This window comes from Brevundimonas sp. UYEF29 (assembly GCF_040546195.1).
Taxonomy (GTDB): domain Bacteria; phylum Pseudomonadota; class Alphaproteobacteria; order Caulobacterales; family Caulobacteraceae; genus Brevundimonas; species Brevundimonas huaxiensis.
On the sequence record NZ_JBEPNH010000002.1, the window covers coordinates 1 to 56071 of the forward strand.

54 protein-coding genes, 1 tRNA gene and 1 pseudogene (1 of these 56 cut by a window edge) are annotated in these 56071 nt (G+C 66.2%); 23 read left to right on the plus strand and 33 right to left on the minus strand.

What is annotated here, in order from left to right; translation table 11 throughout:
* Positions 1–197: 197 nt before the first annotated feature.
* The gene (locus tag ABIB58_RS02860; protein ID WP_045811773.1) at positions 198–392 is read left to right on the plus strand and encodes a hypothetical protein; all 195 of its coding nucleotides are present in this window, start codon (positions 198–200) and stop codon (positions 390–392) included.
* A gap of 173 nt (positions 393–565) precedes the next feature.
* Here ABIB58_RS02860 and ABIB58_RS02865 read toward each other — a convergent pair whose 3' ends face one another.
* The 3 genes from ABIB58_RS02865 to ABIB58_RS02875 are packed head-to-tail and all read right to left on the minus strand — an operon-like array spanning position 566 to position 4471.
* Positions 566–1522, minus strand: coding sequence for a TniB family NTP-binding protein (locus ABIB58_RS02865; RefSeq protein WP_045811774.1), 957 nt, complete (start codon positions 1520–1522; stop codon positions 566–568).
* Positions 1519–3717: a TnsB C-terminal domain-containing protein gene (locus ABIB58_RS02870; RefSeq protein ID WP_354038993.1), complete on the minus strand. Its 2199-nt coding sequence runs from the start codon at positions 3715–3717 to the stop codon at positions 1519–1521. Before ABIB58_RS02870 ends, ABIB58_RS02865 begins: the two co-directional genes overlap by 4 nt.
* Positions 3718–3733: 16 nt before the next feature.
* Positions 3734–4471 carry a hypothetical protein gene (locus ABIB58_RS02875; protein WP_354038995.1) on the minus strand — a complete coding sequence of 246 codons (738 nt, stop codon included), beginning with the start codon at positions 4469–4471 and terminating at the stop codon, positions 3734–3736.
* A gap of 129 nt (positions 4472–4600) precedes the next feature.
* On the opposite strand from ABIB58_RS02875, the gene ABIB58_RS02880 reads away from it, so the two are divergent.
* Positions 4601–4807 (plus strand): hypothetical protein, encoded by a 207-nt coding sequence (locus tag ABIB58_RS02880; protein ID WP_045811777.1) that lies wholly within the window; start codon positions 4601–4603, stop codon positions 4805–4807.
* Positions 4804–5412, plus strand: coding sequence for a MerR family transcriptional regulator (locus ABIB58_RS02885; RefSeq protein ID WP_354038997.1), 609 nt, complete (start codon positions 4804–4806; stop codon positions 5410–5412). Before ABIB58_RS02880 ends, ABIB58_RS02885 begins: the two co-directional genes overlap by 4 nt.
* A gap of 5 nt (positions 5413–5417) precedes the next feature.
* Here the strand turns inward: ABIB58_RS02885 and ABIB58_RS16395 are convergent.
* The 10 genes and pseudogenes from ABIB58_RS16395 to ABIB58_RS02930 all read right to left on the minus strand — a co-directional run.
* Positions 5418–5686 (minus strand): annotated as a pseudogene (locus tag ABIB58_RS16395) (hypothetical protein); the annotation flags it as partial.
* 61 nt (positions 5687–5747) lie between these two features.
* Positions 5748–9260: a DEAD/DEAH box helicase gene (locus ABIB58_RS02890; RefSeq protein ID WP_354038999.1), complete on the minus strand. Its 3513-nt coding sequence runs from the start codon at positions 9258–9260 to the stop codon at positions 5748–5750.
* The gene (locus ABIB58_RS02895) at positions 9250–10017 is read right to left on the minus strand and encodes a Hachiman antiphage defense system protein HamA (RefSeq protein WP_197071078.1); all 768 of its coding nucleotides are present in this window, start codon (positions 10015–10017) and stop codon (positions 9250–9252) included. Before ABIB58_RS02895 ends, ABIB58_RS02890 begins: the two co-directional genes overlap by 11 nt.
* Before the next feature lie 257 nt (positions 10018–10274).
* Positions 10275–11102, minus strand: a complete 828-nt coding sequence (arsH, locus tag ABIB58_RS02900) for an arsenical resistance protein ArsH (RefSeq protein WP_231576677.1) — start codon at positions 11100–11102, stop codon at positions 10275–10277.
* Positions 11102–11518, minus strand: a complete 417-nt coding sequence (locus tag ABIB58_RS02905; protein ID WP_045811582.1) for a GNAT family N-acetyltransferase — start codon at positions 11516–11518, stop codon at positions 11102–11104. The genes arsH and ABIB58_RS02905 overlap by 1 nt, the downstream gene beginning before the upstream one ends.
* Positions 11518–12603, minus strand: a complete 1086-nt coding sequence (gene arsB / locus ABIB58_RS02910; protein WP_045811496.1) for an ACR3 family arsenite efflux transporter — start codon at positions 12601–12603, stop codon at positions 11518–11520. The genes ABIB58_RS02905 and arsB overlap by 1 nt, the downstream gene beginning before the upstream one ends.
* Entirely contained in the window at positions 12600–13025 is a 426-nt protein-coding gene (gene arsC, locus ABIB58_RS02915) for an arsenate reductase (glutaredoxin) (RefSeq protein WP_045811497.1), read from the minus strand. Before arsC ends, arsB begins: the two co-directional genes overlap by 4 nt.
* A gap of 7 nt (positions 13026–13032) precedes the next feature.
* Positions 13033–13368 carry an ArsR/SmtB family transcription factor gene (locus tag ABIB58_RS02920; RefSeq protein ID WP_045811498.1) on the minus strand — a complete coding sequence of 112 codons (336 nt, stop codon included), beginning with the start codon at positions 13366–13368 and terminating at the stop codon, positions 13033–13035.
* Between the two features lie 242 nt (positions 13369–13610).
* The gene (locus ABIB58_RS02925; RefSeq protein WP_052689593.1) at positions 13611–14036 is read right to left on the minus strand and encodes a DUF305 domain-containing protein; all 426 of its coding nucleotides are present in this window, start codon (positions 14034–14036) and stop codon (positions 13611–13613) included.
* A gap of 58 nt (positions 14037–14094) precedes the next feature.
* The gene (locus ABIB58_RS02930) at positions 14095–14370 is read right to left on the minus strand and encodes a metal-sensitive transcriptional regulator (protein WP_045811583.1); all 276 of its coding nucleotides are present in this window, start codon (positions 14368–14370) and stop codon (positions 14095–14097) included.
* 102 nt (positions 14371–14472) lie between these two features.
* On the opposite strand from ABIB58_RS02930, the gene ABIB58_RS02935 reads away from it, so the two are divergent.
* The 6 genes from ABIB58_RS02935 (at position 14473) to ABIB58_RS02960 (ending at position 19458) form a co-directional block, all read left to right on the plus strand.
* Positions 14473–16836 carry a heavy metal translocating P-type ATPase gene (locus tag ABIB58_RS02935; protein ID WP_082064482.1) on the plus strand — a complete coding sequence of 788 codons (2364 nt, stop codon included), beginning with the start codon at positions 14473–14475 and terminating at the stop codon, positions 16834–16836.
* A gap of 138 nt (positions 16837–16974) precedes the next feature.
* Positions 16975–17469, plus strand: coding sequence for a DUF305 domain-containing protein (locus ABIB58_RS02940; protein WP_231576678.1), 495 nt, complete (start codon positions 16975–16977; stop codon positions 17467–17469).
* A 117-nt stretch (positions 17470–17586) separates the two neighbouring features.
* A complete protein-coding gene (gene copC / locus ABIB58_RS02945; protein WP_045811500.1) occupies positions 17587–17949 on the plus strand; it encodes a copper homeostasis periplasmic binding protein CopC in 363 nt (120 codons plus the stop codon).
* Between the two features lie 4 nt (positions 17950–17953).
* Positions 17954–18868 (plus strand): copper homeostasis membrane protein CopD, encoded by a 915-nt coding sequence (gene copD / locus ABIB58_RS02950; RefSeq protein WP_045811501.1) that lies wholly within the window; start codon positions 17954–17956, stop codon positions 18866–18868.
* A gap of 62 nt (positions 18869–18930) precedes the next feature.
* The gene (locus tag ABIB58_RS02955) at positions 18931–19263 is read left to right on the plus strand and encodes a hypothetical protein (RefSeq protein WP_045811502.1); all 333 of its coding nucleotides are present in this window, start codon (positions 18931–18933) and stop codon (positions 19261–19263) included.
* 48 nt (positions 19264–19311) lie between these two features.
* Positions 19312–19458, plus strand: a complete 147-nt coding sequence (locus ABIB58_RS02960) for a hypothetical protein (protein ID WP_164952583.1) — start codon at positions 19312–19314, stop codon at positions 19456–19458.
* Between the two features lie 100 nt (positions 19459–19558).
* On the opposite strand, the gene ABIB58_RS02965 is transcribed toward ABIB58_RS02960, so the two are convergent.
* The 3 genes from ABIB58_RS02965 to ABIB58_RS02975 are packed head-to-tail and all read right to left on the minus strand — an operon-like array spanning position 19559 to position 21724.
* Positions 19559–20050, minus strand: a complete 492-nt coding sequence (locus ABIB58_RS02965; RefSeq protein ID WP_045811504.1) for a YybH family protein — start codon at positions 20048–20050, stop codon at positions 19559–19561.
* A 49-nt stretch (positions 20051–20099) separates the two neighbouring features.
* Positions 20100–20576: a DUF411 domain-containing protein gene (locus ABIB58_RS02970; RefSeq protein ID WP_082064483.1), complete on the minus strand. Its 477-nt coding sequence runs from the start codon at positions 20574–20576 to the stop codon at positions 20100–20102.
* Positions 20573–21724, minus strand: coding sequence for an acyltransferase family protein (locus ABIB58_RS02975; protein ID WP_354039008.1), 1152 nt, complete (start codon positions 21722–21724; stop codon positions 20573–20575). The genes ABIB58_RS02970 and ABIB58_RS02975 overlap by 4 nt, the downstream gene beginning before the upstream one ends.
* Before the next feature lie 130 nt (positions 21725–21854).
* Between ABIB58_RS02975 and ABIB58_RS02980 the strand changes: the two genes are divergently transcribed.
* The 6 genes from ABIB58_RS02980 (at position 21855) to ABIB58_RS03005 (ending at position 26674) form a co-directional block, all read left to right on the plus strand.
* Positions 21855–22133: a hypothetical protein gene (locus ABIB58_RS02980; protein ID WP_045811507.1), complete on the plus strand. Its 279-nt coding sequence runs from the start codon at positions 21855–21857 to the stop codon at positions 22131–22133.
* Positions 22130–22570 carry a Spy/CpxP family protein refolding chaperone gene (locus tag ABIB58_RS02985; protein WP_045811508.1) on the plus strand — a complete coding sequence of 147 codons (441 nt, stop codon included), beginning with the start codon at positions 22130–22132 and terminating at the stop codon, positions 22568–22570. Before ABIB58_RS02980 ends, ABIB58_RS02985 begins: the two co-directional genes overlap by 4 nt.
* A gap of 9 nt (positions 22571–22579) precedes the next feature.
* Positions 22580–23128 carry an RNA polymerase sigma factor gene (locus ABIB58_RS02990; protein ID WP_045811509.1) on the plus strand — a complete coding sequence of 183 codons (549 nt, stop codon included), beginning with the start codon at positions 22580–22582 and terminating at the stop codon, positions 23126–23128.
* A gap of 140 nt (positions 23129–23268) precedes the next feature.
* The gene (locus ABIB58_RS02995; RefSeq protein WP_045811510.1) at positions 23269–25080 is read left to right on the plus strand and encodes a copper resistance system multicopper oxidase; all 1812 of its coding nucleotides are present in this window, start codon (positions 23269–23271) and stop codon (positions 25078–25080) included.
* The gene (locus tag ABIB58_RS03000; RefSeq protein WP_354039011.1) at positions 25077–26270 is read left to right on the plus strand and encodes a copper resistance protein B; all 1194 of its coding nucleotides are present in this window, start codon (positions 25077–25079) and stop codon (positions 26268–26270) included. Before ABIB58_RS02995 ends, ABIB58_RS03000 begins: the two co-directional genes overlap by 4 nt.
* A gap of 17 nt (positions 26271–26287) precedes the next feature.
* Positions 26288–26674: a copper resistance protein CopC gene (locus ABIB58_RS03005; RefSeq protein ID WP_231576680.1), complete on the plus strand. Its 387-nt coding sequence runs from the start codon at positions 26288–26290 to the stop codon at positions 26672–26674.
* 516 nt (positions 26675–27190) lie between these two features.
* On the opposite strand, the gene ABIB58_RS03010 is transcribed toward ABIB58_RS03005, so the two are convergent.
* From ABIB58_RS03010 to ABIB58_RS03025, 4 genes are all read right to left on the minus strand, one after another.
* Positions 27191–27264, minus strand: a tRNA-Gly gene (locus tag ABIB58_RS03010).
* A gap of 39 nt (positions 27265–27303) precedes the next feature.
* Positions 27304–28299 carry a bile acid:sodium symporter family protein gene (locus ABIB58_RS03015; RefSeq protein WP_017505632.1) on the minus strand — a complete coding sequence of 332 codons (996 nt, stop codon included), beginning with the start codon at positions 28297–28299 and terminating at the stop codon, positions 27304–27306.
* Between the two features lie 68 nt (positions 28300–28367).
* Positions 28368–30323 (minus strand): acetate--CoA ligase, encoded by a 1956-nt coding sequence (gene acs / locus ABIB58_RS03020; protein ID WP_354039013.1) that lies wholly within the window; start codon positions 30321–30323, stop codon positions 28368–28370.
* A gap of 4 nt (positions 30324–30327) precedes the next feature.
* Positions 30328–31680 carry a DcaP family trimeric outer membrane transporter gene (locus tag ABIB58_RS03025; protein WP_354039015.1) on the minus strand — a complete coding sequence of 451 codons (1353 nt, stop codon included), beginning with the start codon at positions 31678–31680 and terminating at the stop codon, positions 30328–30330.
* Between the two features lie 161 nt (positions 31681–31841).
* On the opposite strand from ABIB58_RS03025, the gene ABIB58_RS03030 reads away from it, so the two are divergent.
* Positions 31842–32450 (plus strand): response regulator, encoded by a 609-nt coding sequence (locus ABIB58_RS03030; RefSeq protein ID WP_354039018.1) that lies wholly within the window; start codon positions 31842–31844, stop codon positions 32448–32450.
* A gap of 11 nt (positions 32451–32461) precedes the next feature.
* On the opposite strand, the gene ABIB58_RS03035 is transcribed toward ABIB58_RS03030, so the two are convergent.
* The 4 genes from ABIB58_RS03035 to folE form a co-directional block, all read right to left on the minus strand.
* Positions 32462–35848: a hybrid sensor histidine kinase/response regulator gene (locus ABIB58_RS03035; RefSeq protein WP_354039020.1), complete on the minus strand. Its 3387-nt coding sequence runs from the start codon at positions 35846–35848 to the stop codon at positions 32462–32464.
* A 69-nt stretch (positions 35849–35917) separates the two neighbouring features.
* Positions 35918–37591, minus strand: a complete 1674-nt coding sequence (locus tag ABIB58_RS03040) for an MFS transporter (protein ID WP_161640066.1) — start codon at positions 37589–37591, stop codon at positions 35918–35920.
* 168 nt (positions 37592–37759) lie between these two features.
* On the minus strand, positions 37760–38917 hold the full coding sequence (locus ABIB58_RS03045; RefSeq protein ID WP_354039023.1) for an acyltransferase family protein: 1158 nt from the start codon (positions 38915–38917) through the stop codon (positions 37760–37762).
* Positions 38918–38980: 63 nt separating this feature from the next.
* On the minus strand, positions 38981–39565 hold the full coding sequence (gene folE / locus ABIB58_RS03050; RefSeq protein WP_039246287.1) for a GTP cyclohydrolase I FolE: 585 nt from the start codon (positions 39563–39565) through the stop codon (positions 38981–38983).
* Between the two features lie 298 nt (positions 39566–39863).
* Here folE and fliQ point away from each other — a divergent pair, with 298 nt between their 5' ends.
* The 4 genes from fliQ to cckA are packed head-to-tail and all read left to right on the plus strand — an operon-like array spanning position 39864 to position 44074.
* Positions 39864–40127, plus strand: coding sequence for a flagellar biosynthesis protein FliQ (gene fliQ / locus ABIB58_RS03055; RefSeq protein WP_017505641.1), 264 nt, complete (start codon positions 39864–39866; stop codon positions 40125–40127).
* Between the two features lie 16 nt (positions 40128–40143).
* Entirely contained in the window at positions 40144–40917 is a 774-nt protein-coding gene (gene fliR, locus ABIB58_RS03060; RefSeq protein WP_354039026.1) for a flagellar biosynthetic protein FliR, read from the plus strand.
* Entirely contained in the window at positions 40910–41986 is a 1077-nt protein-coding gene (gene flhB / locus ABIB58_RS03065; RefSeq protein ID WP_295238328.1) for a flagellar biosynthesis protein FlhB, read from the plus strand. The genes fliR and flhB overlap by 8 nt, the downstream gene beginning before the upstream one ends.
* A 51-nt stretch (positions 41987–42037) precedes the next feature.
* The gene (gene cckA / locus ABIB58_RS03070; RefSeq protein WP_295186710.1) at positions 42038–44074 is read left to right on the plus strand and encodes a cell cycle histidine kinase CckA; all 2037 of its coding nucleotides are present in this window, start codon (positions 42038–42040) and stop codon (positions 44072–44074) included.
* A 21-nt stretch (positions 44075–44095) separates the two neighbouring features.
* Here cckA and ABIB58_RS03075 read toward each other — a convergent pair whose 3' ends face one another.
* From ABIB58_RS03075 to chpT, 3 genes are all read right to left on the minus strand, one after another.
* On the minus strand, positions 44096–44911 hold the full coding sequence (locus ABIB58_RS03075) for a CheR family methyltransferase (protein ID WP_354039029.1): 816 nt from the start codon (positions 44909–44911) through the stop codon (positions 44096–44098).
* The gene (locus ABIB58_RS03080; RefSeq protein WP_354039031.1) at positions 44908–45285 is read right to left on the minus strand and encodes a response regulator; all 378 of its coding nucleotides are present in this window, start codon (positions 45283–45285) and stop codon (positions 44908–44910) included. Before ABIB58_RS03080 ends, ABIB58_RS03075 begins: the two co-directional genes overlap by 4 nt.
* A 92-nt stretch (positions 45286–45377) precedes the next feature.
* Complete coding sequence (gene chpT / locus ABIB58_RS03085) at positions 45378–46049, minus strand: histidine phosphotransferase ChpT (RefSeq protein WP_354039033.1); 672 nt, start codon at positions 46047–46049, stop codon at positions 45378–45380.
* 96 nt (positions 46050–46145) lie between these two features.
* Here chpT and cysQ point away from each other — a divergent pair, with 96 nt between their 5' ends.
* The gene (gene cysQ / locus ABIB58_RS03090; protein WP_354039035.1) at positions 46146–46973 is read left to right on the plus strand and encodes a 3'(2'),5'-bisphosphate nucleotidase CysQ; all 828 of its coding nucleotides are present in this window, start codon (positions 46146–46148) and stop codon (positions 46971–46973) included.
* Positions 46974–46976: 3 nt separating this feature from the next.
* Here the strand turns inward: cysQ and ABIB58_RS03095 are convergent, their stop codons facing one another.
* The 4 genes from ABIB58_RS03095 to ABIB58_RS03110 form a co-directional block, all read right to left on the minus strand.
* On the minus strand, positions 46977–48191 hold the full coding sequence (locus ABIB58_RS03095; protein ID WP_354039037.1) for a hypothetical protein: 1215 nt from the start codon (positions 48189–48191) through the stop codon (positions 46977–46979).
* A gap of 106 nt (positions 48192–48297) precedes the next feature.
* Complete coding sequence (locus ABIB58_RS03100) at positions 48298–48642, minus strand: hypothetical protein (protein ID WP_354039039.1); 345 nt, start codon at positions 48640–48642, stop codon at positions 48298–48300.
* Between the two features lie 54 nt (positions 48643–48696).
* Complete coding sequence (locus ABIB58_RS03105) at positions 48697–50340, minus strand: peptide chain release factor 3 (protein WP_354039041.1); 1644 nt, start codon at positions 50338–50340, stop codon at positions 48697–48699.
* Positions 50341–50371: 31 nt separating this feature from the next.
* Positions 50372–51976: a hypothetical protein gene (locus tag ABIB58_RS03110; RefSeq protein WP_354039043.1), complete on the minus strand. Its 1605-nt coding sequence runs from the start codon at positions 51974–51976 to the stop codon at positions 50372–50374.
* Between the two features lie 200 nt (positions 51977–52176).
* Here ABIB58_RS03110 and ABIB58_RS03115 point away from each other — a divergent pair, with 200 nt between their 5' ends.
* Entirely contained in the window at positions 52177–52323 is a 147-nt protein-coding gene (locus ABIB58_RS03115; protein WP_167334160.1) for a hypothetical protein, read from the plus strand.
* A gap of 19 nt (positions 52324–52342) precedes the next feature.
* On the opposite strand, the gene ABIB58_RS03120 is transcribed toward ABIB58_RS03115, so the two are convergent.
* Entirely contained in the window at positions 52343–52717 is a 375-nt protein-coding gene (locus ABIB58_RS03120) for a hypothetical protein (RefSeq protein ID WP_045811590.1), read from the minus strand.
* Positions 52718–52944: 227 nt separating this feature from the next.
* On the opposite strand from ABIB58_RS03120, the gene ABIB58_RS03125 reads away from it, so the two are divergent.
* Complete coding sequence (locus ABIB58_RS03125; RefSeq protein ID WP_354039046.1) at positions 52945–55089, plus strand: malate synthase G; 2145 nt, start codon at positions 52945–52947, stop codon at positions 55087–55089.
* Here ABIB58_RS03125 and ABIB58_RS03130 read toward each other — a convergent pair.
* Positions 55077–56071, minus strand: the 3' portion of a protein-coding gene (locus ABIB58_RS03130) for a mechanosensitive ion channel family protein (protein WP_354039048.1). The gene runs 55 nt beyond the window's last position; 995 of the gene's 1050 nt are visible here — the last part of the coding sequence; the start codon falls outside the window, past its right edge — the gene reads right to left on this strand; the stop codon is at positions 55077–55079. The genes ABIB58_RS03125 and ABIB58_RS03130 overlap by 13 nt on opposite strands.

The following is a 56071-nucleotide window of genomic DNA, read 5'->3' on the forward strand; positions in this document are numbered from 1 at the left end:
TCTGCTCTTCCGTGAATCTCGCTCGTTTCATTCCGTCCGTCCTTTCAAGGGCCGGACTCTAGCTCCGCGTGGAGGAAATTCTCAGGGGCACGTCATCGACCCCACCCTAAGGCATGTTCGCAACGTGGGCATTCCGCCAGAAGGCGCTCGAAACTCCACGGACAGAAATCGAACGCGCGTAAGGCCCACGCTGGGCGATGAAAACCATGCTGGGCGAGTGCGCCTGGCGCAACTCGGCGGCGCCGGTCATCGAAATGTCGGCGCTCAAGAGGCGTTCCGAAGTAGTTCACACAATCCGCTCCCCCGGCGACGTCCCGGGTGCCATGCATGCGGACGGCGACTTCTTCGACTCCAACGCCGAAAAGCCCCGCCATGGCAGCAGCATCGTTTGATTTTGTGAAAGGGATGAACCCGGGGACTAGTACATCGATCCGCGCCGCGGCCAGCAAGTCGGTGGGCCGGGCAATGAAGTTGGCCTCGCAGTGCCGTGCAATCAGCGACATCAGACTTTCGCCTGAAATGGGCTCGCACGTGATCCCGAGGGGATGGATGATGTTATTCAGCATTAACGCCCCATCCTCCGCACAGGCCGGACGGGAGCGATGCCGTGGACGAACGGATTAATACGCAGCCGGTCGAACGCGACCCAGCACCGATCCGTGGCTTCGGAGAGATCAGAGACTGACAAAGCGTCGCTTCCACGCCGTATCGCCAGGTAGAGCGCGTCCTTGATCAGATTGCAGGCTTGCCCCAAGACGCCTTCTGAGGCCTCGTAGATGCACTCGGGGACACGGTTCTCAGTCAAGACGCCGGTGGCATCCGCGATGATATTTTGAGCCTCGACCTCCACCATAAAGGAGACGAGGAACGACCGGAACAGATGTTGATCTTCGCGTTTGGCGAGGTCCAACGGGTCCATGACGATGGGCGCTGCGCAACGTTTTTGAAGCTGCAAATTGGCACGAAAAGGAAGCCAAGCCTCTTCCACCCCTGACATTACCACCGGCACGACTGACTCCATCAAGAGCCACTTGATGGTGTCAGAGACGCTGGAGGCCAGCTTCTGATTGTCGCTGTGAACCAGATGCTGAATCTCGTCGAGGATCAGCAGTTCGACCTTGTGCTGCTTGATGTTGGCTTGGACGCGACTAAGCAGTTGGTTCTCCGTCCCCTTCTGCCAGACGGTCTGATAACCGAATGCGTCAATCGCGCGCAGGATGTCCTGAGCCAGACCCTTGCGAGTTTGGTTGGCGGTGAGCGTGACCAAGAGAACTGGAATGCGCCCGTCTTCCAGGGCTTGGGGCGTGTTCAGCCGTCGCCTGTAGCTGTGCAGGATCGTAGATTTGCCCGTTTGGGACGGCCCCACCATGAGAACACCTGTCGTGCCTCGGTCAGACCGCTGATGCGCACGAAGACGAAGATAATCGAAGGCGCTGTGCGCCTCCTTTGCGCGTTCGTTGGGGATCACAATGGCGTCCGCCAATCCTACGCGACGCGCGGCCTCGTCGTTCAGGTCAGTCATTCACCATCTCGCTTTTGCCGGCGACGCTCGATAGCGAGAGCCCAATCAAAATCGTCAGACCCTGGTGCCGGAATGCGTGAGGTCTCAGTCACAGCGGTGACACGATTGGCAGGGTTTTTCTCGATGCCCGTTTTGCGCTTCCTGGAAGCTGACCTCAGAAGCGGGTGCTTTTCCCTGGGCGCTTGCGGATCGCGGTTCCGGATCGGATCGATGTCGACTTGGACCACCTTCGACGCCACCGTTCCGCCTTGGCCGTTGATCGCGTCCAGCCGGACCAAGTCCTGCTGCGCCCGCCGTTCAGGCTCGCGAACCCGCTGTAGACGCTTGCGATCCACGACGCGCGTTTCGCAAATTTCATCCATCAGTCGGTAGACGGCCGTCCGATTGGCGCACATTTCCGCTTCGGTCTGGAATGCGCGGTTCGCCTTGTCCGTGAACTCCAGGATGCGATGATGCAGATGCTCGCTGAGGCCGCGCGTGTATTCCGCCATGACGCACGGCACTTCCACGGACGTGTTGGTTCGGGGATTCCAAACGTAGATTCGGCTGACGTCGTCAGCGTGGTAGGTAACCTTCACCGAGACGCTGCCCTGTTTCGACTGGCTACGACTCGGCGCGCTCTTGGCGATGTCCTCCCTCAATGCCGCCAATTCGTTACAGCGATAAATAAGGTTGCGGTGCATCCTGATTCCTTCGCGCGTGAGACGCACGGTTTTAGTGCGGGCGCAGGCCTGATCGAGTTCCTCCAGGTTGGGGCAGAGTTCAATCACGTCCGTAGCGGCACGATCCGCCCAGGCCTTGGCTGGTGCCTTCCCGATCTCCGAGTGAACCTCGCGGGAGTAGACGGTGACGATCCACAGGTGGATGATTTCGATCAGGTCGGACAGGAAGAGAACGGCGGTCTTGGACGGGTCGATACCGAACTCCCGCAACTGATGCGGCTTTAGCGGAACCGACCCCGGCAGCTTGTGCAGGAGCCCCTTGTTCATGGAACCGAAGAAGCGTTCGATTTGGCCCTTATACTCCGGCGTCCGCGCCGGCGCCGGTTCAAGGCTGATGCCTAGGTTGAGGCACGTGTCTTCGAACGTCGTGCCCATGAATTCCAAGCCCTGGTCGACCACAAGGGTCCTGGGCTGACCATAGGCGAGCCAGTCGTGCGTAATCTGCGGATAGCGCGACTGAACATATTTTTTGGGCCGCACTGCATGGCGAAGCGCCGCAAACGCCGCATCAAGACCAGCGTTTGCCCAGCTGACATCAAACCCCAAAACCATGCGGGAACAGGAGTCGAGGATGACGGTGAGCCGCGGCCGCCCGATCGGCTGCTGAGTGACATCGTCGATAACCCAGCAGTCCAAAATCGTATGATCGATGATGGCGATGTCCAAAAGGGCGTCCGCAACCATCGAACCTTGAACCACCCCGAAGCGACGCGTGGCTTCCTGGACGCCCCACCGGCGTTTCGCCCGTTCAAAGTTCAAGTTGGTTTTGAGCCACCGCCACACGGTGGATTCTGCTGGCCGCCTCAGCAGTTCATCGTCTATGCCGCGCGCCGCGTTCTCGTCATTCACCCTGTGGGTGACAATGACCCAGACATCGCGAACCTGAACCCGGATGGACTCATAATAGCGCTCGGCCTCCTCGCCTAGAATTTCCTGGACCCGGGGCTGTAGGCGGGAGCCTTGCGCGCCTGACGGGTTGCGTCCCACCATTTCCCCGAGACGACGGACGCCTAGCGCACCTCTTTTGGTAATCCATCGGCGCACGGAACCTGGCGACGGCGGCTTCGCGTCCCCGATCTCTTCGGCGACCGAAGCGATGAAGTTGCTGAGGCGCGCGGTCGATAGCGGAACGGGCGCGGAATCGTAGGCCTTCAGATAACGCAGCCGACGGTAACCCTTCGCGATGGCCATCTCGGCGCGCGCGTCCCCCTTCGGATCGTCGGGGCTGGCGCTTTCCCGTCGCGGGCAGCGGTCGCTTAAACGCTCCGTCGGCGAGAGCAGGCGCACGCTGCCTTTATCATAAAGGTGCAGGATTTCGGCCGTCGTGAAGATGGTGGCGCGACCTATTCGAATGTCCTTGAACTGAAAATCGTCGACCTCATCTCGCCGGCCAGTTCCCGAAGGCACCATGGCATCGAGAACGTACGTGGTACCCTCGATGACCACGCGATCTCCGGCCGAGATGTTGAACAACGAGCGGCTCAAACCCCTACACCGGCGTCACGAGGGTTTCCGCACAGAGCGGCGCATTGAGGTCGATCCGCAGGTGGCGCATCACCATCATCGCGCACAACTTGGCTTCGCCCTTCAGCGGATGATTGAAAAGTTGTTGCAGTTCCCCGACCGTAGCAGAGCGGCCCGCAAGGACTGCCTTGACAGCATCCAACTCCGCCACATCGAACGAAACGCGGCGATGCGACTGTATCTTCTTCAGCGCGGCGACGGAGGCCTGTGCCTCCAGCTCTTCGCGATCGATGACAGAGAAATCCCAGCCGAGAGCCGCATAGACATCGGCGAAAAACTCCAGCTTGAGCGCATAGTCGGGATCGGCGTCCGCCTCGAACTTGTCCTTTATCTCGACCACGGTGAGACCGTCATGGGCGCCGATCTCCAGACGGTCGGGCGTGTAAGAACGCCTCACCCCATCGATCATAGCCGTCACCGTATGCGGCTGCTCCCGATAGGCGACGATGTCGGGACTAACTTCAGGGAAGAAGAAGGCATCCCGTTCCGCCTTCGACTCCCAACCGACGTGGCGCCCCATCTTGTGGCTGTAGTACAGTCCGCCCGGACGACGCCGCCGGCGCCGACCTACTGGTCGCATTGGGCCGCCGTCTTCGCGTTCAACGACTGTGGCTGCCAGTCGCAAATCCACACCGCGCGCATAACGCGAGGCTTCCACAACTGTTGTCCGGCTCCCCCCTGCGCTGAACGACGTGATGCTCATGTCCGCTGTTTGCTCGCTCTGGCGTCCGCCACAACAGCGGACCGACCGACGTATAGATGACACGGTTGACCGGGTCAACGACCCGGTCTATGAAATTGTTCGCAGCTTAGAGGAGGTGAAGAACGCCGGATGGCAAAGTTCCAGATATGCTTGATGGGAGGCGGCGCTTCACCGGTCATGGAGACTTCGCATCCCGACCTGCAGGCGTTAGCCGAAGACCTCGTCCGTTCGCGGTTCTTAGCCGGCAAACTCGTCGATCTTGAAACTGGTGAACTTGGACCGAAGGCGCTGGTGGCGATATGTCGAATTCAGATGGTTCTTGAGGCAGACGCATGACACGCAGGAACGAGCCGCCGGCACCGAGCAGGATCACATTCACGGAATTCCTTCCCGCCGAAGTCGCAGCCATCACCGGCCTCAACGTTGAAACGCAGCGCGTGTGGCGACGGCGCGATCAACTTCCCGGATCAGGAACGCCCGCGCGCTTTTCGCCTCTGGACGTGGGCCAGGTCTTCATCCGGTACCAGTTTGCCCTCCATGGTCTGCCGCCGGGACAGAGCCAGTCGATCGGGGAAACCTATGCGTCGATGCTTCTCCACTTCGCCCTGCTCAACGTCGACGGAGCGTGCGAAGTAACTGGCTCGAATGACGATGTGGACCGGTACGTCAGCGATTTTCAGGACAGCGAAAATCCCGCCCGTCAGATATCCGGTGCACAGAAGTCCGCACGTTATCTGTGGCATGCCGATGGCGAAGCGGTGCACGAAACAAACGACCTCAGCGAGATCGCTGAAGCCAAAGGACATGTCTCGGCGTCCTTCATCGATCTGATCGAGGCGGGCACTCGCTTCGGTCAAATGGCACGTCGGCCTCTGGTGACGGTAGAGTTCGCGGTCGACGCTGGTGCCCGCCGGCATCGTCGTTTGACTGGGAGTTTGTAGACGCTGGGCGCGAAGGGTGCGTGGGCCAATAGGTCCTTGGTGTACGTGTTTTATGAGGGCGGCCATCGCAGCCTGCACCGCTGTCGCACACCCTGTTCCCAAGCCGGTCGAAGCGCCTGATCCACCACGCGCACCAGCGACCATTTGCCGAAGAAGACGCCGCTGCGCCGGCAGTCGATCGGCTCTTCCTCTCCCTTCTCAGGCAAACCTCTGGCATCGACCTGGCCACCGTGAAGCTGAGTTTCTTCAACGTGCCCGAGCACGCGGCCAAACGTGCCCTGTGCGTCGGTTAGTTGGGTTTGCAGCGCGGCCAGTAAGTCTAAGCTCGCCCTCCCCTAGAGAAGTTGAGCGTTCAGGTCATCTGGTCCTAGATAGACGAGATCGACGCCGCCATTATGCGCGGTGACCTGCAGGAGCCCTATGCGCTGACCGTTGATGAACCCGGCGATCGTCCCGAGTGGTCGATTAATGCTATCGACGATCAGATCTGGCGACCCGGGCAAGATCCGCAGAGCCTCGCCATCGTCGGGATGGTGACCCAGCCACTCCACGAGGGCGTGGTGTTCCTGTCGGCTCCAGGTGGCGATGCGCTGAGGGCTTAAGCCGCCCAGAAACTCCAGCCACAGGTCGTGCGTCTCGGGCGTCGGCCATGCCAGATCCGCTGTGAGCGCCAAGACCTCTGGCGTACGTGTCCATGCGCGCAACTCGGCCAAGCTCTCAAAACGGCCCGCGCCGTCGGCGACTGCCACCTGCGCTCCGGAGCGCGAGGTAAAACCTGCCTGGATCAAAAAGACGGTGTCACGATTCAAGACCCCAGTCTCTACCGCCCCGGCGGCCATGCCGAGTTCTAAGTCGTCAAGCTCCATGCCCTGGGCCGTCGTATAGCCGATCGCCAAGCCATAGACACGAACCGACTCCAGCGCCCAGGGCAGGCGGTAGAGGAAGGCCTCTTCGATGAACTGCAGTGCGTCGCTGTCCTCATCATCGGCGAAGGCGCTCATCGGGCGTCCCTCCAGCCAGCAACGCAGCATGTCGGTCCAATCGGCCGGCAGCTTGCGGGGCGCAAACGGCGGAATGCGGAACGCGATCTCCGCAAAGGCCGTCAGGGCTTCTATGGCGACCTCATCGTCGCGTCCGATGATGGCGCCGTTGGCGCGGATCAGCAGTTCGATCAGGTCGTCGCCGCGCGCGTCCAGAAGATGCCCGGTCGCCAGACCCACACCAGCGAGGAAATAACCGCGCCGCTGTCGGGCGGTGGTGTTGGCCCAGATGTGCTTTGCTCGCTTCACGAGCGTGTCCCGCATCAAGGCCTGCAGCTTCTCACCGCGCCGGGCCAGTCGGCGGCTCCACAAGGAACTGGCGAGCGCGGCGTCCAGAGCCGCTTCAATGTCGGCGTCGGCGACGTCTTCTTCGCCCAGCATGCTGAGCAAGGCCGTGTCGAGCGACGTGACGTAGGTGTTCCAGCTCTGCTCTTCGGTCGCCTGCTCGTCAGCGGTTTCGCCGGCGACCGGCTCGAAGTCCCACTGCGGCATGTTGGCGACATAGTCGATCAAGGTTTGGGCGTCCTTGGTGCCCAGCTTGGACTGCATGCGTCGCAGCAGGGTCAGGACGAGCCGCAGCAGGCCGCTCTCCATCTCACGGCCGGCGGTCTCGTTGACTAGGCCAGTCCAGTCGCGCCGGCGAGACACGTGCCTGTCGAACATAGGATAGAGCACAAGACCCTGCACGTCGATAAAGGCACGCCCGGCCCGGCCGACGATGTTTCTGAACTCGTGAGCCTCGATGACGCCATTATGGCCGTAGAGGCCCTGGAAGACCAAGGTCGTGGCGCTAAGGTTCAGGCCTTGGGCGAGCGTCGGCGAAGACACCGTGACCTTCAGGATCCCGTCACGCAGCAAGGCTTCGACTTCCCGCCGATAGGGGGTGGGCAGGGCACCGTGATGTACGGCGACGCCTAGCCGCAGGCATTTAAGAAGTGGATGATCCGCACCCAGCCACTCGGCCCCAATCGCCAGCGCCTTGGCCAGGCGAGGGTCATCTTCGTCGATTAGAGCGGTAAGCAGCTGGCGTTTGTAGAGATCGACGATCGTTGATGCGAACGGCTCAACCGAGCGGCGCTGCGGGCAATAAATCAGAACAGTCTGGCCATCCTCGACCAATCGCCAAGTCGTCGCAAGGACCAGTTCGCGTTGATCGTCCGGGAACGCCTTCTTGCGCTGGCCCCGGCCTCCAAGCCTGGGCGGCTCGCGCGGTGCCAGGAAGCTGGGAATGAACGGCGTCTCGTCGCCGAGGGTGATGTTGAGCTTCGCCCCACGAGCGCTCCAGTCCACTTCTCCGAACCGAAGGCGCGTCGGCCGCCAGTCCTTGAAGACAAGCCCATTAGCCTGATCGGCTGATAGCCAAGCGACGAAATCGTCAAGCTGATTGTTCTCGGGCAAGACGGCTGACAGACAGACGATACGGCGCTGGCCAGCATCGGCGCGACGCAGCAGGCGCTGGATCTGCACCTCGTAGCGAACTTCCCGCTCGCCCAGGCCGATCGTGTGCCCTTCATCCAGCACGACTAGACCGACATCATCAAGCAGGCCTGGATCGTTTCTCAGAGCGAAGTCCAGCTTTTCGGGGGTGGCGACAACGATGTCGCGGTCCTTCAGCAATCCGGTGTCGGCTTCGCTGACCCCGATGCTGCCGTAGAGACCCGACACGGTCTTGCCGAGCGGCCGGAAGGTTCGATTGAGCGACACTTCGGTTTGGGCGGACAGCGCGCGCAGGGGTGTGATGAACATCACCCGCTGGCCGCTGGAGAGGCAGGCCAGGATGCAGAGTTCGGCGATCCGGGTCTTGCCTGCGCTCGTCGGCAGCGAGACCACAAGATTCTCGTCAATCGCCATCGCACGCGCGGCCGCGTCGATCTGCGACGGCCACAGGTCGATCTCGGCCCGCGCGCGGCTATAAAGCGACGCGATGAACAACTCGCGCAGGTCGGTCCAGTCAGCCAGGGCTGCAGGGCCATCCTTGAGCAGAACTTTGTGGAAGCTGCATTGCCAGAGCTCGTCGAATAGGTGGCGCGCCAGGCGATGGGCCCACCATTGCGGGACCATGTTGAGCGCGTCGGCATCCTCAAGGCCGGCGTCGAACTCTTCCAGCGCACGGTCCAGGAGGCCGCGTTCGCCCCTCTCGAACGCCAAAAGCGCTTGGCTGACCGCCAGCATGAAGCCTTGGGTGAGCACCAGGTCCGCGACGTCGATGACGGCATCGGGCGCGCCCCCGGCTTCGTCGTCATCGGCCCAGGGCTCGGCGGAGATGGCGGCGCCGAGCTGATCCGCCAGCCGCGCGTCAGACGCTCGATCCCCCGTCGTCCAGTCGACCACCAAGGCATCGAGTCGATCCAGCTGGCGCAGCATCAGAAGCGACAACGCACGCTCGGCCGGCGCAAGATTGCCCTGCTCGGCGTCGGCGAAGGGTGTCAATAGCGAGAACGCGCGCGCCGAATATCGGGCTATGTGATAGGCGCTGGCCGCCATGAGCCGGTGAAAGTCTTGCTCCGGGCCGTCGGGACCATTGGCGACGACCGATTCCAGGGCCTCGGCTGCGGCGGCGCAGGCGGTGCGGGCCAGATCGGGGTCGCCCTCGCTTTCGAGCAGCCGAAGGCCCTGGATCAGCAGACTGTAGCCATAGGCCAGCAGGTCGTAGCTCAGACCGCGCGCGAAGCGGGGACCGCCTGCGGGAACCCGGCCATTACGCCAGACCATGGAGCGGGCCTGACCCTTTGCGAGCAATTGATCGCGGAAGCCCTGTTCGGTAGCGCGTCTTACTGCGGCGGTGATCGCATCGATATTAGACGGCATTCGCGATGACCGTGTCGAAAACGTTGCGGATGAACTCTTGGTGCGCCGGGATACGGAAGTTCACGGCCATTTGGCTCACACCGCCCGCGTAGTTCTCCAGGTCGGTAGTGAGGAAATTGGCGGCGGCGTTTCCAGTGAAGGTGAAGAGCAGATGCTGCACCTGGTTGAGAGCGATGCCGCCTTCCAGCGTTGCGTCTTCGATCAGGTCACAGGTGTGCTCGTCGCCAGCCGCCAGGTATTTTTCCGACATGAACAGAAGAGCATGGGGGGTTGGGCGCTCATCCGCCGAGGCGAGCGCTTCGCGCGCGTTTGTAATGACGGCTGTTCCCATCGCGGCCCCGCTCTTGGCTTCGCCTTTCAGGAAAAGTGGTCGACCGTCATCGGCTTCCGCGATGCCGATGAGATCATCGCCGCGCATCGCCATGTTGCGATGGTCTTTCCATTGCAGACGATAGACACCGATGTCGTACACGGTGAACTCGTTGACGTAGGCGGTACCCAGTATCTCGCCGAGATCGCCGGATCGGATTTGCTTGCTGGTCGGTAAGCGGGCTTCAATCAGGGCTGCAGCTTGGGGCTTCCCCCGTCGGCGAAGGACCCGAGCGAGCTGGTGAGCGGCGACGTAGTGGTCAGGAATGGTCGCGGCCACTTCTTCCACCCCCTCGGCGAGCCGGCCCGCCTTTACGGTGATCTGATGCAGGTCGTGGGTGCCGACTTTGCTCGAGGCGACGTCACACCAGTTGTTGATGTTGGCCAAACCTGCCTCCCTGACAGTCTTGCGCGCGATCGTAAGCGCTACCGTAAATCGAACTTAGGTCGGAACGCACGCTCTTCATAGCTGCGCGCCTGAGCTCCGCCGCTTCCAGTGTTTGTGGGACCTCGGACACGGATATCGAGCGTTATCAGTGAATGCGGAAGCCTTTCCGAGTGCCAGCTCGAAAGCTGACGTTGACAATTTTCGCTCACAGTCACGAACAGCTGCACCTCACAATGTCTTTGAAGCGCCAACAGCGGTCATTGGCGAAGTTGCGAGAACCAGACATGAGCTTGGGTTCGATGACCGAGCTTAACTGCGCCGATCCCGGCACCTGATTGTGCCGCGATGGCGATGGATGACAAATCGGACGCGGCGTCGACCGGAACGCCCTCCGCCTTTCGTTCGGAATACCGATCGACGAGCTGGACGGCGTGGGGCCGGACCAGAATGGTGAAGCGCACCAGCTCCTCCATCACGTCGACGATCCGCTCATAGTAGGCCGAGGGCTTCATCCGGCCGGCCCCGTCGAACTCCTGGAAGGCCTTGGCCACGCTCGACTGGTTGGGGATGGTGATCATCCGCATCCAGCGGCCCAGAAGGCGCAGGGTGTTGACGGCGTTGAAGCTCTGCGACCCGCCCGACACCTGCATGACGGCGAGGGTCCGGCCCTGCGTCGGGCGCATGCCGCCCTGGCTCAATGGCAGGTGATCGATCTGCAGCTTCATCAGCCCGGAGACCTGGCCATGCCGCTCCGGACTGCACCAGACCATGCCCTCCGACCAGAAGGCGTGCTCGCGCAACTCGCGCACCGCCGGGTGGTCCTCGTCGCCGGGCGAGCCCGGCAGAGGCAGGTCGGAGGGGTCGAAGATGCGGGTCTCGCATCCCATCCGTTGCAGCAGGCGCGCAGCTTCCTCGACGCAGAGCCGCGAATTGGACCGCTCGCGCAGCGATCCATACAAGAGAAGGATCCGCGGCGCCGGGTCGGTCGGGCCCAGTCCCCGGGCGGGTTCGGCGGACAGATACGCCGCGTCCAGAGCCGGCAGGTGATCCGGATCCGGCAGCGAACGCAGGCGGGCGAAGGTCATCAGAGGTCCTTGGTCAGATAGGCGGCCGACGCCGGGCAGACATCCGCGAACTCGCGGGTTCGCCGGATCGCGGCCGGTGCAGACGCCCGATCAGCGACGACGAAGCCGCGCCGGGTGAAGAAGCGCTCGGCCGTCGTGGTGAGCAGATGCAGACGTGCAGCGCCCAGGTCGCCGGCGGCGGTCTCGGCGGCGGCCAGCACCCGACTTCCCAGGCCGCGGGCCTTCTGGTCGGCAAGTACGACCAGGGAGCGCAGCAGCAGGTCGCGCCCCTCCCCTTCCAGCCCGACGTAGCCGATGACCGCGCCGTAGTGATCGGCGCTGAAATAGCGACCGGCGCCGGGCTCGGGCAGACCCGCGCCGCGCAGGGTCGCGATCAGGCCGGCGTCATCCGCGTCCAGGAAATGCAGGACGACCATCAGACGGCGTCCGCCGGCGGAGCCGTATCCGGGAACCAGCGTCGGCCCATCCACAGCGCGACGGACACCAGCAGGATCAGCACCGGCACCTCGACCAGCGGGCCGATGACCGCCGCGAAGGCGACGGGCGACGTCAGGCCGAACGCCGCAATGGCCACCGCGATGGCCAGCTCGAAATTGTTGGAGGCCGCGGTGAAGGCCAGGGCGGTGGTGCGCGGATAGTCGGCCTCGATCAGCTTGCCCATGAGGAAGCTGACCACGAACATGACGAGGAAGTAGATCGTCAGGGGAATGGCGATGCGCAGGGCGTCCAGCGGCAGGGCCACAACCTCGCCGCCCTTGAGGCTGAACATCACCACGATGGTGAACAGCAGGGCGATCAGGGTGATCGGTCCGATGCGCGGCAGAAAGCGCCGCTCGTACCAGTCGGCGCCACGGCGCGCGATCAGGCTGCGACGGGTCAGGAAGCCGGCCAAGAACGGCAGGCCAAGGTAGACGAGCACCGCGCCTGCGATGGTCCAGACGCTGACGTCCACCACGCTGCCCTGCAGGCCGAACAGGGGCGGCAGGACGGTGAGGAAGATCCAGCCATAGAGGCTGAAGAAGAGGATCTGGAAGATCGAGTTGAAGGCGACGAGGCCGGCGACATACTGGTTGTCGCCCCGCGCCAGCTGGTTCCACACCAGCACCATGGCGATGCAGCGCGCCAGGCCGATCAGGATGACGCCGGTCATGTATTCCGGCTGATCGCGCAGGAAGATCACCGCCAGCGCGAACATCAGCACCGGGCCCAGCACCCAGTTCTGGAACAGGGACAGGGCCAGCACCCGCTTGTCGGCGAAGACGCGCGGCAGCTCCTCATACCGGACCTTGGCCAGCGGCGGGTACATCATCAGGATCAGACCGATGGCGATCGGGATGTTGGTCGTGCCGATCGAGAGGCTGTCGACCCAAGTCGGCAGGCCCGGCGCCAGCATCCCCAGAGCCACGCCCAGGCCCATGGCCACGAAGATCCACAGCGTCAGCCAGCGGTCGAGAAAGGACAGGCGACGCGGCGCAGCGCCCGCCACGGGGGTGTCGATCATCGCCTCACCCGCTGGCCGGCGGCGTCGATGACGACCTCGCCGTCCTCCTTGGTGAAAGGCTTGAGGTCGTCGGCGGGCAGGAGGTCCAGAACGGCCTCGGACGGTCGGCACAGACCGACGCCAAGCGGACTGACGACGATCGGGCGATTGAGCAAGATCGGATGGGCCTCGATCGCATCGAGCAACTGATCGTCCGTCAGGCCCGGGTCCGCGAGGCCTAGTTCGGCGAAGGGCGTGCCCTTCTCGCGCAGCAGGTCGCGCAGCGGCTTGCCGGCCCGTTCGGCCAGCCAAGCGACCATGGTCCGCGACGGCGGCGTCTTCAGATACTCGACGACATGCGGCTCGATGCCGACGTGGCGGATGAGGTCGAGCGCGTTGCGCGACGTCCCACAGGCGGGGTTGTGATAGATGACGATGTCCACGGGATCCTCAGGGGCAACAGGGCGCGAGTTCGGCCAGCAAGGGCTCGCAGAGGTCCGCCCTGCCCCCGCAGCAGTCCTTGAGCAGGAAGAGGACCAGGTCGCGAAGCCGGTCCAGGTCGGCCCGGTAGATGATCGACCGGCTGCGGCGCTCCGACTTGATCAGTCCCGCCCGGGTCAGCACGCCGAGATGGGACGACAGGGTGTTGGCCGGAATCGCCAGATGGTTGGAGATGTCACCGGCAGGCAGACCGTCGGGTTCGTGACGCACGAGGAGGCGAAACGCCTCCAGCCGCGTCGATTGCGCCAAGGCGGCGAGAGCGAGAATCGAAACTTCGGTTTCCATATTTCCAAATTAGTCGAAATATGGAAATGTTCAAGCCGCTCGTCTGCGGGTGCGGCATTTCAAGCATCGGTGACGACCTGATCTTTGACGACTGCCGCCTAAAAGATCGCAGAGTAGCGACAGCCGAGTTTAAGGGTCGCTGGGCTATACTCTCCGTCGAGACCATGGACTTTGGCCACGAGGTCGACAGTTGGCCGATTTCGCACGTCTGTCGGTCCGGACGCGGTGCGCTGATCTCGCGATCAGGCGGCGGGAGCCGCCGACGCTCCCTTCTGGGCGAGCCAGGCGTCGATCAGGGTGATTTCGCGCTCCTGCGCCGTGATCACCTCCTGGGCCAGGTTCCGCGCTTGGGCGTCCTTGCCTTGCGCGAGCTCCACACGGGCCATCGAGACGGCGGCGACGTGGTGACCTCGCATCTGCTTCATGAAGTCGATGTCCGCGTCCCCGGTGAAGGCGGGCATCGCCTCCATCATCGTGTTCATCGAGGCCTTGTAGCCTTGGGTGGCGACGGAGTCGCCGGGCGCAGGCGCAGCCATGCCGCCCTCCATTCCGCCATGGGCGTCCGCCGCTGCGGGGGCCTCAGGCGCGGCTACGGCGGGCTCTTCGGCTTGCGGGGAACAGGCCGTAGCCAAGGCGCAGGCGGAGAGGACGAGGCTGATGCGTTTCATGACGGCTCCTTGGGATCCCGACGTTAGCGACCAGGAGGGCCCATTCGTTCCGCCAACTCTACCGTCCGGTCCGCGCCAAGAGCTCGATCAGCTCGCCGGCCTTTGCCTTGCGATCCTCGGGATCGTCGCCGGTCATAGCGCCCATGACGCAGTGGTCGAGGTGATCCCGTAGCACTTCGGTCTCCACGCGATGGAGCGCGGCTCGAACGGCCTGAAGTTGGGTCAGCAAGTCGACGCAATACCGGTCATCTTCAACCATGCGGGAGATTCCCCGCACCTGGCCTTCGATCCGGCTGAGCCTGTTGAGGACTTTGGGTTTCGTGTCGGTTTGCATGGGGCCTGTTCTCCTGAGCACCCCCATATACCCCAGACGGGTATCTTGCGCTATACCCCGCATGGGTATATGTTAGCTCTTCGGTCAGCCGGAGAGAGCGACATGTCCACGCATCCTCACAATCATGCCTCGGGTCACGCCTGCTGTGGGGCGAAGGCCTCGGATGGCGCGGCAACGGTCAAGGATCCCGTCTGCGGCATGTCGGTCGATCCGACGGCCACCGCTCACCGAGCCAGTCATGACGGTCAAAACTATTTCTTCTGCTCGGCGGGGTGCCGGACCAAATTCATCGGCGATCCGATGCGTTACCTGAACCCTCCCGTGGAGGCCGAGCCGGCCGTTCCCGGCGCCATCTACACCTGCCCGATGCACCCCGAGATCCGGCAGGAAGGCCCAGGCTCCTGCCCGATCTGCGGCATGGCGCTTGAGCCGGAGACGGTCACGGCGGAGGCCCCGCCCAACCACGAGCTGATCGACTTCACCAGACGCTTCTGGGTCGGTCTGGTCCTGACCCTGCCGGTCTTCGCCCTGGAAATGGGCGGACACCTGGCCAATCTCCACATGTTCATCCCGGGCCAGATGTCGAACTGGATCCAGTTCGCTTTGGCGACCCCCGTGGTTCTCTGGTGCGGCTGGCCCTTCTTCGAGCGCGGCTGGACATCGCTGCGCACCCGGCGGCTGAATATGTTCACCCTGATCGCCATGGGGGTCGGCGTGGCATGGCTTTACAGCGTCGTGGCCGTCGTCGCGCCAACCCTGTTTCCGCCCGCCTTCCTGAAGGCCGACGGCAGTGCGCCGGTGTATTTCGAGGCGGCGGCGGTCATCACCGTGCTGGTCCTCGTCGGGCAGATTCTGGAACTGCGCGCCCGCGAACAGACGTCGGGCGCGATCCGCGCCCTGCTGGACCTCACGCCCAAGACCGCGCGCCGAATCCGGGCGGACGGCATCGATGAAGATGTCTCGCTTGACCAGATCGCCGTCAGCGACCGCCTGCGGGTAAGGCCCGGAGAGAAGATCCCGGTCGATGGCGAACTCCTGGAGGGTCGGGTCGCTGTCGACGAATCCATGGTGACCGGCGAGTCCATGCCGGTGACCAAGGATGTCGGCGACCGCGTCGTGGCCGGCGCGCTCAACAAGACCGGATCCTTCATCATGCGCGCCGACAAGGTGGGCGCCGACACCCTGCTGGCGCAGATCGTCCAGATGGTGGCCCAGGCCCAGCGCAGTCGCGCCCCGATCCAGCGGCTGGCCGATACGGTCTCCGGATGGTTCGTTCCCACGGTGATCGCGATCGCCCTGCTCGCCGCCGTCGTCTGGGGCCTGGTCGGTCCCGAGCCCCGTTTGTCCTACGCCCTGGTCGCCGCCGTTTCGGTGCTCATCATCGCCTGTCCCTGTGCGTTGGGTCTGGCGACGCCGATCTCGATCATGGTCGGGGTGGGACGTGGCGCCCACGCCGGCGTCCTGATCAAGAACGCCGAGGCGCTCGAACGCTTCGAGAAGGTCGACACTCTCGTTCTGGACAAGACCGGCACCCTGACGGAGGGCCGTCCGTCGGTGACGGCGATCCTGCCCGCCCTCGGCTTCGTGGAAACGGACATCCTGCGTCTTTCGGCCAGCCTCGAGCGGGGCAGCGAACATCCGTTGGCCGACGCAATCGTCCGGGCAGCCAAGGACCGGGACATCCCCCTTACCGAGGCCGCGGACTTCGACAGCCCGGTCGGTCGCGGCGTTCGCGGGACGATTGAGGGCCGCCAGGTCGCCCTGGGCAACACCCGTTTTCTCGGCGAGCTTTCGATCGACGTCTCCGCGCTGGAGCCGAAGGCGGAGGCCCTTCGCCACGACGGCGCCACCGCCATATTCGTGGCGATCGACGGAAAGGCGGCCGGGGTCATCGGCATCGCCGATCCCATCAAGGCCACCACGCCGGCTGCGATCCTCGCGCTGAAAGCGGCCGGTCTGCGGCTGGTGATGATGACCGGGGACAACCGGACGACGGCCGAAGCGGTCGCGCGGCGCCTCGGCATCGACGAAGTCCAGGCGGAGGTTTTGCCGCAGGATAAGGCGTCTGTGGTTCAACAGCTTCGTTCGCAGGGTCGGATCGTCGCCATGGCGGGGGATGGCGTCAACGATGCCCCTGCCCTCGCCGCAGCCGATGTCGGCGTCGCCATGGGGGCGGGTTCGGACGTCGCCATCGAAAGCGCCGGCGTCACCCTGCTGGGCGGAGATCTGCAAGGCATCGTGCGCGCACGGCGTCTGTCCCGCGCGGTGATGGGCAACATCCGCCAAAACCTCGTTTTCGCCTTCGGCTACAACGCCCTTGGCATCCCCGTGGCGGCTGGCCTGCTTTATCCCGTCTTCGGCTGGCTTCTCTCGCCTGCCCTTGCGGCGCTCGCAATGGCGCTCTCCTCGGTCAGCGTCATCGGCAATGCGCTGAGACTGCGCGCGGTGAGGCTTTATTCAGGATAGGCAATCAACAGTCCGCCCACCCACCCAAGGGAGGAACCGGCTGTGACGGGCCGGATTGATTCAGACGCTGACCGCAGTCTCCAGGCTTTCGCAGCGGCAGGCGAAGACGAACTGAAATTTCTGAAGAGGATACGGACGATGTCTCATCAACAGATGGACCACGGCGGGCAAGGCAACGTTCGTGGACTCGGCCCTTATCGGAGCCTGTACCTCGAGTTGGCGCTCGATTTCGTCATTATGTACCTGGTCATGTACACGATGATCGTCACGCTCGGTCACTTCTATCTCAATTTGAACAACGTCTACATGACCCTGATGATGGTCGCGCCGATGGCGGTCCTCATGCTCGTCTTCATGCGGTCCATGTACCCGTCGCGCAAAACGAACCTGGTCATTGGAGCGGTCGCCGTCGTGATCTTCGTCGGCAGCTTCGTCGGCATGCGCACCCAGGCGTTCGTTGGCGACGACGAATTCCTGCGATCGATGATCCCGCACCATTCCGGGGCTGTGTTGATGTGCGAGCAAGCCTCCCTGACCGATCCGGAGATCATCGCCCTGTGCGACGGCATCGTGCGTGGTCAACAGGAGGAGATCGCCCAGATGCAGGCGCTCCTCGAGAAGCGTCGCCGCTGACCCCGGCGTGCGGGGGAAGGCCTCAGCCGCCCCCCGCTTCCTCTTCATGAGGGACGCGGTCGTGTGGCGCGTAGAGAAGCAGAAGGCCGGGACCGGCCAAACGTCTGGAGACTGAGTATGCGTTACTTCAACCCCGCACCCTTCATCGCCGTCGCGGCGGTCGTGGCCTTCGCCGCCGGACCGGCGGCGGCCCACGCTCGCCTGGTCAGCGCCACCCCGGCGCCCGACTCCACCGTGGCCGCGACCCGGACGCTGACCCTGACCTTCAGCGAACGCAGCGTTCCCGCCTTTTCCGGCTTCGACGTCGTCAATGCGGCGGAGGAGAAGATCGCGATCCGCACCTCGGTCGCCGAGGACGGCAGGACCCTCACGGGCGCGCTGGCTCGCCCGCTGGCCGCCGGCGCCTACCGTGTCGACTGGCGTATCGCCTCGAGCGACGGCCACCGCATGACGGGATCCTACACCTTCACGGTGCGCTGACGCCGTGCTGGAAGTCGCGGTCATCGCGCTTCGTTGGCTTCAATACGGCGGCGGCGTCGTCCTTCTCGGCGCGCCGCTGTTCCTTCTCTACAGCTTTAAATACGCCGACGCGCCGAACCTGGAATGGTCGCGACCGACATTGCGCCTCGCGGCGATCATCGTCGCGCTCGGCTCGCTCGCCGCCCTGGTGGCCCAGACTGCCGTCTTGGCGGGGTCGCTGAGCGAAGCCGTGAAACCCGCGTCTCTGTCCTTTATGGTCACCGGCACAGCCCTGGGCATGGCGATGGTCGTGCGGGCCGCCGCCGCCTTGCTTGGGCTTGTCGCCTTGGTCGCCCTGAAACCCGGTCGCGGGCTCTGGAGCGTGACGGCCGCCTTGGGTCTGATCGTGGCCGCCAGCTTCGCATGGACGGGTCACGGCGCGGCCACCGAGGGTCCGGGCGGGCCCATCCATCTTGTCGCCAACATCATTCACGCGGTGGCAGCGGCCTTGTGGCTGGGCGCCCTGGCGGCGTTGACGGCCCTGCTTCTGCGCCGAGCCGGTCCGGACGACTTTGCAATCCATCGCGCCCTGCATGGCTTCGCCGGCCTTGGAACGCTCGCGGTCCTGTTGCTGGTGCTGACCGGTCTCGTGAACAGCTGGTTCCTGATCGGTCCCGAGCGCGTGGCGTCGATCGCGGGCAACCTCTACGGCCAGCTTCTGGTCGCCAAGCTCGTCCTCTTCGGTTTGATGCTTGCGCTGGCGGCGAGCAACCGGTTCCGGCTGACGCCGACACTGGGCTATGCGCTGGAGACGGGCCAACCCTCCGTCGCCGCCATGAGCGCGCTCCGGCGCAGCCTGTTGATCGAAACGGGTCTGGGACTCGCCCTGATTGGCGTCGTGGCGGTCATGGGAACCCTGCCGCCCCCGGCGTCTCTGTAGGCTCGATTGCGATGATCAAAATGAGATCGTCGCTCCGCCGACCGTTGAAGTATGATCAGACAATGCCGTTCCTGCGTCATGACCTCCTCCGACTGACGACCGCGCTGCTCGCGGCGTTTGCCGTGCTGTTCGTGTCCACCGCTTCGATCGCCTGCGAAGCTCCGGTCGATCAGGATATGGCGTCCATGTCGATGAGCGGCGACGGCGTCCCGTGCGAGCCGAAGACCGTCAGGATCTCGTGCCATAAGGCGTGTCTGGCCATCTGCCAGGGCCTTGTCCCCCAAGGCGGTGAATCCACCCCCGCACGGGTCTATGCGTCTGTCCTTTATCCATCCCTTGATGCGCGGCATGCCGATTTCACCGTGGAGGCGGACGACCCGCCCCCACGACGCTGATCCTGTTGAAGATGACCGGACTCATTCAATCAAACAGAGATCAAAACCATGAAACGCACTCTCACCCTCGCAGCCCTGGTGCTGCTGGCTTCCGGTTCAGCCGCCTTCGCGGCCGCGCCGGACGCCGTGGCGCAGGCCGTATGCGCTTGCTGCGACGCTATCGCAGCCTGCGCGGAAGCCTGCACCTGCTGCTGATCGTATTATCGGGAAGACGCCCGCCCGCGAGGGCGGGCGTCTTCCCGATGTTCCTCACCGACGTCGCAGGGCCGGCGACCCGCTGGCGCGGGCCTGAGCGTCAGCCGGGCGCGCGCGACGACCAGTGAATGTGGTGGATGCGCCAGCCGTCGGCATGGCGTTTGAGGACCATGGTTTCGGTCGTCAGGCGGTCTACGGCGCGGCCCTTGAATTGGCCCGTGGTGCGGCCTTCGCTGGTGATCCAGGCGATGTCCCCGTCGGCCGATCCCGATCTGCGCGTCACCGTCGCTTCAGAGGCGGCGGCGAAGGCGGCGTCCGAGCCCAGGTGATGGGACGCATACTCGTCGCGCGATCGCTCCGCGCCACCCTCCTCGAAGATCATCACATCCGGCGCCATAATTGCCAGGGCGACGTTCGTGTCGCCGGCCTTCAGGGCGACGTGAAAGGCGTCGACGGCCGCCGCCGCGTCCGCAGCTTCCGCGGCGACCGAGCCGGCGGCTTGGGCATGCCCGTGGGCGTGGTCCTGGGCGAAGGCGGGTGTCGCCGAAAGCACGGCGAGCGACAGGACGAGGGCGAGAGAGGTGCGGGACATGGCGAACTCCGGATTGTGGGTGATCTGAACGGGCTGAGCGCGATCTGCGTCAGGCCGGCGGGTTGTGGCGGGCGAACACGCGGGTCGCGCCCGAGCGAAGCACCAGCAGGGTGTCGTAGGGCTCCTTGCGCCCCTGCGGCGTCTCCATGCCGGGCGAACCGAGCGGCATGCCCGGGACCGCGACGCCCACCGCCGCCGGTCGCTCGGTCAGCAGTCGAATGACGTCCGGGGCCGGCACATGACCCTCGACCAGATAGCCATCGATCAGACCGGTATGACAGGAGGCGAGCGCGTCCGGCATGCCCCGGCTGCTCCGGACCGATTGAAGGCTTGGAAGGATGGTGATGGTGGTGGTGAAGCCCGCCTGGCGCATGTGCGCGATCCAGGCGTCGCAGCAGGCGCAGGTGGGCGTCTTGAAGACCGTGAGGTTTCTGGACGGACGGGTCTTGGCGCAGGCGGACCCGCCCATGCCGATGAAGACGGCCGCGCCCATGAGTAGACGACGGTTCAGATTGGCGGGATTCAAAAGGGTTCTCCCTGATCGCTGTGGACGGATCGCTGCGCCTCGACAGGGTCGGCGCGCTGCGGCGCCAGCCGCGCCCGCAACCACCGTCGGCCAGGCTGCTCGACGAAGACATGGATGGCGGCCGCGGCGGCGAGCGTCAACACAAGCATGGCGGCCAGTTCGACCAGGCCCATTCGATAGTCCGCACCCCAGCCGGAGAACGCCTGCGCCGCATTGCGCCACACCATCAGGATGGGGATGTGGACGAGATAGAGGGCGAACGACGCTTCGCCGGCGAACAGAAGGACGGGGTGAGACAGGAAGGTCCGGACCGGAGCCTTGGCCAACAGGGCGAGCGACAGGATGAAGAGACCGGCCGCCGCCACGATGACCCGGTCGTCAGCGCCGATCTGCATGAGGGTCAGCAGCAGGGTTGTGGCGACCAGGGCGCCCATGAGGGACATTCGCGGCGAAGGCGTCCAGCGCTGACCGAGATAGCAGAGGCCAATGCCGTAGAGGAATTCGGGAATGATGCGCAGGATGCCCAGGCTGTCCTCCGCCCGTGGCAGGACCCGCCCGAACTGCGTCCGGTAAAAGGCGTCAAGCGCGACGAACAGCAGCGCGGAGAGTGCGATCAGAGCCCACGGCCTCGACCGCAGGCGGAGGGCGACAGCAGCGTAGGCCGGGAAGACCAGATAGGCGAACCATTCGGCAGACAGCGACCAGGCTGGTCCGTTCCAGAGCGCCACGGTTTCGCGCGGAAACCAGGCCTGAACGAGCAGCAGAGTGCCCGCGAAATCGGCGGGATTGAATCGGCCTGGCTCCAGACCGACGCCGACCATCGGGGCGATCAATACAAGCCCGAGCATGGCCAGGAGGATGAACAGGTGAGCCGGATAGATTCGGGCGAACCGAGCTGCCAGAAACCGCTTGTAGTCGGGCGCGCCGTTCCCTTGCAGATAGACGTGCGTGAGGATGAAGCCCGACAGGATGAAGAAGACATCCACGCCGAGCCGGGCGCGGTTCAGCAGGCCCGCGCTCTCCGCAGGCAAGGTCCAGTAAAGCTGGAAATGGAAGAGCACGACGCCGAGCGCGAGGAAAAACCTCACGCTGGTGAGGGGATCGAGCACGTCCGGGAAGGGAGCCCGGGCGGGGGACCTGTCGCTCACATCGATCCCCCTGGACGACACGGCTATTCCGGTCGTTCTCTGGTATCTACGCGGGGCCGGACCTTTCCCCTCATGAGGGGAAGCTCAAACCGGCGCGTATGGAGGGGGGGGGGCGTGAGGCAGGTGCGCAATGACTGACGACATCGAAAGACTGATCGGAGCGGCTGCGCCCGGCGACGCTTCACGGCTTGCGGGCGTGGAGGACGCCGTCTGGTCCCGGATTGGCGAGCGCCGGGATCGCGCCCGAATGGGTCAGGTGCGGATCGCCGCCGTGGCGATCGCCCTTGTCGTCGGCGGTGCGAACGGCGGTCTGATGCTCATGACCCCACGGCCAGAGCCTTCAGAGCTGCGTATCTTCACGGTGTCAGCCGGCCTGTCACCTATGGCCAGCCTGGATGTTTGGGGATGAGGGCGACGTGGAAGTCGATCGTCGCCACGGCGATCTTGGCGGCGCTCGCCAGCGGGGCAGCGACCTGGGCGAGCGCGACCTGGATCATGCGCGAGCGCCAGCCGCCGAGCCTGCACAGCGTCGTCCATGAAAAACTCGACCTCAGCGAGGAGCAGGACCGCCGTCTAGACGTCATTGAAGCCCGCTTCGCCGTGCGTCGCCCGGCACTGGAGGCAGAGGTTCGTGCCGCCAATCGCGAACTCGCGGCCGCCATCGCCGCAAGCGACGGGGATACGCCGCAGGTCCAGGCGGCTGTCGATCACTTCCATACCGCCATGGGCGATCTGCAGAAGGCGACGATTACCCATGTGTTCGAGATGCGATCCGTTCTGACCCCGGCACAGGCCGAGGTGTTCGACGCGGCCGTCGTCGACGCCGTACGCTACGAAGCCGGCTAAGCGCGGCGCGTGGGGGTTGAAGCCAGCATCGAGGTCCGAGCGGCGGGTGGAGACCGGGCCGCTTTCACTGCCTTGATGACCGCCACCAAGGCCGACCTCTACCGGTTCATTCGCCGCTACGTCGGCGACGAGGCTGAAGCGCATGACGTGCTTCAGGAAACCTATGCCTCAGCGTGGCTCGCCATGCGGCGATATGATCCGGCGCGGCCTTTCGATGTCTGGCTGCGTTCCATCGCCTTGAACAAGTGTCGGGACTGGAGCCGGCGGCGCTCCGTTCGCCGTGTCGTGCGCGGCGTGATGGGGCTCGATGCTCCCGAGGCGACGGCGGTGGGGGAAGACGTACCCATGCCTGAAGCTAGGCTGGACGATCAGCGCAGGGCCCAGGACCTGCAACACGCGCTGTCTGAGCTTCCCGACGCCCTGAAGGCCCCACTCCTGTTGGCCACGCTTGAAGGGCGCTCTCATGCGGAGGTCGCATCCATATTGGGCATCACGCCGAAGGCCGTGGAAACGCGGATCGCCCGCGCGCGAAAAAAGCTGGTCGACGCCTTGGCTTGAGCGCCGGTTCGGCGTCGCGGTGCCGAGCGCGCGCGCAAGAGCGTTATCTCGAAGACTGTGGCGACCTGACGCAAGGGATGCGCCGCTCAGATGCGTATCTGAACGAACGGCTCACTTGCCGACCAAGGAAAACTTCTCTGATGTCGACCGCTCGCCTTGATCGCCGAACGCTTCTCCGGGGCGCCGCCATCGGCGGTGGATTGCTGGGACTGCAAGGCTTGCTTCCGGCCTGGGCGCAGACGGGTTCGGCGGGGCTGCGGGCTGACCTGCCGACCCTGACGGGACCGAACATCGACCTGACCGTGGGCCACTCACCCTTCACGGTGGGGGGTCGCACCGGCCATGCGGTGACCATCAACGGCGTTCTGCCGGCCCCGCTTTTGCGCCTGCGGGAAGGCCAGAACGTCCGCCTGGCCGTGACCAATGGCCTCAACGAGGACACCTCGATTCATTGGCACGGCCTGCTGTTGCCGTTCCAGATGGACGGTGTGCCTGGCATCAGCTTCCCCGGGATTAAGGCCCGCGAGACCTTCGTGTATGAGTTCCCGATCAAGCAGTCGGGCACCTTCTGGTATCACAGTCACTCTGGCCTGCAGGAGGCGATGGGCCACTACGGGCCGATCGTGATCGACCCGGCGGGCGTCGATCCGGTCGCCTACGACCGCGAGCATGTGCTGGTCCTGTCGGACTGGAGCTTCATGCATCCGCACGAAATCCTCGCCAAGCTGAAGAAGAGCCCTGGCTACTTCAACCAGCAGCGCACCACCCTGGCGGGCCTCATGGATGGTAGCGACCGCATGAGCCTGGAGGAGCGGCGCATGTGGGGCCAGATGCGGATGGACCCGCGCGATATCCTCGACGTCAACGGCTCGACCTACACCTATCTGATCAACGGCCATGGACCAGAGGAAAACTGGACCGGCTTGTTCCGGCCGGGTGAGCGGGTGCGCCTGCGCATCATCAACGCCTCGGCCATGTCCATCTTTAATGTCCGCATTCCCGGCCTGCCGATGACCGTGGTCCAGGCCGACGGCGAGAACGTGCGCCCCGTCGAGACCGACGAGTTCCAGATTTCGGTGGCCGAGACCTACGACGTGATCGTCCAGCCGACCGAGGATCGCGCCTATACCATCGTCTCCGAAGCTATCGACCGCTCCGGCATGGGACGGGCCACTCTGGCGCCCCGCCTGGGCATGACCGCCGAGGTCCCGCCGCTCCGCGAGGTTCCGAACCTGACCATGCGCGACATGGGCATGGGCGGAATGGACCACGGCTCTATGGGCGATATGTCCGGGATGGATCATGGGTCGATGGCCGGCATGGATCATGGAGCCCCGGGCCAGGACGCGGCCCCGGCGGGGGAAATGGCCGGCATGTCTATGGCCGGCATGAACATGCGCGACCCCGAGAACGCCCCGCCGGACATGGCGGTTGGCGTCGGGGTCGATGCGATCGCCATGGACCCCGCCAACCGGCTCGGCGAGCGTCCTATCGGTCTCACGGACGTCGATCACCGCGTCCTCGTCTATACCGACCTGGTGTCGCTACAGCCCAACAAGGACCAGCGCCCGCCGTCGCGGACGATGGAAATCCACCTGACCGGCAATATGGAGCGGTTCATGTGGGGCTTTGACGGCCGCAAGTTCAGCGAACTCGTCGAGCCGATCCGCTTCGAGCGCAACGAGCGGGTGCGGGTGACCCTGGTCAACGACACCATGATGGCTCACCCGATCCACCTGCACGGCCATTTCTTCGAACTGGTGACGGGCGGCCCGGTCGGACATCAGCCGCTGAAGCATACCGTTAACGTCGCGGCCGGCGGCAAGGTGACCTTCGATCTGACGGCAGACGCGCCCGGCGACTGGGCCTTCCACTGCCACATGCTGATGCACATGCATGCGGGAATGTTCAATGTTGTGACGGTGCGGCCCATGGACGGAGCTGCGTCATGAACCGCCTCGCCGTCGCCCTCGCCCCGCTGGTGCTCGCCGCCAGCGCCTTCAGCGCCCAGGCCCAGGACCCTCACGCGGGCCACACGATGCCGGCGACCGCGGCGCCGACGCGCCCCGCGCCAGCACCGCGGCCCACGCCACAGGCGCCGGCCCAACCGGCGCAGGATCCGCACGCCGGTCACGTCATGCCGCCCGCGCAGACGCCGCCCGCCGCGGATCCGCATGCACGCCACCAGATGCCGGCGCAGCCCGCGCCCGTAGACCCGCACGCGGGACACCAGATGCCGGCGGCGGCGCCCGGCCAGGCCGATCCGCACGCGGGCCACGACATGTCGGCCATGTCGCCCGCGCAGACCGACCCTCACGCCGGGCATGACATGTCGACCATGAGCATGGGGCCGCCCGATGTGGCGACCAGCTCCGACAATCCCGGCCGTCCTCCGGAGGACCCGCTCCCGGCCGCCGCCCTGGCCGGCCCTGCCCACGCCGCCGATCTCGTCTTCGGCGCCGAGGCCATGGCCGCCTCTCGCCGGACCCTGATTCACGAAAACGGCGACGTCCGCACCACGGCCGTCATTCTCGATCGCCTCGAAGCCGGCTTCGGCGACGACGGCGAGACCTACCTCTGGGACGTCCAGGGCTGGACGGGCGGCGACATCAATCGCTTCTGGTGGAAGTCCGAGGGCGAAGGCGACTTCGGCGGCGAGCTCGAGGAGGCTGAAGTCCAGGCGCTCTACAGCCGCGCGGTCACGCCCTTCTGGGACGTTCAGGCCGGCGTGCGTCAGGACTTCCGGCCCGACGGCGAGGACACCACGCATCTGGTCCTCGGCCTGCAGGGCCTGGCGCCCCATTGGTGGGAAGTCGACGCCGCCGCCTTCCTGTCGACAGACGGCGACCTGACCGCCCGCGTCGAGGCCGAATACGACCAGCGCATCACCCAGCGCCTGATCCTTCAGCCCCGCCTCGAAATCGACGCTTCAGCCAGCGACATTCCGGAACTGGAGATCGGTTCGGGCCTGTCCTCGATCGAGGCGGGCCTGCGACTGCGCTACGAATTCCGCAAGGAGTTCGCCCCCTATGTCGGCATCGAGTGGAGCCGCGCGTTCGGCGATACCGCCGATTACATCGAGGCCCGAAGCGGCGAGACCGACGACACCCGCTTCGTCGTCGGCCTCAAGGCCTGGTTCTAACCGAAGGAGACCACCCCATGATGATCCGCACTCTCGTTGTCACCGCCGCCCTCGCGTTCGCCGGCACCGCCGCCGCCCAGGACCCGCATGCGGGTCACGCTATGCCGGCCCAGGCCGCAGCGCCCCAATCCGGCATCACGACCGTTCCTGCGAATGGCGCGATGACCCAGGGTTCGCCCGAGCGGTTCAGCGTCACCTTCCCCCACGCCATGGTCCTCAAGACCGTCGCCCTCTCCGCCGAGGGGCAGGCTCCGGTCGACGTCACTGTGCCCGCCGCGCCGGCCGCCGCCACCGTCGGCGTGGTTCTTCCGCGCCTCGCGCCGGGCAACTACACGGCCGCCTGGACCGCCGAAGGCCCGGACGGCCACAAGATGTCCGGCTCCGTCAGCTTCATGGTTCACTAGGAGAACTACGATCAGGGTTTCCAACCTGCTGGCCGCCGCCGGCGCGATCCTGACCCTGAGCGCGGGCGCGGCTCTGGCGGCCGAAGGCTGCGATTGTTGCAAGGACATGGCTGCGGACGCGGCTATGACGTGCTGCGACGAGATGCAGAATGATGCGTCTTCGGCTCCCGCTCATTCACTGGCACCTGACAGCGCGCCTGCGAGGCCTTCGTCAGAGGCCGTGAACCACAATCAGCAGCGTTCACCAACCTAAGCGACACTTCTACGATTTTGGCAGGAACTCTCCGCCCAACCGCCGACGACCATCGGTCGAGCGCGCTAAGGTCGAGGCTGCAATACCCCAGAACAAACTTTGGCTCACAACGGAAAGCGGACGCTCCCGGAGTCGCCAAATAGTCAATCCCGATAAATTCGACCTGTAGCTATGCGCTAGGACCGCCGAAGCAAATCGGCCTGGGAATCGGTTTGAACGAAATTTGAATCAGTTCGTCTGAAAACCGACATTCGCCGAGAGGCTGGAGCGGGCAGCGGGAATCGAACCCGCACGAAAAGCTTGGGAAGCTTTCAGGCTACCACTACATCATGCCCGCGATGGCCTGAGGCCGGTCTATCTCAAGGCTGACCGGCGCTCAAGGTAAGACCGGACTCTGGGCGCGCGCTTCATTCTCACGCGCATAGCGCTGGGCGATGATGGTACAGGCGAACAGCTGGATCTGGTGGAACAGCATGATCGGCAGGACGATCAGCGGGACCGCGTGACCGGCGAACAGGATGCCGGCCATGGGGATGCCGGTGGCCATGCTCTTCTTGGAGCCGCAGAACAGGATGACGATCCGGTCGGGGCGATCGAACTTCAGCGCGCGCCCGGCGAACAGGGTCAGGGCCAGGACGATGGCCAGCAGGGCGATGTTCAGGCCGATGACCTTGGCCAGATCCAGCGGCGCGACCTGGGACCAGACGCCGCCGACGACGCCCTCGCTGAAGGCGGCATAGACGATCAGCAGGATGGAGCCGCGGTCGACCAGTCCGGTCAGTTTGGCGTGGCGGGTCAGCCAGTCCTTCAGCAGGGGGCGACACAGCTGGCCCACGGCGAAGGGGGCCAGGATCTGCAGACCGATGTCCAGGATGGACTGCAGATGGATGCCGCCGTTGGCGCCGCCGATCAGCACGGCGACCAGCAGCGGCGTCACGATCACGCCCAGCAGGTTCGACAGGCTGGCGCTGGTCAGGGCGCCCGCGACATTGCCGCCGGCGATGGAGGTGAAGGCGATGGACGACTGCACCGTGGACGGCAGCAGGCACAGATAGAGCATCCCCGTCAGCAGATCGGGCTGAAGCGACCCCCGCATCAGGAGGACCAGCCCGAGCCCCAGCAGCGGGAACAGCAGGAAGGTCGACAGAAAGACCGTGCCCTGCAGCCGCCAGTGCAGCAGGCCCGCGCCGATCGCCGCCGGCGACATCCGCGCGCCATACAGGAAAAACAGCAGGGCGATGGCGGCCTTGACCACCCCGTCCATGACCACGGCCGCCTGTCCGCTGGCGGGGAACAGCGCCGCCAGGATCACCATGCCGATCAGGGCCAGCAGATAGCCGTCGATCGGCAGGCGGGACAGGAAACGAGGCATGGATGGCTCAGGCTGCGGCGGGGTGACGCACAGATAGGCGCATCAGCCCCCGCATTGAACCCGCGTCATCAGGCCCCGGCGCGGTTCTTGACCAGATCGTCCACGACTGACGGGTCGGCCAGGGTCGAGGTGTCGCCCAGCGCGCCGATCTCGTTCTCGGCGATCTTGCGCAGGATGCGGCGCATGATCTTGCCCGACCGGGTCTTGGGCAGGCCGGGCGCCCACTGGATCACGTCGGGGGCGGCGATGGGGCCGATCTCGTGACGGACGTGGGCGACCAGGGCCTTCCTCAGATCCTCGGTCGCCTCGACCCCGTTGTTCAGGGTGACATAGGCGTAGATGCCCTGGCCCTTGATGTCGTGGGGATAGCCGACGACCGCCGCCTCGGCGACATCGTCGTGCAGCACCAGGGCGCTTTCGACCTCGGCCGTGCCCATCCGGTGGCCCGAGACGTTGATGACGTCATCCACCCGGCCGGTGATCCAGTAGTAGCCGTCCTCGTCGCGACGGCAGCCGTCGCCGGTGAAGTAGCGGCCGGGATAGGTCGAGAAATAGGTGTCGAAGAACCGCTGGTCGTCGCCATAGACGGTGCGCATCTGGCCCGGCCAGCTGTCGGTGATGCACAGATTGCCGGAGACGGCGCCCTCCAGCGGTTGGCCCTCGGCGTCCACGATCTGAAGCTCGACGCCGGGCAGGGGCAGGGTCGCCGATCCGGGCTTCAGGTCGGTGGCGCCGGGCAGGGGGGTGATCAGATGACCGCCCGTCTCGGTCTGCCACCAGGTGTCCACGATGGGGCAACGGCCGTCGCCGACCACCTCGTGATACCAGCGCCAGGCCTCGGGGTTGATCGGCTCGCCCACCGTGCCGAGCAGCCGCAGCGAGGCGCGCGAGGCGGCCTTCACCGGGCCGTCGCCTTCGCGCATCAGGGCGCGCAGGGCCGTGGGGGCGGTGTAGAAGATCTCGACCTTGTGCTTGTCCACCACCTGCCAGAAACGTCCGGCGTCGGGATAGTTGGGCACGCCCTCGAACATCAGGGTCGTCGCCGCATTCGCGAGGGGGCCATAGACCATGTAGGAATGGCCCGTGACCCAGCCCACGTCGGCGGTGCACCAGAAAACCTCGCCGGGGCGATAGTCGAAGACGATCTCGTGCGTCCAGGCGGCCCAGAACAGATAGCCGCCCGTGGTGTGCAGCACCCCCTTGGGCTTTCCGGTCGAACCGGAGGTGTAGAGGATGAACAGCGGATCCTCGGCGTTCATCGGTTCGGGCGGACAGTCGGCATCGACCTTGGCGGCCTCCAGCCCATAGTCGAAGTCGCGACCCTCGGTCATCGGTACGTCGCCGCCGCTGCGACGGATGACCAGGACGGTGTCGACCTTCACCTTCGTCAGGGCCTCGTCGACATTGGCCTTCAGCGGAATGTGCTTGCCGCCGCGCAGGCCCTCGTCGGCGGTGATGACCAGGTTTGAGCCGCAGTCCTCGATCCGGCCGCACAGGCTGTCGGGCGAGAAGCCGCCGAAGACGACCGAATGCACCGCGCCGATGCGGGCGCAGGCCAGCATGGCGTAGGCGGCCTCGGGGATCATGGGCAGATACAGGGTGATCCGGTCGCCCTTCGTGGCCCCATGCGCCTTCAGCACATTGGCCATGCGGCACACCTCGGCGTGCAGTTCGCCGAAGGTGATGTGGCGGCTGTCGGCGGGATCGTCGCCTTCCCAGATGATCGCCGTCTCGTCCTTGCGATGGGGCAGGTGGCGGTCGATGCAGTTCGCCGAAACGTTCAAGACGCCGTCCTCGAACCAGCGGATGCGGAAATCTTCCTTGTTGAAGGAGACGTCCTTGATCCGGGTCGGCGGGGTGATCCAGTCCAGACGTCTGGCCTGTTCGGCCCAGAAGACGTCGGGCGTCTCGCGCGCGGCGATCCGCGCCGCCTCGTAAGCCTCCCGGTCCATGTGGGCCTTGCCCGCCCAGTCGGCGGGGACGGGATAGAGGGCGGGATCAGGCACGCGAGACGTCTCCGGCATCAAATCAGAATCCGTATTTGGCGAACAGGATCAGTCGGGTCATGTCGCCGCTGGCGCCGGTTTCGATCTCGCGGTCTGCGAACATCAGCTCGGCCCCGACATCAAACGCCGTAACCGGCGACCAGATCAAGTTGGCGTGGAAGCTCTGGGCCGAACGGTTGGCGGCCAAGCCAGTGAAGGCCAGGTCGTTGTCCACCTTCTGCGCCGACCAGATCAGGCTGGAACGCCAGCCGGGCGCCCAGACGTGGCGATAGGCCGCGAAGCCGGCGACCACGCCGATCGCATCCAGATCGCCCGAGCCGTTCAGCACCGCGTCGTTGGAGAAGTTCAGACCGACATAGCGGCCGATGCCCTCGCCGCCCGTCACCATCAGGCGCAGATCGTCCTTGGCGCCGACCTTGATCTTGGTCGAGGCCGACAGTCCCCAGCCCGTCGCGGTGGAATCGATGTTCGTCGCGGGGTTCTGGTATTTCAGCTGACGCAGCAGGCCGGCGAACTGGAAATCGCCCCAGGGCTTGGACACCGCATAGCGGGCGGTGAAGTCCGGAATGCTGTTGTCGTCGGCGACGATGCGCGCGCCCCCGCCGAACGGGGTCACCGTCGTCTCGGGGTTCTCGACCGCGACCGAGAAGGGCCCGCGGGTGTAGCGGACCTGAACCTGGCGGGCGAAGACCGTGCCCTCGGCCGCGCCGATGAAGTCGGCGGATTCGGGCAGGACGGCGGTGTTCTGGAAGTTGGTCCACTCCTGGCCGATCAGCCAGTTGTCGATGGTGATGAAGGCGCGACGCAGGGCCGGGTTGGCCGGGCTGGTGGTGCGCTGGTCGCCGGCGCCGGGCAGGGTCTGGAAATCCATCTCCATCCGGGTGCCGATCTTGTGACCGCCGACCATGCCGTCGGTGGTCAGCCAGAACCGGGTCTGGCGGGCGTTGAAGTCGGTCGCCGTATCCTCATCGGCGCCGCCGATGGGGATGGAGCCGGGAATGTGGAATTCACGCAGCGCGTCGCCATTGACCGGATCGCCGCCCGAATAGCGGGTGGCGTAGGCGTCCACCTTGACGAAGCCGCCGAACTTGACCGTGTGGTCGCCGATGCGGAAGCCCTCGCCCTGAACCGCTGGCGCCGCGGCCTGCTGGACCGGGGCCGGCGCGGCCGGGCGGGTCTCCAGGCGGATGATGTCCTGCTGTTGCGCCGCCTGCTGGGTTCGGGCGGCGACGACCTCGGACTTCAGGGCGTTCAACTGGGCTTCGAGCTGGGCGATGCGCGCCTCGAGCGCGGCCTGGTCCTGGGCCGAGGCCAGGCTGGGCGTCGCCATCAGCGCAACGGCGGCGGCTCCCGCCATCAGGCTTTTCGTGATCATGATGAACCTCCCGCGCCCGTCTGGCGCGGGCGTCCCTTTGGCGACCTTTCCGCCTCCGGCCTCGGGGAGCCATTGGCCATTGGTCTAATTTCGACCAAAGTCGAACCGCGCCATGATGGCGACGACGCGGCCGGTCAGACGCCGCGCACGGAAGGAAGCCCATGGATCGCATCGTCGTCGCCGACGACCATCCCCTGTTTCGCGCCGCCCTGCGCTCGGCCGTCGACAAGGCGGCGCCGGGCGCGCAGGTGGTGGAATGCGCCAGCCTGGCCGACGCCCGGGCGGCGATGGTCGCGGGACCCGTTGATCTGTTGCTGCTGGATCTGAAACTGTCGGACAGCGAGGGCATGGCGGGCCTCGCAGCCGTGCGGGCCGAACAGCCGACGGTCCCGGTCGCGGTGGTCTCGGCCAGCGAGGATGCGCCGGTGGTGCGTCACGCCCTGGGTCTGGGCGCCGCCGGCTTCATTCCCAAGTCGTCGTCCCTGCCGCAGATGGTCGAGGCGATCGCCGCCATTCTGGCCGGCGACAGCTGGGCGCCGGATGTGCCGGAGGCCGACGACGATCTGGCCGGCCGCGTGGCCAGCCTGACGCCGTCGCAACTGCGAATCCTGGAAGGGCTGAAGGCCGGCCGGCTGAACAAGCAGATCGCCTTCGACCTCGGCGTCTCCGAAGCCACCATCAAGGCGCATCTGACCAGCGTGTTTCGAAAGCTGGGCGTTCACAACCGGACCCAGGCGGTGATCCTGGCCAAGTCGCTGGACCCGGCTTAGCTCACCAACCCCTAGCTCGACAGGAAGGCCTTCAGCGCCGCCGGCTTGATCGGCTTGGGCAGAAGGACGGCGCCGGCCGCCGTCGCCTGTTCGTTCAGCCCGTCGCGGGTGTCTGCGGTGACCAGGGCGATGCGGCGCACGCCCTGGGGCCTCAGCCAGTCGATGACGGCGAACCCTTCGGGCCCGTCGCCCAGATGCAGATCGACCACGGCGGCGTCGAACGGCCCTGGCGCCGCCTTGGCCGCCTCGACGCCGGCGACCAGCGTCGGGCGTGCGCCCCAGCGGGTGAGCAGGGCGTTCAGCGCGTCCAGGATCACCGGCTCATTGTCCACGCACAGCACGCGCAGGCCCGCCAGCGGCAGGCGCGCCTCGCGCACAGGCGGTGCCTCGGCAGGCCGGTCGGCCGCGCTGCGCGGCACGGTGATCCGGAAGGTCGTGCCGCGCCCGACACGCGAGCTCAGCTCCAGCGGGTGATCCAACAGGCTGGACAGGCGGCGCACGATGGCCAGACCCAGGCCCGCGCCCGGTTCATCGACGGCGCCCGGCAGACGCACGAACTCGCCGAAGACGGTTTCGTGGTCGGTGTCGGGAATGCCGCGCCCGGTGTCGCACACGAACAGCTGCACCGTCCCGCCCCGTCGACGCGCTCCGACCAGCACCCGGCCGGCATCCGTATAGCGGAGGGCGTTCGCCACCAGATTTTGCAGCATGGAACGCAGCAGGTCGCGGTCGGACGCGACCCACAGGCGGCTGGACATCACGGTCAGGTCCAGACCCTTGGCCTCGGCCACAGGCGCGAACTCGCGGCGCAGTTCGTCGAACAGCCCGCCCAGCGACAACCGCGCGACATTGGTCCGCACCCCGCCGGCCTCCAGCTTGGACAGGTTCAGCAGGGCGGTCAGCAGACGGTGGGCGCTGTCGATGGCGCGGTCCGCGTTGACGGCCAGGGTGCGGCTGGTCGCGTCTTCCAGCGCCGGCTCCTCCTTCAGGGCGGCGATGAACAGGCGGGCGGCGTGCAGCGGTTGCAGCAGGTCGTGGCTGGCGGCGGCCAGGAACCGGGTCTTGGAGGCCGTGGCGTCTTCGGCGACGCGCCGGGCCTCGTCCAGCCGGGCGGTGCGGTCCGCCACGCGCGCCTCCAGCCGTTCGTTGGCCTCTTCCAGCTCGCGCGCGGCTTGGCGCAAGGCGGTGATGTCGGTGTAGCTGGTGGCGTAGCCGCCGCCGGGGATCGGCGCGCCGGAGGAGCGCAGCACCCGGCCGTCCGGCTGCTGGCGTTCGTGGTCGTGGGGGATTCGGCGGCTCAGCGCCTCCAGCCGCCGCTCGACCCAGGCCTCGATGTCGTCGGGGCTTTCGCCGCGCTCGGCGTTCAGGCGATAGATGACGGCGATGGGCAGGCCGACGTGGACGAAGCCGGGCGGCAGGTCGAACATGGCGACGTAGCGCCGGTTCCAGGCGGTGACGCGCAGATCCTCGTCCACCACGATCACGCCCTGGTCGATGTTGTCGAGCGTGGTCTGCAGCAGGTCGCGGTTGAACTGGACGGCCTGGGACGCCTCGTCCAGCATCCGCACCACGTCCTCGGGCGCGCGCCCGACGCCGGCCAGCGCCGCTGAGATAACCCGACGCGCAGAGGCCGCGCCGATGGCGCCCGCCAGCATCCGCTCGGCGGCGCGGGCCAGGGCCGCATCGGCCGGATCGGCGTCGCGGAGCTTTGTGTCGGTCTCATCGCCCCAGGCGGTGAAGGCGCGCTCGGCCCGTTCGTCGCCGATGAAGCGGGCGACCAGGGCGCGCAGATCGCCGACCGAGGCGCCCGACGGCGCGGGCCGGGCCTCCATCCAGTCCGGTCCCAGCCGATCCACGAAGGCGCGGGCCTGAACACGGTCGATCAGGCGGGGCTGAGCAAAGCGCGACACGCCGACATAGGCCGCCAGGTTCAGCACCAGGCTGACGAAGACGCCGAGCGCCAGCGGATCCTTGACCCCCAGCATGACATGCAGGTGCCACGGCGCGCCGGGCGACAACTGGGGCATGGCCAGCATGACGATCCAGACGCCCATGCCGACCGTCATGCCCGCCAGCGCCCCTTGCGCATGGCCGCCCCGCCACAGGACCGCGCCGAACAGGGCCGGCGCCAGCTGGGCCATCGCGGCGAATGACACCAGCCCCATGGCCGCCAGGCCGCGCGACTGGTCCGTCGCCTGATAATAGAGCCAGGCCAGCAACAGGACCGCGACAATGGCCCCGCGCCGCACCTGAAGAATCGTCCCCGCCATGTCCGAGGCGTCGCCGCGCACCCGCCAACGCTCGCGCGCCAAAAACGGCAGGATCAGGCTGTTGGACACCATGGCCGACAGGGCGACGGCCTCGACGATGACCATGGCGGTGGCGGCCGAGAAGCCGCCGACGAAGACCACGGCCGTCAGCAGGGTCTCGCCCCGCTGGAACGGCAGGGCCAGCACCAGCAGGTCCGGATTGACCGACGGCGCGAACAGGGCGCCCGCCGCCACCAGCGGCAGCACCGCCAGACTGGTCAGCAGCAGATAGAGCGGAAAGATCCAGCGCGCCCGCTTCACGTCCGATGGCTGACCGCCTTCGACGAAGGCGACATGGAACTGGCGCGGCAGGCAGAAGACGGCCAGGGTCGACAGCAGGGTGATGGCGGTGAAGCGCGGCGTGACCTCGGGCGGTGCGGCCAGGGCGCCCAGGCCCTCTATGATGCGCGGGGGCGAGCCTTCGTTCAGCAGCAGGACCAAAGCGAAGACGGCGACGAACAGCAGGGCGCCCAGCTTGACCATCGACTCCAGCCCGATCGCCTGGATCAGGCCGCGATTGTGCTCGGTCAGGTCGGGACGGCGCGCCCCGAACAGGATGGCGAAGAAGGCCAGGACGCCGGCCAGCACCAGAACCGTCAGACCCTCGGATCCCGCCACCGGCGTGCCGGCGGTCAGAAGGGCGCCGGCCATCGACAGCGACTTCAGCTGCAGCGCGATATAGGGCAGCGACCCCAGGATGGCGACGACCGTGACCGCCGCGCCCAGGGTCTGGCTCTTGCCGTACCGCGAGGCCACGAAGTCGGCCATGGAGCCCACGTTCTCGCGCCGGGCCGCCGCCGCGATCCGGCGCCATAGCGGGAACAGCAGGGTCAGACCGATCACCGGGCCGATGTAGATGGGCAGATACTCCCACCCGTCGCGCGCCGCCGTGCCGACCGCGCCGTAGTAGGTCCATGAGGTGCAGTAGATGGCCAAGGACAGGGCGTAGACCGACGGCCCCAAGCCCTTGCCGCGCGCGCGCGCCGACGGTCGTTCCTGAGACCAGGCGACGGCGAACAGCACCGCCATATAGGCGGCCACCAGGCCGAGGATCGTCAGGCTGAACATCGGGGCATCTGAACCGGGCACGGGGTGTTTCACAAGCGAAAGGCGGGCCGTCCTGCGACGACCCGCCCTCCATTGCGCCTGAAAGCAGGATCAGGCGTTCAGATCGACGTCCTTGCCTTCCTTGACCAGCAGGAAGCCCAGAACGACCGTCCCCAGGGCCACCACGATCGGGTACCAGAGGCCGGAGTAGATGTTGCCCGTCGCCGCCACGATGGCGAAGGCGGTGGTCGGCAGGAAGCCGCCGAACCAGCCGTTGCCGATGTGATAGGGCAGGGACATGGAGGTGTAGCGGATGTTGGTCGGGAACATCTCGACCAGGGCCGCCGCGATCGGTCCGTAGACCATGGTCACATAGAAGCCGAGGATGAACAGGATCAGCACCACCATCGGCTTGTTGACCAGGGCGCTGTCGGCCTTGGCCGGATAACCGGCGGCGGTCAGGGCCTCGCCCAGGCTCTTGTCCCAGGTCTTCTTCTGCGCGGCGAAGTCGGCCGGGGCCATGGCGTCGCCCCGGAAGCTGGGGATGACGACCTGATCGCCGATGCGCACCTCGGCGACCGTGCCCGCCGGCGCCGCGACGTTGGTGTAGGTCACACCCGCCTTGGCCAGATAGGATTTGGCCACGTCGCAGGAGTGGTTGAACACCGTCTTGCCCACCGGATCGAACTGCAGATTACAGTCTGCCGGATCGGCATAGATCGTGACCGGCGCCGAGGCGGCGGCGGCGGCCAGTTTCGGATTGGCGGCCTGGGTCAGGGCGTTGAACAGCGGGAAGTAGGTCAGGGCCGCGATCAGGCAGCCGGCCAGGATGATCGGCTTGCGCCCCACCTTGTCCGACAGCCAGCCCCAGAAGATGAAGAAGGGCGAGGCGGCCAGAAGCGCGATGGTCAGCAGCACATAGACCAGGGTGGCGTCGACCTTCATGACCCGTTCCAGGAAGAACAGGGCGTAGAACTGACCCGTGTACCAGATGACGGCCTGACCGGCGGTGAGGCCAAGAAGGGCGATCAGCACCAGCTTCAGGTTGGGCCATTTGCCGAAGCTGTCCTTCAGCGGGGTCTTGGAGCCCTTACCCTCGGCCTTCATCCGCTTGAACGACGGGCTTTCGGCCAGCTTCAGGCGGATCCACAGGGAGACGCCCAGCAGCAGGATCGAGACCAGGAACGGAATGCGCCAGCCCCAGGCGGCGAAGGCTTCCTCGCCCAGCGTGTAGCGAACGCTCAGGATCACCACGAGGCTCAGCACCAGGCCGGCGGTCGCCGTGATCTGGATGAAGGAGGTGTAGTAGCCGCGTTTGCCCTGCGGAGCATGCTCGGCGACGTAGGTGGCGGCGCCGCCGTATTCACCGCCCAGGGCCAGACCCTGGATCAGGCGCATCAGCACCAGGATGATGGGCGCGGCGATGCCGATGACCGCATAGGGCGGCAACAGACCGACGACGAAGGTCGACAGACCCATCAGCAGCATGGTGACGAGGAAGGTGTTCTTGCGCCCCCAAAGATCGCCCAGCCGCCCGAAGACGATGGCGCCGAAGGGCCGCACCGCAAACCCTGCCGCAAAGGCCATCAGGGCGAAGATATAGCCGGTCGTCTCGTTGACGCCCGAGAAGAACTGGACGGTGATGATCGCCGCCAGAGAGCCGTAGAGATAGAAGTCGTACCACTCGATGACGGTGCCGACCGATGAGGCGAGGATAACCAGGCGATCGCTGCGATCGACGGTGTGCTCCTCTCCTCCGGACGCAAGGGGTGCGTCGGTTGCCATGATCCATTTCCTCCCGTGTCGCCGTTATCGGCCGTTCTGCACATCCTTGAGGACGCGTGGACGGCGACATTGACCGAGAGGAAGGCGGCTGAAGAGACCGACTTTGGTCGAGGATCGCCGGTCGCCAAGGCGACCTTGGGGTCGAGGATCACCGCTCGCTCAGGGCAGTCAGCCGTCGATGGAGATGACCGGGCCGAGCTTGGGCTGGGCCTTGCCGCGCCGGGCGCTGCGACGCTTCAGCCAGGCGCGGATGCGGGTCTGGATCGGATTGTCGATTGCGAAATGGAAGGCGAAGGCGAAGGCGACCGCCGCCATGACGCCCAGGCCCCACAGGCCCCATTGAACAAAGAGGGGCAAGCCAACGCGGGCTTCCACCGCATTGACCACGCCGAACCAGACGATGCGGACCACCTCGTTGGAGATGAACATGGAGAAGGAGACCATGGCGGCCGTTTCGACCCACTTCGAGGGCTTGGTCACAGGCACGGCGCCGGCGGCCAGGATGATGACCGAGATCAGGGTCAGGGCGGCCAGGGCGTGCTTGTCGTGGAGCTGAAGCGCGAAGAAGCCGACGGCGGCCAGCACCCCGGCCCAACCGGCCAGGCGCGGCGCGATCCAGACCTTCTGGGCGAACCAGGCCAGGCACATCCCTACGAAGAACAGCGGCAGGGCGCGGATGATGCCGTAGCGCATCGGCATCTGATAGACGGGATAGCCTAGGAACGACCAGCACAGCTGGTTGGCGACCAGATAGACGCCGACGCCGACGACCAGGGCCGACCAGGGGCCCAGGCGCATCAGGCCGCGAATGATCCAGGGGAAGGCCAGGTAGCAGCCGATCAGGGCCGAGATCGACCAGGTCGGGGCGTTCCAGCCCAGGCCGCCATGCACGCCATAGGATTGCAGCAGCAGCAGCTGGGCCGGCAGCTGATCCCAGGCGAACCATTCCGGGTTGCGGGGCGGCGAGCCGGCGGCGGTGGCCAGAAGCACGAAGCCGACCAGCGAAAGCCCCATGATCAGGTGGGCAGGCACGACGCGCAGGAACCGCTTCAGGAAGAAGTCGCCGGGCGACATCCGGCCCTTGTCCACCGCCGCGCCATAGACGCGCATCAGCACATAGCCGCTGTCGATCAGGAAGAAGTTGGTCAGCAGGAAGCCGCCGCGTTCGAAGATCGGATTGATCAAGTGGGCGAGCGGCTCCGGCCCTGCGGCCTGGAAGTGATGCAGGATGATCAGGAAGGCCACGATGAAACGCAGCGCGTCCAGCCAGCCGCCGCGGGCGATCTGAACTGTCTCATTGCGGGTCGAAATCAGGGACCAGGGCATCGTCAGCGCCTCCTTTGATCCCTTTACCGCAAGCGTCGGGCCAGTTCGCCTGTCAGGCGAACGTCACGACAGCACCAGACGCATGAACTCCTCGCGGGTGCGGGGATCGTCGCGGACGACGCCGATCAGGTGGCTGGTCGACAGGCTGGCGCCGGGCGCATTGACGCCGCGCAGGGTCATGCAGCTGTGTTCGGCCTCGATGACCACGCCGACGCCGTGCGGGCGAAGGACGGTCTGGATGGCCTCGGCGATCTCGGAGGTCATCTTCTCCTGGATCTGCAGGCGCCGCGCGAACCCGCGCACGACCCGGGCCAGTTTGGAGATGCCGACGACGCGGTCCGTCGGCAGATAGGCGACGTGCGCCTTGCCCACGACCGGCAGCATATGGTGCTCGCAGAAGCTGACGAAGCGGATGTCCTTCAGCACGACCAACTGGTCGTAGCCGCCCGTCTCCTCGAAGGTCTTCTCCAGATAGGAGAGGGGATCGACCTCATAGCCCTGGAAAAGCTCGCGGTAGCTCTTGGCGACGCGGGCGGGGGTTTCCAGCAGACCCTCGCGGTCCGGGTTGTCGCCGGCCCATTCGATCAGGGTGCGGACGGCGGCTTCGGCGTCGGCCTGGGAGACTTTGGAGGCGGGGGCGTCGGTCATGGCGGCCTAGATAGCGGAGCGCTTGAGGGAAGGGGAGAGGGTCAGCCGTCCCATTACGAGGCGGACGCGCGTTCAGACGGCGAAGTCGAAAAAAGAGAGTCTAGTTCGTCTAATTCGTCTGAAATCGAATGGCTGGCGCTCCCCAAGGCGAAGGCGGGGAAGTCGGCATCGAAGCGGCGCCGTTCAAGGCCGCTGACGAGATTTTTCCGCTGTAAGGTCTAGACGAAGACGCGTCTGGTTAGCGGCCTGTTAACCATCCTGTCGGCATTTTCTGCCCAGTAGTTGCTGGAGTGGGCCGATGAACGGCGCGGAAGTTCTGGACGTCGGGCGCGACGCCATCTGGCTGACGATCCAGCTGTGCCTGCCGGTGCTGCTGGTCGGCCTGGTGGTCGGCGTGGTGATCGGCCTGTTTCAGGCCCTGACGCAGATTCAGGAACAGACCCTGATCTATGCGCCCAAGATCATCGCCATCTTCGTTTCACTGATCCTGTTCCTGCCGCTGATGGGCGCCCTGTTGGGCGGCTTCATGCGCCAGATCGCGGCCCGCATCGCGGGGATGTAGTGGACAAACTCTAGACATGGATTCGTGGGCGACCGCCGATCAGGTCTGGGCCGGCGGGCTGATCTTCGCCCGGATCGGGGCGATCCTGATGCTGATCCCCGGCTTCGGCGAGGCCTATGTGCCGCCGCGCGTGCGACTGTCGCTGGCCCTGGTCATCAGTCTGGCGCTGTGGCCGGTGGTGCGCGCATCGCTGCCGGGCCTGCCGGACAGCATGGGTTTGATGGTCGGGTGGATCATCCGCGAGGTGGTCGTCGGCCTGATGATCGGCCTTCTGCTGCGCATGTTCATGAGCGCCCTGGCGACGGCGGGCGAGATCGTGTCGTTGCAGACGACGCTCAGCTTCGCCCAGACCGCCAATCCGATGCAGGCCCAGCCCGGTTCGACCATCGCCGCCTTTCTGGCCCTGCTGGGGGTGACGCTGCTGTTCGCCACCGACACCCATCACCTGTTCATCGCCGGCATGGTGGGCTCGTATCGGCTGATCTCGCCGGCGCAGCCGCTGATGATGACCGACTTCACCCAGATGGCGGTTCGGACCCTGGGCGACAGCTTCCTGCTGGGCGTGCAGTTGTCGGCGCCGGTGCTGGTCTTCGCCTTGATCTTCAACCTGGCGTCCGGCCTGGTGGCGCGGGTCATGCCGTCGTTCCAGGTCTATTTCGCCGCTGCGCCCTTGAGCGTCATCCTGGGCCTGTCGATCTTCGCCCTCAGCCTGGGTGCGCTGGGCACCCTCTTCATCGACCGCTACCGCCGTCTGGCGGAGTATTTCGTGCTGGGAGGCCCTGGTGGCTGAAGGCGCGGATCCCGAGTCGAAAACCGAAGAGGCGACCCCGCGAAAGCTTGAGGACGCCCGAAAGAAGGGCGATGCGGCCAAGTCGCCCGACGTCGCCCAGGTGCTGTCACTGGCGGGGGCGGCGGCGGTGATCCTGATGGGGGGCGGCTGGTTCGCCTCGTCCATCGCCGAACAGATGCTGCCCTTTATCGCCGCCCCGCACGAGATGCTGGGCGTGCTGAACTCGGGCGCGGGCAACCAGATCATGGTGCGCGCCGTCTGGGCCGTGGCGCCCTTTCTGGGAGCCGTCATGCTGGCGACCATCCTGGGCGGTGTCGGGGGCAACGTCGCCCAGTCCGGCCTGATCTTCACCGCCGAAAAGCTGAAGCCCAAATGGTCGGCGGTCAGTCCGATGCAGGGGTTCAAACGCATCTTCGGCCCCGACGGCCTGGCGCAGTTCGTCAAGACCCTCCTGAAGCTGATCGCCGTCTGCGCGGTGTGCTGGATGGTGTTGAAGCCGCACCTGCGCGAGTTCGAGAACATGGCCTCGATCAGCCCGCTGGCGATCCTGCCGCTGGCGCGCGACATGGCCATCTCGCTGTTCGTGGCCTCGATCATCCTGCTGGGCGCCACGGCCGGGGCCGACTTCATCTGGCAGAAGATGCGCTTCGCCAAGCGGATGCGCATGACCAAGGAAGAGCTGAAGGAAGACTTCAAACAGTCCGAAGGCGATCCGCACATCAAGGCCAAGCTGAAGCAGATCCGCATGCAACGCAGCCGCCAGCGGATGATGGCCAATGTGCCCAAGGCCACCGTCATCGTGACCAACCCGACCCACTATTCGGTCGCCCTGCGCTATGAGCCGGATCAGGGCGACGGGGCGCCGATCTGCGTGGCCAAGGGCGTCGACGCCCTGGCCCTGCGCATCCGCGAAGTGGCGACCGAACACGGCGTGCCGATCGTCGAGAACGTGCCGCTGGCGCGCGCCCTGTACGCGACCGTCGAGGTGGACGAGGTCATTCCGCGCGAACATTTCGACGCCGCCGCCAAGATCATCGGCTTCGTCTTCCAGTCCCGCAAGCGCCGGTAAGGCGGCGTCAGGATTTGGGCGTATGATCGCAACACTGATTCGCGAGGCTGTATGACGTCCACCCGCCGCCCTTCGTTCGACCTGTTGTCCGGCGTGATGGCGTTCGGGGTCGTCGTGGCGATCGCGGCCCTGGCCTATCCGGCCTTTCGGGACAATCCGATTTCGGCGCCGGGACTGGTGCTGATCCTGACGGTGGGCGCGATCGCCCTGATCGGTCTGTTCGGCTTCCGCCGGGCGGCGGACGCCAAGCCGAGCAGCGACGCGGCTATCGAGGTGCTGGACGCCATGGCCGAACCGGCGGCGCTAGTGTGGGATTCAGGGCAGATCCTGGCCTTCAACGCCGCCTGGTCCGAGGCCAACGGCGCGACCGGCGCCCTGCCGCGCGGCAAGTCGGCCCAGGCGCTGTACATGGCCTTCGCCCAGGCGCGCAAAGGCGAGCCGGGCCGCGCCATCGTCATGATCGGACAGCGCGAGGTCGAGGTCGTCATCGGCCAGGCGGGCGAGGGGCGGTTTTTGATGCGCGCGGCGCCGGACGCCGTCCTGCCCATCGCCGCCGCGCCTGTGCACACGCCCGCCGCCGCGGCGACCGGCGAGGCGCGGGCCATGGCCGCCGGGGCGCCGTTCGGCTCGGCCGTGATCGGCGGCGACGACCTGTTTTCCGGCCGCGCGGAAGAGGCCAATCCGGCGCTGGCGGTCCTGACCGGGCCGGGGGCGGCGCGCGATGCGGCCTTTGGGCATCTGTTCGATCCGGGCGGTATCGCCGAGGCGCGGCTGAAGCTGGCGGGCGGATCGTCGGGCCCGATCGAACTGGTCGCACGGGCCTATCCCGACAAGATGCTGCATTTGTATGTGGCGCCCGAGGGCGACAAGCGGCGCATCTGGCTGTTCGACGTCTCGGGCCAGAAGTCGATGGAGCTTCAACTCAACCAGGCCCAGAAGATGCAGGCCGTGGGCCAGCTGGCCGGGGGCGTGGCGCACGATTTCAACAATCTGCTGACGGCGATCCAGCTTCAGCTGTCGGGTCTGCTGGAACGGCACCCGGTGGGCGATCCCTCCTACGAAGGCCTGAACGAGATCCGTCAGACGGCCATTCGCGCGGCCGATCTAGTGCGCAAGCTGCTGGCCTTCTCGCGCAAGTCGACGGTGCGGCGCGAGCGGCTGGACCTGGGTGAACTGGTGGGCGAGTTCGCCATCCTGCTGCGGCGGTTGTTGCGCGAGGACGTGCGGCTGGAGACCGACTACGGGCGCGATCTGCCGGTCGTGCTGGCCGACAAGTCTCAGCTGGAGACGGCGGTGATGAACCTGGCCGTCAATGCGCGCGACGCCATGCGCGGCGTGGTCGAGCCGGGCGCCGGCGTCGTCACCATCGCCACCCGGCGCCTGACGGGCGACGAGGCGCGGGCCCTGGGCTGGGTCGATGCGCCGACGGACGAGGTGGCCCTGATCGAGGTGTCGGACACCGGACCCGGCGTGCCGCCCGAACTGGCGGACAAGATCTTCGAGCCCTTCTTCACCACCAAGGCGGTGAACGAGGGCACCGGCATGGGCCTGGCCACCGTCTATGGCATCGTGCAGCAGGCGGGCGGCCATATCACCGTCAGCAATATCGAGGGGGCTGGAGCCGCCTTCCGCATATTCCTGCCGGCGGCGGGCGAGGCGGAGCTGGCTGAGGTTCAGCCGGTCGAGGTCAAGGCCAAGGCGCCGCGCGACCTGTCGGGCGCCGGCCGCATCCTGTTCGTCGAGGACGAGGACGCCGTGCGCGGCATCGCCGCCCGGCTGCTGCGCCAGCGGGGCTATGAGGTCATCGAGGCCGCCGACGGCGAGGAAGCCCTGCTGCTGGCCGAGGAACACGCCGGCCAGATCGACATGATGATCTCGGACGTCATCATGCCGGGGCTGGACGGGCCGTCCTTGCTGAAGAAGGCGCGCAAATATCTGGGCGACGCGCCGGTCATGTTCATTTCTGGCTATGCCGAGAGCGACTTCTCGGACCTGTTGCAGGACGAGACGGGCGTGTCCTTCCTGCCCAAGCCGCTGGACATCAAGACCCTGGCGGAACGGGTGAAGCAGGAGCTGCACGCGGGCTGATCGCCCGCATAAAGGGCGGGGTCAGGCGGCGCGGCGAAGCGCGGACGGCGCCTTTACATACAGGCCTCGACGGCCGTTCACGGCGCGGAAGGCGACCGTCTCGCCTTCCAGACTTTCGTCCACGCCCAGAAGCAGGCAGCCGTCATCGACCAGGCGGCGCTCCAGTCCGTCGAGCAGACGCGCCCGGCGCGACGGGTCCATATCGGTCATGACATTGCGGCAGAAGATGACGTCGAAACGGGCGTCATCGGTCGGTTCGTCCAGCAGGTTGGCCCGACCGAAACGCACGGCGTCGGCCAGTTCGGCCTTGACGATCCACTGATCTTCGCGTGGTTCGAACCAGCGCAGCATGGTCCTGGCCGTGAGCCCGCGCTGGATCTCGAAGCCGGTGTAGAGGCCCGAGCGCGCCTTTTCGATCGCGCGCTGCGACAGGTCGGTGGCGACCAGATCGACGTCGACGCCGATCTCCCTGGCCGCCATGGCGATGGACCAGGCCTCCTGGCCAGTCGAACAGCCGGCCGACCACATCTTGATCCGTCCGTCGGGCCGCGCCTTGGACAGAGCCGGCAGCAGTTCGGTTTCAAGGATGCGAAAGGGGGTGCGGTCGCGACGGAACCAGGTCTCGGCGTTCAGCAGGGCCTCGATCACCGACCAAGCCAGCGAGGCGACCGGATTGGCCCACAGGTTCATCAGCAGGGCCTCGACATTGGCGTAGCCCTCGCGCCGCGCGATCGGACCCAGCCGGTGTTCGGCCAAATGCATCCGATCCCGCGTCAGTCGATAGCCGGCGCGGGTGGCGAGAAGGGACTGCAGCTTGTCGAAGTCCTCAGGCGTCATGCGGCGATCGCTCCGACCTCCGTCAGCTTGGACTGCAGGATTTCGCCGTCGAACGGCTTCATCACATAGTCGTCGGCGCCGGCGGCCAGGGCTTCGGCGATCCGCTCGGGGCGGGTCTCAATCGTGCAGAACAGGACCTTGGGCTGTTTGCCGCCCGGCATGGCGCGCAGACGACGTAGGAAGGTGATGCCGTCCATCACCGGCATGTTCCAATCTACCAGCAGCACGTCGGGCATGACGCCGGTGCAGTAGGCCAGGGCCTCGGACCCGTCCGCCGCCTCGTCGACCTCGTAACCCAGGCCCTCGACGATACGGCGCGCAACCTTACGGATGATGCGGCTGTCGTCGACGATCAGGCAGGTTCGGAAGTCCAAGATCGGTCCCTCAAAGTCACGGTGGCTTTCGCCCGAGGCGCATGGACTGTTTTTATCTCAAACGCCAGTTAATGAGTCGTTGGGAAATGGGGTCAGAGGGGCATTCGCGCCGCCAGTGTGACCTTTCCGTCTTCAACCTTGACGCGTAAGGCGCCGCCAGCCTCTGTCACCGTCAGCCACAGCCAATAGGGTTGGATCCACTGTCCGGCCAAGCCTTCGGCCAGCCGTTCGCCGGCCAGACCTGTAACCGCTTCGGGCTTCAACCGGGCGCGGGCGCCCTCGGCGGCGCCCTCCAGATAGAGCAGTCCGTTTTCCACCCGCGACTGGATCGTAGCGACGCCGCCCATGGGCAGGGCGCCGACGGTCAGATAGGCGAGGTTGGTCAGGGCGCGGGCTTGAGGCTTGGTGAACTCGCCGTCTGCGATGCGCCAGTCCAGCGAGGCGCGGCCGCCCTGGACCATGCCGGAGACAAGGCCTTCGATCTCGCGCGCGGTGAACCGCTCGCTGGTGGTGGCGGCGCCGAAGGCGACGCGGGCGAAGTGAACCAGGGCGACCATCTTGCGGGCGCTCTGCTCGATCAGGGCCAGGGCGTCGTCGCGCATGTCCTGAGCCGTCGGGTCCTGCATCAGGTCCAGGCCGGAGACGATGGCGCCCGACGGACTGATGAAGTCATGGCACAGCTTGGCCGCGATATAGGTCGCCAGCTCAGTCCCATCGACCGGAAGGTCCAGCGGAGCGGCGTCTGTGTCGTGGGGGGAGGTCATGATGTCTGGCGCGCTCAGGTCACAGTTCGTGTCGCGCGCGAAGTTGGAGTGATTTGCCGGTTCATGGAACCGCCCGGATGGTCTATCGACCCGCCAATGACGACCTCTTCGACACCTGCTCTTGAGCGCGATCTGACGTCCGGCGCGCTGTCCCTGGCCATCGCTGAGATCGCAGAGGAGGCCGCGCGGCTGATCCTGCCCTATTGGCGCGCAGGCACGGCGGTCGAGACCAAGTCCGACGACAGCCCGGTGACGCAGGCCGACCGGGCGGCCGAGGCTCTGATCCTGGAGCGGCTGGCGGCGCTGTATCCCGGCGTGCAGACGGTGGCGGAAGAGGCCGTGTCGGCCGACGGCGCGCCTGAGACGGCCGAGGACTGGTTCTGGCTGATCGATCCGCTGGACGGCACACGCGGTTTCGTGCGCGGCGGCGAGGCCTTCACCGTCAATATCGCCCTGATCCATGACGGCTATCCGGTCGCGGGCGTGGTGACGGCGCCGGCGACGGCGACGACCTGGCGCACCGACAAGCCCGAGGGGGGCGCCTTTCGGCGTCAGTTCGGCGCCCTTCAGGCCGGCGAGGCCCATGCGGGCGAGGACTGGCGTCCGATCCGGGTGCGCGACCGGCCGCAGGAAGGCATGGCCCTGCTGAGCCACAGCGTCACCGACGAAGAGGCGACGCGTCTGGCCGCCCGTCACGGCTGCTCGCGCTGGCAGGGGACGGATTCGTCGCTGAAATTCTGCCTGATCGCCGAGGGGCGGTTCGACGCCTATCCGCGCACGGGTCCGACCTCGGAATGGGACACCGCAGCGGGCCAGGCGGTGCTGGAAGCCGCCGGCGGGCGGGTTCTGGCCGATGACGGGCAGCGGATGGCCTATGGCAAGACGCGGTTCCTGAACGGCGCCTTCGTCGCCATGGGCGGCTGAGGTCTAGGGCCTCAGAAGCGCCTCGGCGCGGTCGGCGAGGGCGTCGACGCCCATTTCCCGCGCCGTCATCGCCGCCTCGCCCAGGATCAGCCCCAGATCGGTCGGGGCGACGCCGCCCAGCCGATGCCGCGCCAACATGATCTCGGCCATGCCGATCTGATCGGCGGCCCAGTCGAGCGGCGTCGCGGCCGCCATGCGCGCGCGAAGGCGGGTTTCCAGCGTCATCAGGGCGGTCAGGTTCTTGACCGCCTCGGCCAAGGCCACCTCACGCGTGATGCGCCGCTCGCGCGCCAGGGCGCCGATGATCAGTTCGCCGCCCTGCGTCAGGGCTTCCGCCTGGGCCAGCAGCATCAGCGGCTGGGCGTCGTCGCCGACACGCAGCACCTGGATCGCGGCCCAGTCCAGCGGGCTGTGATCCGGGGTGAACTGATCGGCGGCGGCGTCGAACATGGTCCGCCCCTGGTTGCGGGCCTCGTCATGCCCCGCGATGGCGGCCAGGGCCGACAGGCCAGCGCCGCACAGAGCCAGGGCCCGAGCGCGGGTCAGGGGGCGATGGTCGGGAGATGCGGCCTCGACGAGGGCGCCCAGGTCGCGGCCGGCCTGATCCAGCAGATGCACGTCGCGCTGGACCACGCCCATTTCCAGCGACAGGGCCGCGCGATCCATACGCAAATCCATGTCCTCGGCGTCGTTCCTGCGCACCGCCTCATCCATCAAGTCAGCCGCCTGATGAAGGCGGGCGATGTCGCCGCTCAGCCGAGCCGTGCGGACCGTCAGCCGCGCGTGAAGCGCGGCCATGCCGATGGCGATGCGTCGGCTGCGCGGCTGCCCGATCGCCGCAAGGGTCGTCGCCGCGCGGTCAAGACGGGCGGGATCGCCGCACAGATCAAAGCGCAACATCAGCACCGCCGCCTTGGCCATGGCGGCCCGCGCGATCTGGTCCTCGCCCACGGCTGAACGCGCCAAGCTGTCGGCGCAGCGTTCGGCCCGGTCCAGACTGTCGGCGGCGCCGGTGCGCCGGGCGTGTTCGCGCCACAGGGCGCAGGCGCGGTTTTCTGTCTCGAAGGGACGGGCGCAGGAGACGCGTCCGGCGTCCGTGGCCTCGCGTCTCGCCTCGGCGCGCAGCAGATCCGCGCCGATCAGTTCGACCCAGCCCAGGTCTTCGCTCTCTCGCGCCTGGGCGAAGAGTTTTCGAAGATCACGGCCGAATTCGAACATGCTGGACCTCGGTTATCCCGCTTCGGGACGCAGACTGCGTCACCTGCGGCGTCCAATGCAAACGCAGCGCCGGGAATGCGGTTCGGCTTGGCCTTAAGCCGGCGACCTAGTCGAGTTTCGGCGTCTTCTGCTGGCAGCGTTGCAGATTGGCGCGGGCCTCGGGCGCCTCGGCGTTAAGCTGGCGCACCGCGGTGATACGCGCGCGGGTCTGATCGGCCTCGGCGGCCGGCGCCGCCTTGCCCGCCGCCGTCGCGGCCTGCATGGCCGCCAGGGACCAATAGAGCGCGGCGTCATACAGCCGACGCCCCTGGGCGCTCTCTCCGCCTTCAAGCTCCGACGCGGCCTGGGTCAGGCCCGCACAGCGCACCGCCTCCTCATACGAAACCAGCCCCACGGAGGGAGCGGCCTGCAGCAAAAGGACGGTGCTGGCGAGGGCGAGAAGCGTCGACATGACCTCAGAATGGCTCAGCCGCGTGACCAAAGGAAGTCGTTTGCGGCGCCGGCCTCAGCCGCGTTCCTTCGTCTTGGTGAAGGCGATCTTGGGGAAGCGTTCGCCGACGTAGCCGGTCTCCCAGCTGGACTTGGCCAGGAACACCGGGGCCTGGTCGATGTCGCGGGCCATCTGGGGGCGGTATTTGCCGCTGAAGTCCTCGACGTCCGCGTCGGAGCCCTCCGAGCCTGGAGCGATCCAGCGCGCCTCGGCGTAGGGGGACGGTTCGAAGACGACGTCCAGGCCGTACTCCTCGCCCAGACGGTCGGCCATGACCTCGAACTGCAGCTGGCCCACGGCGCCGACGATGAAGTCCGAGCCGATTTCGGGACGGAACAGCTGGGTCACGCCTTCCTCGGCCAGACCTTCCAGCGCCTTTTTCAGGTGTTTGGCCTTCAGCGGATCCTTCACGCGAACCCGTTGCAGGATTTCCGGCGCGAAGTTGGGCAAGCCCGCGAAACGGACCACGCCGCTCTCCGACAGGCTGTCGCCGACGCGTAAGATCCCGTGGTTCGGAATGCCGATCACGTCGCCGGCGAAGGCGTCGTCGGCCAGTTCGCGGTCCGAGGCGAAGAACATGATCGGCGCATTGACCGACAGCGACTTGCCGGTGTTCTGCACCTTCAGCTTCATGCCGCGCTTGAAGGCGCCCGACGCCATGCGGAACATGGCGATCCGGTCGCGGTGGTTGGGGTCCATGTTCGCCTGGACCTTGAACACGAAGCCGGTGACCTCGGTCGAACCCGGCTCGACCTCGGTCTCGACGGGGGCGGGGGCGTTGCGGGTCTCGGGCGGCGATTCCTTTCTGGCCTTCATCACCTTGGGCGCCGGGGCCCAGTCGCCGATGGCCTTCAGCAGTTCGTCGATGCCGAAGTGGCGAAGCGCCGAGCCCCACAGCACCGGCGTCATGTGACCCTCAAGGAAGGCCTGGCGGTCAAAGGCCGGATAGCCGCCCTCGACCAGTTCGACGGCCTCGGCGAGATTGTCCTGCTCGCCCGCCTCGAAATACTGCGCCGCCTGGTCCAGCGGCAGGGCGGGGGGGTGTTCGGGATCCTCGGCCGAACCTGCGGCCTTGCGGGTATAGGGCTGGAACCGGCCGGTTCCGACCTCGACCATGCCGCGCAGGCGATTGCCGCTCTCGGCCGGCCACCAGATCGGGGCCGGGTCCAGCTGAAGGCGCGACGCGATGTCGTCCAGCAGGGCCATCGGGTCCTGGGCCTCGCGGTCCAGCTTGTTGATGAAGGTGATGATCGGGATGTCGCGCAGGCGGCAGACCTCGAACAGCTTCAGCGTCTGCGGCTCGATGCCCTTGGCGGCGTCCAGCACCATGATGGCGCAGTCGGCGGCGGTCAGGGTGCGATAGGTGTCTTCGGAAAAGTCCTCGTGCCCGGGCGTATCGAGCAGGTTGAACATCTTGCCCTCGTGCTCGAACGTCATGACCGAGGCCGAGACCGAGATGCCCCGCTCCTTCTCGATCTTCATCCAGTCCGAACGGGTGCGCCGGTTCTCGCCGCGCGCCCGCACGGCGCCGGCCGCGCGAATGGCGCCGCCGGCCAAGAGGATATGCTCGGTCAGGGTCGTCTTGCCCGCATCCGGGTGGGCGATGATGGCGAAGGTCCGGCGGCGCGCCGCTTCTTCAGGCAGGGTCAATGAGGACATGGCGCGCGACTAGCGCGCCGCGCGCCGAAAGTCACTCGCTGGCGGGAGACGGGGCGGATTCAGACGGTGTTTGCGGAGAGGTTTCCGGCTCCGGCTCGCTGATTTGAGGCGCTTCGGCGTCTTGCGTGATTTCCGGCAAGGCCTGGCCCCTTTCGATGGCGGCGATCATGCCGCTTGCGAAGATGGAAGCGGCGCCGCCGTGGGGATTGTTGGCCACCGGTTTCAGCACCGCGATCGCCTCTTCCGGCTTGCCGGTTTTCACCAGGGCGTCCGCATAGGGGAAGCGCACCGCCGCCAGTTGAGGGGCGCGATCCAGCGCCAAGCCCAGGGTCAGCAGATCGTTTTCGTTGGGATAGCCGGGCTGGGTCCGGCGAAGTTCGGACAGAAGCATCAGGGTGCGGTAGTCGTTCTGACCAGCTGCATAGGCGCGAGAGAGATAACCGCGCGCCTGGACGCGCAATGCCTGAGCCTGGTCGTCGTCTTCGGCCTCGCGCGCTTGTTTGAGCCGCTCCTGCGCCAGGAATTGCAAGGCTTCGACATGGTCCGGATCGATGTCCAGCAGGCGTTGAAGCGCACGTTCGCCGGCGGGGCGATCGCCGAAATGGAGACCGGCATGGCCGGCGGCGAGCAAGGCCAGCGGATCATCTCCATGCCTGGCCGCCAGCCTGGCGACCTCTTGGCCCAAGGCCTGGCGATCTTCGTCGGGGACGCCGATCTTGAGCCGTTGATTGATGAGCAGAAGATCGTCGGCGGCGGGCGACAGCCGCGTGACGACGATGTCGGCCGTTGGAAACTGGCCGCTGAGCGTTCTGCCCGTCAGGCGACCACGGGTGTAGCGTCGAAGCGCGACCTGAAGGTCACGAAGCGACATTCCAGTGGAAGCCTCCATGGCAGCTACGGAGTCCTCGCCGCCCGAAACGCGCTTCAGATAGTCTTCCAACTGCTCCAGGCGCGCAGGATCGCTGATGAACCAGTGGGTCAGCAGCCAAGCGATCGGATAGTAGGTCGCCTTCTGGCTTTCGGGTCGAACTTCGCCCGGACGTTTGGTCAGCAACACGTCCAGAGGAATCCAGCTCTCCGTCAAAATCCAGTAGGCGCGGTTCTGGTTGAACTGGCCGAGTTGAACTTTCCGATCTCGGACGTCGATGTCCGCGGTCATATAGTATTCGGCAAAGCCTTCGACGAACCACGCCGGGTAGGATCCAGGGAAGTTGCCCAGCATGAAATGGTGGGCGTATTCGTGCATCAGGATGTCGTCGCCTGACATCCCGCCGTCACCGTCGCCCCTGATGGCGACCGCAAAGATATCCTCTTCTGACGGGAAGTAGGTGCCCATCGTGTTTTCACCGCTCTGCGGGTGCACACGCGTCAGGCCTCGGCGACCGCCGACGAGATAGATCGGCATCTTGCGCTGCGGCTCATCCGACATCGAGCCGCCGTGTCGGACCTGCATGACACGATCGAAAATCTCGAGTTTCTGAACGTAATCGCGCAGGGCGCGCTCGCCGCCGTCGCTATAGACGATGAAGCGCTCGCTTTCGGCCCGCAGCCAGTCCGCCCGCGCCGGCTCGGCCGTTGCGCCCAAAACGAAAGACCCCACCGCCGCAATGGCGCTGGTTACAACACTCGAACGCATACAATCAGTCCCGAACATCTCTTGGGCGCAAAAGTGCAACTTCCACGCGCCGCCGTCCAGCCGATTGGTCCACGTAAAATAACCCCTCGCCACGAAGGGCTATCGGAGTCATGCTCGGTTCTGGAGGAGACGATCAGGCCGTCAGAGTCCGACGCTCCCCTTCCGGATCAATCCGGGATCATAGGGAAAGGACAAGGACGATGGCTGTCATCCATCCGCAAGACCGTATCGCCCATGCGCCGCGTGAGCGGGCGCCGCTACATCCGGCGGTGGGGCTGGTCGTCGGCTTCGGCTTTATCGTAGCCGTGGCGACGCTGGTCCATGTGGTGTTCAACGCCGTCCTCTGACGGCGTCTTCAGGCCGCGATCAGGCGGCCAGGCGGTTCCAGACGGCGCGGTCCGCAGAGACGGCGTCGAGGCGACGGCCCTTGGCCTGAAGCTGGCGCATCACCTGTTCGGGCAGGGTGCAGAAGCGTGGCTCGACCAGGTCCGGATTGCAGGCGGCGGCCGGCGCCGCGAACAGGGCGGCGTTCACGTCCGGGCTGCGCTCGGCGATCAGCCAGGCCAGGCGGCGGGCGCGCTCGGGATCGTTGCGGTGAAGCAGCGGGTCCTCGGCGAACAGTTCGCAGCCCAGTTCCAGCAGATAGTCCAGACCCAGCTTCTCGAACCGGCGCGCGTCGGCGGGCGTGACCGGGCAGGCCTCGTCCAGGTCGAACACGACGTCGTTCAGAAGAAACAGCATGGGCGAGACGCTCGACTGACCGGACGCGAGTTCGTCCGTAAGCTCACAATAGGCGCCGTCGCTTGCGGTCCCGTTCACGGACGCGGTTAAGCGTTTGTGACCAGCCGGCTGTCGCCCAGGACGAAAAGCGACGGCGATGACGCGACGTGACCCTTGCGCCAGTGTCCAGCCTCGGCTTACCTGATCACGCATTGTTACAGCCGGCGTCCCGCCGGAGAGAGGCCGTCATGACGACCCATGAAGATCGCGCCGGGCTGAAGGTCGCGGGCGAACTCATCGCCCTGATCGAGCAGGACGTGCTGCCGGGGCTGGGGCTTGATGCGACGGCCTTCTGGAGCGGGGTGTCGGCGATCTTCGACCGGTTCGCGCCCGAGAACCGGGCGCTGCTGGCGCGACGCGACGCCCTGCAGGCGCAGATCGACGACTGGCATCGGGCGCGGCGGGGCCAGCCCTATGATGTGGCGGCGTCGCAGGCCTTTCTGAAAGAGATCGGCTATCTGGTCGAGGAGCCGGCGCCGTTCACGATCGGGACCGAAGGCGTGGACGCCGAGATCGCGCGCATGGCCGGCCCGCAGCTGGTCGTGCCGGTGCTGAACGCCCGCTTTCTGCTGAACGCCGCCAATGCGCGGTGGGGCAGCCTGTATGACGCGCTTTACGCCACGGATGCTTTGGGCGACCTGCCGGGCGGTGGCGGCTATGACGCGGCGCGCGGCGCGCGGGTTGTGGTGCGGGCCAAGGCCTTTTTGGACGAGACGGCGCCGCTGGCGGGGGGATCGCATACGGATGTCGCCGGCTGGTCGGTGATCGACGGCGCGTTGTCGCCCGCGCTGAAGGATGCGGGACAGTTCGTCGGCTTTATGGGCGAGGCCAGCGCGCCCGCCTCGATCCTGCTGGTCAACAACGGTCTGCACATCGAACTGGTGATCGACCGCAGCCATCCGGTGGGGCGCAGCGATGCGGCGGGTCTGGCGGACGTGGTGCTGGAATCGGCCCTGTCGACCATCGTCGATCTGGAGGATTCCGTCGCCGCCGTCGATGCGGCCGACAAGGCCGAGGCCTATCGCAACTGGCTGGGTCTGATGCGCGGCGATCTGTCGGCGACGTTCAAGAAGGGCGGCGAGACCCTGACCCGCGCCTTGGAGCCGGATCGCCAGTGGACGGCGCCGGACGGGTCGTCGGTGATCCTGAAGGGGCGCAGCCTGCTGTTCGTGCGCAATGTCGGGCATCTGATGACGACCCCGGCCATTCGTCTGGCGGACGGATCTGAGGCGCCGGAAGGGATCACGGATGCGATCATGACCAGCCTGATCGCGCTGTATGACATCAAGGGTCTGGGCGGGTTCGGCAACAGCGCGACGGGCTCGGTCTATATCGTCAAACCCAAGATGCAGGGGCCCGACGAGGCCGCGTTCACCGACCGGCTGTTCGATGCGGTCGAGGACCTGCTGGCCCTGCCGCGCCATGCGATCAAGGTTGGGGTGATGGACGAGGAACGGCGGACCTCAGCCAATCTGGCGGCCTGCATCCACGCGGTGAAGGACCGGATCGTCTTCATCAACACCGGGTTCCTGGACCGCACCGGCGACGAAATCCATACGGCCATGCAGGCCGGGCCGGTGGTGCGAAAGGCGGACATCAAGTCCAGCGCCTGGATCGCGGCCTATGAGGCGAGGAACGTCGCCATCGGCCTGAAATGCGGCCTGTCCGGCAAGGCCCAGATCGGCAAGGGGATGTGGGCGGCGCCGGACCGGATGGCGGACATGCTGGAGCAGAAGATCGGCCATCCGAAGACCGGCGCGAACACCGCCTGGACCCCCTCGCCGACGGCGGCGACCCTGCATGCGCTGCACTATCATGCGGTCGATGTGTTCGCGGTCCAGAAGGAGGTGGCCGGGCGCGAGACGCCGGGGCTGGAGGCCTTGCTGACCCCGCCGCTGGCGAACGGCGTCAACTGGTCCGAGGACGAGGTGGCGGCCGAGCTGGACAACAACGCCCAGGGCATACTGGGCTATGTCGTGCGCTGGATCGATCAGGGGGTGGGGTGTTCCAAGGTGCCGGACATCCACGACATCGGCCTGATGGAGGACCGGGCGACGCTGCGGATCAGTTCGCAGCATATCGCCAACTGGCTGCTGCACGGGGTCTGCACTGCTGATCAGGTCGAGGCGGCCTTCCAGCGCATGGCGGCCAAGGTCGATGGTCAGAATGCGGGCGATCCGCTGTATCGGCCGATGGCGACGGACCCGGATAACAGTCTGGCCTATCAGGCGGCGCGGGCGCTGGTGTTCGAAGGCGTCGAACAGCCGAACGGCTATACCGAGCCGTTGCTGCACGCCTGGCGGTTGAAGGCGAAGGCGGCTCAGTCCGTCTGACGGGCCCTGGGCGGGGCGGGCGGCTCAGGCATCTCGACCTCGTCGTCGGCCATGACGTCGTCGGCGGCGTCGTTGGCGGTTCGGGCCGGACTTTGCGGCCCGGTCGGTCGCGGCGGTGAGCCGACGCCGTAGCCGAGGCGCTTCAAAGCTTCCTCGCCGTCCAGGCCGAAGGCGGTGCGCAGGCGAAGATCGGTCTGGGGCACCGGCACCTCGACGCCCGCCGCATCCAAGGCGTCGGCGATCAGCCAGGTGTAGGCGGCGTGCATCGCCGCCGGGCGTTTGACGGCGTCACGCGTGGGCCAGACCACCAGTTCGAACGACAGGCCCCGATCGCCGAAGGCCACCAGCCAGACCTGGCTCTTGCGGGCCTCCGTCTCCGGCAAGGTGAAGGGGCTGGCGCGGGCGGCGGCCAGAACCGCATCGCGCACCTGTCCCCGGTCCGAACCATAGGCGACGGTGAAGGGCACATGGATGCGGCGGGTGTCGCCCTTCATCGTCCAGTTGGTGACGGGCTGTTCGATGAAGCGCGAGTTGGGCACCAGGACATTGACGTTGTCGTTGGTGCGGACACGGGTGGCGCGCGGGCCGATCTCCATGATGGCGCCGCGAATGCCGATGTCCTCGATCTCGATATAGTCGCCGACCGACACCATCCGGTCGAAGATCAGGAACAGGCCGGAGACGAACTCCTTGACCACCCCCTGAAGGCCCAGGCCGACGCCGATGCCCAGAGCGCCGGCGAAGACCGTCAGGGACGACAGGTTCAGCCCCGCCGCCGACAGGGCCGACATGACGCCCACGACGATGATGCCGTAGCCGGCCAGCCGCTCCAGCAGATAGATCGCCTGACGGCTGCGGTCCGAGCGCTCGCGCACCCGGCGCAGCGACCGCGTCACCAGCCAATGGGCCGCGAAGGCGATCAGCAGGATCACGCCCGCGCTGACCAGACCGCCCAGCGTCAGATTGATCCCGGCGATGCGGG

Excerpts from the sequence above, each read along its gene's own strand:
- ABIB58_RS02860 (WP_045811773.1), top strand. The coding sequence starts at position 198 with ATGAAAACCATGCTGGGCGAGTGCGCCTGGCGCAACTCGGCGGCGCCG.
- ABIB58_RS02865 (WP_045811774.1), bottom strand. The coding sequence starts at position 1,522 with ATGACTGACCTGAACGACGAGGCCGCGCGTCGCGTAGGATTGGCGGAC.
- ABIB58_RS02875 (WP_354038995.1), bottom strand. The coding sequence starts at position 4,471 with ATGAGCATCACGTCGTTCAGCGCAGGGGGGAGCCGGACAACAGTTGTG.
- ABIB58_RS02880 (WP_045811777.1), top strand. The coding sequence starts at position 4,601 with ATGGCAAAGTTCCAGATATGCTTGATGGGAGGCGGCGCTTCACCGGTC.
- ABIB58_RS02885 (WP_354038997.1), top strand. The coding sequence starts at position 4,804 with ATGACACGCAGGAACGAGCCGCCGGCACCGAGCAGGATCACATTCACG.
- ABIB58_RS02890 (WP_354038999.1), bottom strand. The coding sequence starts at position 9,260 with ATGCCGTCTAATATCGATGCGATCACCGCCGCAGTAAGACGCGCTACC.
- arsH (WP_231576677.1), bottom strand. The coding sequence starts at position 11,102 with ATGACCTTCGCCCGCCTGCGTTCGCTGCCGGATCCGGATCACCTGCCG.
- ABIB58_RS02905 (WP_045811582.1), bottom strand. The coding sequence starts at position 11,518 with ATGGTCGTCCTGCATTTCCTGGACGCGGATGACGCCGGCCTGATCGCG.
- arsB (WP_045811496.1), bottom strand. The coding sequence starts at position 12,603 with ATGATCGACACCCCCGTGGCGGGCGCTGCGCCGCGTCGCCTGTCCTTT.
- ABIB58_RS02920 (WP_045811498.1), bottom strand. The coding sequence starts at position 13,368 with ATGGAAACCGAAGTTTCGATTCTCGCTCTCGCCGCCTTGGCGCAATCG.
- ABIB58_RS02925 (WP_052689593.1), bottom strand. The coding sequence starts at position 14,036 with ATGAAACGCATCAGCCTCGTCCTCTCCGCCTGCGCCTTGGCTACGGCC.
- ABIB58_RS02930 (WP_045811583.1), bottom strand. The coding sequence starts at position 14,370 with ATGCAAACCGACACGAAACCCAAAGTCCTCAACAGGCTCAGCCGGATC.
- ABIB58_RS02935 (WP_082064482.1), top strand. The coding sequence starts at position 14,473 with ATGTCCACGCATCCTCACAATCATGCCTCGGGTCACGCCTGCTGTGGG.
- ABIB58_RS02940 (WP_231576678.1), top strand. The coding sequence starts at position 16,975 with ATGTCTCATCAACAGATGGACCACGGCGGGCAAGGCAACGTTCGTGGA.
- copC (WP_045811500.1), top strand. The coding sequence starts at position 17,587 with ATGCGTTACTTCAACCCCGCACCCTTCATCGCCGTCGCGGCGGTCGTG.
- ABIB58_RS02955 (WP_045811502.1), top strand. The coding sequence starts at position 18,931 with ATGCCGTTCCTGCGTCATGACCTCCTCCGACTGACGACCGCGCTGCTC.
- ABIB58_RS02960 (WP_164952583.1), top strand. The coding sequence starts at position 19,312 with ATGAAACGCACTCTCACCCTCGCAGCCCTGGTGCTGCTGGCTTCCGGT.
- ABIB58_RS02965 (WP_045811504.1), bottom strand. The coding sequence starts at position 20,050 with ATGTCCCGCACCTCTCTCGCCCTCGTCCTGTCGCTCGCCGTGCTTTCG.
- ABIB58_RS02980 (WP_045811507.1), top strand. The coding sequence starts at position 21,855 with ATGACTGACGACATCGAAAGACTGATCGGAGCGGCTGCGCCCGGCGAC.
- ABIB58_RS02985 (WP_045811508.1), top strand. The coding sequence starts at position 22,130 with ATGAGGGCGACGTGGAAGTCGATCGTCGCCACGGCGATCTTGGCGGCG.
- ABIB58_RS02995 (WP_045811510.1), top strand. The coding sequence starts at position 23,269 with ATGTCGACCGCTCGCCTTGATCGCCGAACGCTTCTCCGGGGCGCCGCC.
- ABIB58_RS03000 (WP_354039011.1), top strand. The coding sequence starts at position 25,077 with ATGAACCGCCTCGCCGTCGCCCTCGCCCCGCTGGTGCTCGCCGCCAGC.
- ABIB58_RS03005 (WP_231576680.1), top strand. The coding sequence starts at position 26,288 with ATGATGATCCGCACTCTCGTTGTCACCGCCGCCCTCGCGTTCGCCGGC.
- ABIB58_RS03015 (WP_017505632.1), bottom strand. The coding sequence starts at position 28,299 with ATGCCTCGTTTCCTGTCCCGCCTGCCGATCGACGGCTATCTGCTGGCC.
- acs (WP_354039013.1), bottom strand. The coding sequence starts at position 30,323 with ATGCCGGAGACGTCTCGCGTGCCTGATCCCGCCCTCTATCCCGTCCCC.
- ABIB58_RS03025 (WP_354039015.1), bottom strand. The coding sequence starts at position 31,680 with ATGATCACGAAAAGCCTGATGGCGGGAGCCGCCGCCGTTGCGCTGATG.
- ABIB58_RS03030 (WP_354039018.1), top strand. The coding sequence starts at position 31,842 with ATGGATCGCATCGTCGTCGCCGACGACCATCCCCTGTTTCGCGCCGCC.
- ABIB58_RS03040 (WP_161640066.1), bottom strand. The coding sequence starts at position 37,591 with ATGGCAACCGACGCACCCCTTGCGTCCGGAGGAGAGGAGCACACCGTC.
- ABIB58_RS03045 (WP_354039023.1), bottom strand. The coding sequence starts at position 38,917 with ATGCCCTGGTCCCTGATTTCGACCCGCAATGAGACAGTTCAGATCGCC.
- folE (WP_039246287.1), bottom strand. The coding sequence starts at position 39,565 with ATGACCGACGCCCCCGCCTCCAAAGTCTCCCAGGCCGACGCCGAAGCC.
- fliQ (WP_017505641.1), top strand. The coding sequence starts at position 39,864 with ATGAACGGCGCGGAAGTTCTGGACGTCGGGCGCGACGCCATCTGGCTG.
- fliR (WP_354039026.1), top strand. The coding sequence starts at position 40,144 with ATGGATTCGTGGGCGACCGCCGATCAGGTCTGGGCCGGCGGGCTGATC.
- cckA (WP_295186710.1), top strand. The coding sequence starts at position 42,038 with ATGACGTCCACCCGCCGCCCTTCGTTCGACCTGTTGTCCGGCGTGATG.
- ABIB58_RS03075 (WP_354039029.1), bottom strand. The coding sequence starts at position 44,911 with ATGACGCCTGAGGACTTCGACAAGCTGCAGTCCCTTCTCGCCACCCGC.
- chpT (WP_354039033.1), bottom strand. The coding sequence starts at position 46,049 with ATGACCTCCCCCCACGACACAGACGCCGCTCCGCTGGACCTTCCGGTC.
- cysQ (WP_354039035.1), top strand. The coding sequence starts at position 46,146 with ATGACGACCTCTTCGACACCTGCTCTTGAGCGCGATCTGACGTCCGGC.
- ABIB58_RS03095 (WP_354039037.1), bottom strand. The coding sequence starts at position 48,191 with ATGTTCGAATTCGGCCGTGATCTTCGAAAACTCTTCGCCCAGGCGCGA.
- ABIB58_RS03100 (WP_354039039.1), bottom strand. The coding sequence starts at position 48,642 with ATGTCGACGCTTCTCGCCCTCGCCAGCACCGTCCTTTTGCTGCAGGCC.
- ABIB58_RS03105 (WP_354039041.1), bottom strand. The coding sequence starts at position 50,340 with ATGTCCTCATTGACCCTGCCTGAAGAAGCGGCGCGCCGCCGGACCTTC.
- ABIB58_RS03110 (WP_354039043.1), bottom strand. The coding sequence starts at position 51,976 with ATGCGTTCGAGTGTTGTAACCAGCGCCATTGCGGCGGTGGGGTCTTTC.
- ABIB58_RS03115 (WP_167334160.1), top strand. The coding sequence starts at position 52,177 with ATGGCTGTCATCCATCCGCAAGACCGTATCGCCCATGCGCCGCGTGAG.
- ABIB58_RS03120 (WP_045811590.1), bottom strand. The coding sequence starts at position 52,717 with ATGCTGTTTCTTCTGAACGACGTCGTGTTCGACCTGGACGAGGCCTGC.
- ABIB58_RS03125 (WP_354039046.1), top strand. The coding sequence starts at position 52,945 with ATGACGACCCATGAAGATCGCGCCGGGCTGAAGGTCGCGGGCGAACTC.